We start from the raw sequence: 57,671 nt of genomic DNA, 5'->3' as shown, positions 1-57,671 counted from the left end.
CGTTCCTCGTCTTTTTGCTTGTCAGTTTCTTCCGTACAATTCCCGAGGAATTGGAGGAAGCCGCAAGAATTGATGGAGCAAATGAGATGAGAATTTTCTTTCAAATTATGATACCGATCTCGAAGCCGATTCTGGCTTCCGTCGGTCTCTTTTATGCCCTGAACTACTGGAATGACTGGTTTATGGGATTGATGTTCGTGGATAATGAGAAGCTGTTCCCGCTGCAATTGATTCTGCGCCGGATGGTATCCAATATGGAGGCCGCCAGAAATCTCATTCCCGCCTCGGCGGCCATTGCCGTGACGCCACCAACCTATGGCGTGCGGATGGCGACAACCGTACTGACAATCGGCCCGATTGTCTTGCTGTATCCCTTGCTTCAGAAGTATTTTGTCAAAGGTCTAACGGTAGGAGCTGTGAAAGGGTAATCGAGGATTTCCGGCATTAACCGGATCAGCCCGGTTAATCATAGATACTTTTTTTCTTCATTATATAAAGGGAGGTTAAAGAAATGAGATTGAAAAAATGGTTTGGCGCGGTGACGACCACAGTATTGGCTTTGTCATTGATGCTGGCGGGCTGCGGAGGCAAAACGGAGACTGGCGGCAATAAAGGAAATTCTCCAACGAATACGGAAAGCGCTACATCCGCACCGAAGGAAACGGTGACGCTGAAGGCTTATTTTCCGGGGGATAAGCCGGCGGGCTTTGACGATGTGCTGCAGGCGGTCAACGACAAATTGAAAGCGGACAACGTCGGAGCGGCTTTGAATATCAATTTCTTGCCGTGGTCCGATTACGGGAATGCGGTATCTGTGAAGATGTCTGCCGGGGAAGACTTCGATATGTATTTGGATGCCCCATGGTTGTCCATGAATCAGATGATCGCCAGCAATTCTTTGCTGGAACTGGATGCCATGGTGGCCGAGCGTCCGGAGCTCAAAGCGTCCATTCCTGATGAAATGTGGGATTATAACAAATTCGACGGCAAAATTATGGGCATTCCGCTCGGAACCACCCAAGGCCCGGTATACGGCCTGCTTATCCGCAAAGATTTGCGCGAGAAATACGGGCTTCCCGAGTTGAAAACACTCGAAGATCTGGAGAAATTTTTGTATACGGTCAAGGAAAACGAGAAGGATGTCAGACCCTTCGTCATTAATGGCATCAAAGCCGATAAACTTCCGTTTATCCTGAGTGAATCCGCTAATCTGGCGCTCGATGAAGTGCTGGAAATCGGCGTCAGCATGTTCGCCTATTCAACCAAGGACAAGAAAGTTGTCGGTCAATGGGCAAGCCCGATGATTGCCGATGGTTATGAACGCGTCACTAAATACTATAAGGATGGCATAATTTCCAAAAATATCGCGCAGGAGCAAAATGCCGAAACACTGTTCAAACAGGGCAAATATGCCGCAACCTATTATGCGGCTGACGGTGTGGAGGGATTGAAATATTCGGATATGCTGAAGGACGGCAGCGACAAGCTTGAGGTTTTCGTTCCAAACGGTGATAAGGCTAAGCCGTATACCGCTTTCCAGCAATGGAACTTCCTTTGCATTCCGGCTTCATCCAAGCACAGCGATTTGGCTCTGGACGTAGTCAATTGGTTGTCCATTAAGGAAAACCACGATTTGATGGAATACGGCATTCAAGGCAAGGATTGGGAGCCTGTCGGCGATACGAGCTATAAGGTGCTGTCCAACTATTCGTTCCCGGGCTTTGTGTTGACCTGGCGGCCAACGCTGAACCGCACGCCGGATACGATGATGCCGGATGACAAGAAGTGGTTCGACTTCTCCGCCGACCCGGCTAATTTCACGCTTAGTCCGACGGCAGGCTTCAGCTTTAACGCTGAAAAGGTGAAGACGGAGTATGCCAAAATTACGCCGCTTCACGATTCGCTCTTCCTGCCGCTTAGTCAAGGCTTGCTGCCTGCGGATGAAGGCAAGGCGATGCTGGAGGAAAAAATGGCGAGCCTCGGCGGACAAAAAGTGATCGATGAAATTCAAGCGCAAATCAACGCCGTTACATCCGGTAAATAACAATCATTGAAAGACGGAAAGAGGTATCTCACATGAACGTAAAACGCTGCGCGCAAAATCCTGTTATACGTGTCGGGGACGTTGCACCCTCCCGCCCCAACTTTCGAGTGCTTGGAGCGTTTAATGCAGGCGTTGCGCAAGTACGGGATGAAATTATTCTGTTGCTGCGCGTTTCGGAAGCGCCGGTATCGGACCGGGGGGACGAAGTGCTCGTCCCCCGGCTTAACGAAGCGGGCACCGATGTACTTATAGAGCGCTATGACAAGGCCGATCCGAGCTATGATTTCTCCGACTCGCGCTTCGTAGCAAGGGACGGACGAACAGTCATGCTCACATCCTTATCCCATCTGCGGGTGGCACGAAGTAAGGATGGCGTTCATTTCGACATCGAGCCGGAGCCGGCCTTGTTTCCGGAACACGCTCTGGAAGCGTGGGGTATTGAAGATCCGCGCGTGACCAAAATCGGGGACATGTATTATATCACTTACAGCTCCGCCTCCGCTCGCGGCGTTGGGGTTGGTCTGGCGGAGACCCGGGATTTTCGAACATTCAAGCGTCACGGGCTTATGCTCGCTCCCGAAAATAAGGATGTCATGATATTCCCGGAGAAAATTAACGGCAAATACTTCGCTTTGCACCGTCCGGTGCCGAAGTCGTTCGGTTCCCCCGAGATGTGGATTGCCGAATCGCCCGATCTCGTACATTGGGGGAATCATCGCTTCTTGATGGGGTTAAGCGAACAAGGCTGGGATTCGGCTCGAATGGGCGGCGGCGCGGTTCCTATTCGAACCGATCGGGGCTGGCTTGCACTGTACCACGGCGCGGACAGCAAGCATCGCTATTGTATGGGCGCGGTGCTGCTCGACTTGAAAAATCCGGCCAAGGTGATAGCAAGATCTCGTGTACCCGTATTGGAGCCGGAAACCGCCTATGAGGTGAATGGATTTTTCGGCGGGGTCGTGTTTTCGTGCGGAGCCATTTTACTAGATCAAACGATCCGCATGTATTACGGTGCCGCGGACGAAGTGATGGCTGTCGTGGACATCCCCTTGGAGGATATATATAGTACTTTTTTTTGAAGGATTGAGGGCAGTATTTGCTGCCTTCTTCAATCTACTAATGTGAAAGCGCTATCAAAAAAACTTTTTGAGCTTAATAAAGGAGGAACATGAGAATGGCTAACCCAAGGCAAAGGTTTGTAAAAAGGTGGATTTGTCTTGTTATTGTTTGTTCAATGATGTCTTCCCTATTTTTATACTCGCCCGTATCGGCGAGCACTCCCGAGGAGACGAATGCTTCTCAAGAGATCGCTGATATGAAAATGATGAAAAAGCGTATGGTTGATTTTTACATCTCCAAAGATATCATAAATGACGGAACGAACGGTCGGGTCGAGTGGACCTTCAAATCACAGGCAGGCACTTATTTATCCCATCAAAAATCGGATGGAAGCTGGGGGGATGTCGATTACACGAGTACAACTTCCGCCGCTAATGGGAGAGGTTGGTCGCCCTACCTTGCATTAGACCGGATGCAGTCGATGGCGCAGGCGTTTGCCGACCCGAATGATCCAAATTATCATAGTGAAACGCTGTTAGCCGGTATTCAAAAGGCGCTGGATTATTGGTTCATGGTAAAGCCGACTTCAACCAACTGGTGGGAGACCGGAATCGGCAAACAGCTAAGGCTGGAAAAAATTGCGCTTCTATGCGAAGGCTATTTAACTGCAACTCAAGTCTCCAATATTATCGGCACGTTAGACAGCAGCCCGCACACGGTCGATGGAGCCAATTCGTCCTGGTACAATCAAAATTATATGTACCGGGGCTTATTGCTGGAGGATCCCCAGATCGTTCGGAACGCCGTGAACGCGTTTAACGTACTGTCCAATGTGACGACAACCGTGACGGGAATCCAGTCGGACATGTCTTTTTTCATGCATGGCAAAACGAATTATACGACGGGCTATGGAAGAAGCTTTGCCAGAGATATGTCATTCTGGGCCTACATTACCTCGGGCACCATGTTTTCGTACAGCGAGGCGGCGATTGATTCGTTATCGTCCTACTTGTTGGACGGCACCCGGTATCTCGTGAAAGGCGATGTTGCCGATCTGGGCATGGGGATGAACGGACCTGATTGGCCGGGTTATTCGAGTGCGGCTTTGACCTTCTATGAAGATCCGATGCAATGGATGCAGACGGCCAATCCGAAGCGGGCTGCGGAGTTTACCAGTTTCCTTGACAATATTCGCAGGATCGGCACGAACACGAGCAACGGACTTAATGCCAACAATATGACGCAATGGCAGACGCTTGTCTCCTCCCATATGCGGACCGACTACGGAATTACGGTCAAGATGTCCTCCAGCACGGTTAAAGGCGGCGAATGGAGAACGATTCATCCCAGCGGATATAACCTGTTGTACTGGACGCCGCAAGGAGCCACTGCCATTCAGAGAACCGGCGACGAATACAGACCCGTTTACCCGTTGATGGACTGGGCCCATGTTCCCGGTACGACGGCCCCGTACGCCCTCACGAAAGACGGGAATTTCAACAATCCCAAAACGTTTGTAGGCGGAGTGACAAACGAGCGTTACGGAGCCACCGCATTTGATTTTAACAAGTTGAGTACAAGCGGAAAGAAAGGCTACTTCTTCTTCGATGATGAAATGGTGGCGCTTGGCGCAGGAATCGCTTCGACGAATGCCGCGCCGATCCACACGACATTGAACCAAAGTCAGGCGGTAGGCGAAGTTCTCGTAGACGGCAATCCGTTAGCAGACGGAACGATGCAAACGGGCGGACGCTGGGCCTATAACGATCATATCGGCTATATATTCCCGAATCCGACGGATTTTCAAGTAAAACGGGAGACGAAAACCGGAAAATGGAGCGACGTCATCTCGGGAAGTTCGACGGAGGCGATGACCAAGCCGATTTTTTCGATTTGGCTCGATCATGGCGTAAAACCCACAAACGCTTCCTACCAATACATTGTATTGCCGAACACAACCTCTGAAGGGGTCAGCAGTTACGCGAACGACAACCCGATAAGTATTCTTTCGAATACACCGTCCGTCCAGGCTGTCCGACATAATTCTCTGAGAATTGCGGAATTGCTGTTTTATCAACCCGGGACGGTGACGGTGAGGGACGGTTTGACGGTCACCGTCGATAAACCCGCCATGGTTATCGTTGACGAATCCGCAGCACCTGTCCGTATTTCAGTCGCCAATCCCGAAACACCGGGGATTACCGTGAACGTGGCGCTGGATCGAAACGGAGAAACATCCACGACAAGCTTTAGACTCGGCAAGGATACGTTCACAGGCCGAAGCATGACTTTGAATGAGGGAGAATCCATTGACGACAGCGGATTCGATCTCGCTTACAGTAAAGGCGCGATCGCTTCATCCAGCAAAGACAACCAATTTGCCTCGAATGCCACGGATCTTTACAGAACTTCGTATTGGAGCTCAAGCGATTCGGATCATGAATGGATATATGTTGATTTGCAAAATCAATTTTTGATTAATAAAGTTAGGCTAAATTGGGAGAAAGCATTCGGGAAGAGTTATAAAATTCAAGTGTCGAACGATGCCGTCACCTGGAATGATGTTTACTCAACGACGACGGGCGAAGGAGGAATCGAAGACATCTCTTTCAGTCCGGTCAGTGCCAGGTATGTTCGTATGCAAGGGATTGAGCAGGGTACCGGAAACGGCTACTCGCTTCATGAATTCAACGTGTATGAAGCAGTACCGCCCAATCTTGCGGAAGGCAAGCCGGTAGCGGCAAGCTCGTCCAGAGCCGCGAACGTGGGGCCTGATTATGCAGTTGATGGCTCACTTAGCACCCGTTGGGGATCCAACTATTCCGATCCGCAGTGGATCTATGTCGATCTCGGCACTAGCCAATCCCTCCAGGAGGTCCATCTACATTGGGAAGACGCGTATGGAAAGGCATACCAAATCCAGGTTTCCGACGACGCGACGAATTGGACTACAGTTTACAGCACCACAACCGGAGACGGCGGAGTCGACAGAATCTCCTTCGAACCCGTGAAAGCAAGATACGTTCAGATGTATGGCACGAAAAGAGGGACCACCTACGGCTACTCACTCTGGGAATTTAAAGTGTATTCGGCTCTTGCTACCGCACCGGACGCACCTGCCGATGTGCATGCCGTCGGTCATGACGGGTCCGCCGAGGTAAGCTTTGCCGCACCGATCCATAACGGCGGAAGCGAAATTACAGGCTATAAGGTCACCGCGTGGGCAAACGGAGAAGCTGTTGCGACGGCGGAAGGTTCGAACAGCCCCATCACCGTCACCGGTCTGACGAACGGTACGGCGTATACCTTTACGGTGATCGCAAGGAACGCCAAATGGGAATCGGCCTCGTCCGCGCCGTCGAACGAAGTGATCCCATCGCCGGATGAAGCATCTGTTCCGGCTTCGCCTGCGAATTTGACGGCGGCGCCCGGCGACCGATCCGTAACCTTAAGATGGGACGCTTCGGCGGAAAGCGTCACCTATTCCGTGTACCAATATGAAGGCATGGCGGCGCCGGCCGATCCGGGCAACTGGCAGTTGGCTCAAGCCAGCGTAACGGAAGCCACGTATACGGTAACCGGATTGACGAACGGAACGAGCTATGCGTTCGCGGTGAAAGCCGTAGATGCGAGAGGCGAGAGTGACTTCTCCACTGCCGTGACGGCGACGCCGAATTCGACCTTGTCGCAGGTTCCGGCAGCGCCGGTTCATCTTGCCGCCTTGGCGGACGACCGGAAAGTTTCGCTGAGTTGGGATGCCGTGGCTGGTGCGGATCGCTATGTCGTTTACAAGTATGCAGGGTCAGCGGCTCCGGTGGATCCGGCCGATTGGGTGCAAGTGCAGGCGAACGTCACGGACACCGCATACACCGTAACCGGCCTGACGAACGGCACCCGATACGCGTTCTCAGTGAAAGCCGTGGGAACGGGGGGCGAGAGCAAGTTCTCCAATGCCGTAACGGCAACACCTAAGGCACCGCAACCGGAGACGCCGAAGGATCCGCAATCGGAGAGGCCGGGGAGCGGCACAAGTGGTGGCAATGATACATCCGTTATTAAATCGACCAACGGCACCATCCTTATTCCGAGCGGACGGGCCGGCGAGGTCAGCCTCGATAACGAAGTTATTCTTACGATAGGCGCGGGGGCGGCGGTTCAAGAGCTGCGCATCGAGATCGAGAAGCTGCTCAGTACGGCAAACCACGTATTCGATAAGGAAACGCTTGTCAGCAACGTCTTTGAATTGACCAAAAATACAACCGGTAACTTCAAGAAGCCGATCGTCATCTCGATGAAGTTCGATCCGTCTCTCATAGGTGACAATCAAAGAGTCGCTATCTTCTACTATGACGAAGCAAAGAAACTATGGATTGAAATAGGCGGCATCGTGAACGGCGATCGAATTACGGCCGAGGTGGATCACTTCACCAAGTTTGCGGTCATGGCTGTAGGCGAGAAAAAGGACGAAAGCGGCGAACCGAACGCGCCCGCGCCATCGTTCACAGACATCGCGGAACATTGGGCGAAGAACGCCATCCTGAGCTCGGCGGGCATGAAGCTTGTCAGCGGCTATCCGGATGGAACGTTCAAGCCAAATGCCGCCATTACCCGCGCCGAATTTACGGTCATGCTGGCCAATGCGCTTAAGCTGGAAGGAGCAGGTTCAGCGACTGCGTTTACGGACGAGGCCAAAATCGGCGGATGGGCGAAGCAAGCGATCGCGCATGCGGTTGAAGCAGGCATTGTGAGCGGGTACGCGGACGGCAGCATCCGGCCGAATGCGCGTATTTCCCGCGCGGAAATGGCGTCGATGATCGCTAGAGCGCTTAAACTGTCCGATGAAGCAGGCGCAACGACCGGCTTCGCGGACGATAAGGACATCCCGAAGTGGGCGAAAGGCGCGATTGAGGCGGTTCGTAAGCTGGGCATCGTGAATGGCCGCGGCGACAATAAGTTCGTTCCGAACGGTACTGCGACCCGGGCGGAAGCGGTGACCCTATTGGTGCGGATATTGGAGCTTGGTACAGAACAATAAAACATAGAAATTATGCTTGGAATTGTCTTTGTATGCGGTCTTCCACGGACGACTGCGGGCGGGTATGCGTGTCTGCGCAGAACCCGCTTTTTTGTGTTTTCATGTTGGGCCTGCCGTTTCGGAGCATGGGTTTCTTTAAGCGGAACCGCAGTGCCTTTGTGCCAGAGGAGAACCTCTCCAGCCAGGCTTCTCTCACCTTGACCGACGTTTCCTCATTGCTCGCCAGCCTTTCTGAACCGCCAGAACAGGCTAATAAAATCCCCTTTAATTCTCGGAAGCGTCAGTCCGGCGTACATCAGCTCGTCGCCTCCGTATACCTTCCCGGTTTCGTGATGGCAATACAAGAAATCCGGATTCAATCCTTTGCATTTCAGAATAGGCACCCTTTCACCCGGCTGGCTCAGCACTCGGAAAAAAGCAAGTACGGCTTCGTTTTGGTCATCAGAAACAAAGGACCAGGCCGCTTCGTTGCCCTCGAACGGACTTAAAATCCGATAAAATTCTCCGAATTGGATAAGGTGGCGAATTTCTTTATACAGCGCAATTTGGGACTTGACCATGATCTTTTCCTGCGGCGACATCTTGGTAAGGTCGAGCTCGTAGCCAAAGTTTCCCGACATCGCGACATGTCCCCGGGTGTCAAGAGGAGTAATCCGGTTGACTTGATGATTCGGCACACCCGAAACATGAGCGCCCATGGATACGGCTGGATAGACCATACTGTTACCGTATTGGATTTTTAGCCGGCTGATCGCGTCCGTATTGTCGCTTGCCCACGTTTGCGGCATGTAATAGAGCATGCCGGGATCATAGCGCCCTCCTCCGCTGGAACAGCTCTCGAACAGTACATTCGGAAAGGCGGAAGTGAGCTCATCCAATACCCTGTATAGACCGAGAATATACCGGTGACCCGTCTCGCGCTGGCGCTCCGCCGGAAGCAGGGCAGAGCCGATCTCTGTCAGATGGCGGTTCATGTCCCATTTCACATACGTAATTGGCGCGGAAGACAGAATATCGGATAGCGCTCCAACAATATAGTCGCATACATCCCGCCGCGACAGATCGAGAACAAGCTGATTCCGCCCCACCGTACGGGGACGATCCGCCACATGAAGACACCAGTCGGGATGACGCCGGTAGAGTTCGCTGTCCGGTGAGACCATCTCCGGTTCGAACCACAGACCGAACTGCATACCCATTCCGGTTATACGCCGGGCCAGATTGTCCAGCCCCTCCGGAAGCTTGCGGCGGTCAACGGTCCAGTCGCCCAGGGAACTTAAATCATTGTCCCTCTTGCCGAACCAGCCGTCGTCCAGAACGAAGAGCTCTATACCAAGTTCTTTCCCTTCGCGGGCGATCGCTTCGATCTTGTCGGCGTTAAAGTCAAAGTAGGTGGCCTCCCAGTTGTTGATTAGGATCGGCCGTTCCACGTCACGAAATTTGCCGCGACTGAGCCGCGTGCGGTACAGCCTATTAAAGATGCGGGACATCCCGCCCAAGCCTTGTGCAGAGTATACCATGATGGTCTCGGGCGTTTGAAAGCTTTCGCCGGGAGACAGCTGCCAGGAGAAGCCAAACGGATTGATGCCGATCGACACCCGAGTCGTCCGGTATTGCTGAACTTCGGCCTGAGCAATGAAGTTTCCGCTGTAAACGAGATTGAGCGCATATACCTCGCCATTGTCTTCATCAGTCCCGGGACGAAGAAGGGCCAGAAACGGATTCTGCTGGGGACTGCTGGCACCTCGCCGGCTTTCCGCGCTCTGGATGCCGGGCATAAGGGGCCGCCGCGCGATATTTCGTTCATTGGTATGCGCCCCGTAGAAGGTCAACATGTCATACTCGTCATCTCTGAAATCGATGCTGGCGCTTAGCGCGCGAAGAAGGACCAGATTATCGGAGCCGGTATGGTCGAAACGAACCGACCGCGCGATGGCATCGTATTCATTAAAGACAGTATAAATCAAGGTAGCTCGCAGACCTGTCAGCGCATCTTCAAGCACAAGCTCCAGTGTATCGGCTTCGTTCTCCCGCTCGATGTAAGTGGCAGGAAGACCTGGAAGCATTGGCTTGCCAGAGTATATCCGATGAGTCTGGTAACGGAAATCACAGATTTCAGATCCGTTAGATTGGCCCACCTGATAGGCGGGTATGCCGAAATCGCCGTTCCCATAGCCCGGATACTCCTGCGGAAGGTTATCTAAAGAGAACTTTCTGTCGGCAGGGTCGGGATTCGGAGAAAAGCCCCGATCGATAAAATCAAGAGGTATAGAATCCCGATAGACGGCGATTCGTCGCCCCCAGTATAAATGCCCCAGGTAGCCGTCGCGAACAATCTGAAAGCAGTAACTGGAACCGGGGGTATGAAGGTGAAACACCTGGCGTTTCTCGTCGTAATGAATACCCATAAGTGAAATTATGCTCCTTTTAGTGTTATAATTTAGTAAGCGTGTGAAATAACTGATTATAAAAAATAGCCTTTATCATTAGCGTAAAGGTGTATAGGAACCGAAACAAGAGTAACTTCATGAGCTGGGGAGGGTGAAATATTGCAGTGAATCATGAGGATGTAAACGAGAAAGGGAAGCAGTCCTCCGTATCTTTTCACTTTATAACGCCAATGCCCTATATTTTGTTAAAAGGTGCTGGATATCATCTGATTACTTCGCATGATTATATCTGGGATGGTCGGAACCGTACCGGAGACCATTGCGTACTTCAATATACATTGGGGGGGCGGGGGGAGATTGAAACGGGAGGAAGGAAGTATTCTCTTGAGCAGGGAGATGCTTTTCTGGCTGATGTTCCGGGCGATCATCTCTACCGTCTTCCGCCGGATTCCCCCAGATGGGAAGTGCTCTACTTTGAACTGTCACACTTAGCGCTGCATCTCCTCCAGGAATGGCTGGACGTAAACGGATGCATTTTCCGGATTGAACCGGAGTCCGAATTGGAGCATCTCCTGTGGGCTACTTATCGGGAAGCGGTCGAGAACAGTTATCGCGATATGTATCAATGCTCACGGGCTGCTTATTCACTGGCCATGTCGCTGGCCAGCCATCTTGTCACTCTAGCCAACAGCGCCCCATTGCCTCCACTCGTGGAACGGTGTAAGACGTTTATTGACAATAATCTGCATCGGAGCATTGGCTTGGAGGACATGGCGGAGGTATCCGGCTGTTCGAAATTCCATCTCACCCGTGAGTTTGAACGCAAGCTTGGCCTCTCCCCCGGTCGCTATTTAACTCGTATGAGGTTGGAGAGAGCGGCTGCTCTTCTGCTGGAGCCCGTGAGCCTGACATTGGAGCAGGTGGCGGAGCAGTCCGGGTTCTCGAATGCGAATTATTTCGGCAAAGTGTTCCGAAAGTATACAGGGATGGCTCCAGGGGAATTCCGCAAGGAGGGCGATTTGCATCAAATTCGGCGGTTGGTCCGGAATGGATAATTAAAATAGGCTCTTGAAAATAGCAACAGGCTGACTCGATTCTATCAAGACAAAAAGCTCCCCGTCTTGCCGGAATGGAGCGGGTACTTAAGCTGCGGAGCATGCCAGCGGTATACCTGATAAAGGGCAATTTTTTACCCTGCTATCGCATTAACTTACCATTGAGGATGACATGGATAGTGTTTTATTATGATTACAAGAACAGCCCCTTACAAAATTTAATACAACACAAGTATTTTGAATTGAGCAATTTTTTATCCTATGGTAAGGGTTGTATGTCCATCTAATCCGTTACGGGAGGTCAAAAGGGGGCTTATTGAAGGGGGAGAGAAGTGGGGAAGTGGGGCTATAACCCTCTTGCGAGAAAGTAATAGAAGGGCAGTTTTTTTTGAACAAAAAGAAAGTGGTTCCCGGCACCAGCATTTTTTTTTAATTGAATTGGAACCGGTTCCAGAAAATTTGGAGGAGAGAAATATGGATTACAAGCAAGTTGCTGCTGACATCTTGGATGCCCTGGGAGGCAAGGAAAACATAAAGGCAGCTGCGCATTGTGCGACGCGATTGCGACTCGTTCTTGAAGATGAATCTCTGCTTGATCAAAAAGCGCTTGATCAAATGGATGCTGTTAAGGGGACCTTTTCCACAGGAGGACAATATCAAATTATCCTTGGACCCGGGATTGTAAATAGCGTGTATGGCGAGTTCGCCAAAATTACGGGTCTCGGAGAAATGTCCACCGGCGATGTAAAGACGGCAGGAGCAGCTAAAATGAATCCGCTTCAACGGTTTGTGAAAGCACTTTCCGACATTTTTGTTCCGATCATTCCGGCGATTGTTGCCGGGGGTCTATTAATGGGGATCAACAATGTCCTGACTGCCAGCAATCTGTTTGGTCCCAGGTCTCTGGTCGAGATGTACCCTGGTATTGCCGATTGGGCAAGCATTATTAATTTATTCGCCAACGCTCCTTTTGTGTTCCTCCCCATCCTGATCGGTTTCTCGGCCACTCGCAAGTTTGGTGGAAATCCTTATTTGGGTGCAGCGCTGGCCATGATTATGGTCCATCCCGATCTGCTTAATGGTTACAGCTACGGCCAGGCACTTGTAGAGGGGACAGTACCCACCTGGCAACTGTTCGGTTTCTCAATCGAAAAGGTTGGCTATCAGGGAACGGTTTTGCCAGTACTGGCGGTATCCTACATTTTATCGGTCATCGAGAAAAATTTGCGCAAGGTAATTCCATCTTATCTTGATAATCTGTTGACTCCCTTACTGTCTGTTCTCATTACAGGCCTCTTGACCTTTGTTGTTGTTGGACCGGTCCTTCGCGCTGCGGGCAACGGACTGACAGATGGCCTCTTCTGGCTCTATGATACGACGGGTTTCATTGGAGGAGGTATTTTCGGTTTTTTCTATTCTTCGATCGCTATAACGGGGATGCATCACAGCTTCCTCGCTGTGGATACCCAACTGTTGTCGGACGTTGCTAAAACGGGCGGATCCTTCTTGCTTCCGATTGCTTCGATGGCGAATATCGCTCAGGGCGCGGCTACTCTGGCCGTCTTTCTCATCACACGCAACAGCAAGACGAAGAGTATCGCTTCAGCTTCCGGCATATCCGCAATGCTCGGTATTACCGAGCCTGCAATGTTCGGGATCAACCTGAAGCTTCGCTACCCGTTCATTGCTGCGATGATCGGTTCCGGTCTGGCTTCCGCCTATATTGCTTATGCGCATGTGCTGTCCATTTCGATGGGACCGGCGGCACTACCCGGTATTATCGCGATCCGTCCACAGTCCATCGTTGGTTTCTGCATCGGTATGGGCATCAGCTTTCTGGTTACGTTTCTCATCACCCTGTTTTGGGGCAAACGGAAAAATGCGTCAGCCGAAGGGGAGACTTCGAACGAAGCAGCGGCTTAACTGTAATCTTAAGCAATTTTACCGGTTGTGCCAATGCTGTACCGCTCCATCGATCTTCGTACTTTCACTTGCTGGATCGTGGTTTTGATTTCTATGCTTCTCAGACAACACGTGGAGGACGGTCGATTGTACCAGATTCCCGATAGTTCCCCGTGAGGGGAGCCGGGGATTATCCTTTTTTGCCAAAGGGGCGATGTTCTATACCGTGCCAACATATGGGACATTGAAGTAGAGGGCAGCCAACTGAATGTTATTTAGGAGCTGGAGGATGAGGAAAGAGATGAGATGGTTTAAGAATAAGGAAAAGCTGGAGACTATCGAAGTTGGAATTCCAATTGCAGGCAGTGTCGTTGAGCTTTCGGAAGTACCCGATCCGGCATTCGCCGGCGGCTTCATGGGCAAAGGAATAGCCATTAAGCCCCGGGAAGGTAAAGTCTACGCGCCGTTTGACGGGACACTAGCGCATGCGTTCGGCAGTAGTCATCACGCGTTGCTGCTTGAGCATGCCAGCGGTATTCAACTGCTGATTCACGTTGGCATCAATACGGTATCGTTGAAGGGAAGAGGGTTCACCCTTCACGTTCAGACCGGTGACAAAATCAAGAAAGGACAGATGCTGCTGGAATTTGATATTTCCGAAATCGAGCAGGCGGGCTTTCCGGTGATCACACCGGTGTTGGTCCCGGACGACCAGGAAATGGTGAAGTCCGTGGAGACGATGGAAGGCGCTGGGGTGACAGACGGTGTCCCACTGCTTCGCGTTCACTTAAAATGATGGTGTAGCTTGGATTTCGGGAGAACCGCCAACCGTTGCAGTACATTGCCAGTGGATTTATATTCCGCTTGGTTCCGGGTCGCATACGCGATTCATGTCCGTGTGGGCTAACCACCGTGGAGGTTCGAGTCCTCTCAACCGCATCAACTTTACAATGAACGAGCTCTTGAATTTCTCCCTGTGGAGATTCAGGAGCTTTTTGCATATTCGGGGATAGCAAGATAGGGACAACTATGTACGTGCCTACCGGATGTTGGCAAGATGCTGCAGCACGGTGTTCGTAGTAAGCCCGAATGTTTTCAATACATACTGATAAAAATCATGATCACCATCAGGAGCCGGGAGATCTCGGCCTGTGTCATTTTGCAGGCGCAGAGCAGTTTATAGCATTTATAAGTACAACACCGAAACCATTGTAGGGAACTGCAATACGGCGCTGTTCTTACTATGATTTTTATTATCCAAATATGGTAGCTGACTAATTCTTTGTCACATTTCTTACTCAAGCTACAATGCGGGAGTAGTTAGCCTGATGATGCCTTGATGTAGGAACAGCTTTCGCAGTTTTTAAGGGGAATCCGGCTGATATCTCTGGAGATTCGAGCGACTTCTTTCCAGGATTGGAAAATTTGCAAGTCACCTGGGGTCATTTTGCCTAAAAGACCGTGGGTCAGGTCCTTATGTCGGACTTCACCAGGGCGGGTGGCAATGTATCCCATATAAGGCTTTTTTGTGAATAAACACATATTTCCGTAAGGAATCAGTGGGCAGTGGTGTCTTATAATATATAGTCACTTCAACAGGAAAAGGAGGAGTTATATGACATCAATCAAATATTAAACTTGGTTTTATTAGCTTTTGTATGAGTGTCCAAGTTATTTTTTTCACAATTCACATCTGGTGATTCATACTAACTCATATTCAAAATACAATTGAAGGAAGGGTGCAATCCATGTTGAAAAAATTATTACCTATGGTTATTGCAGTTGTTATGGTACTTGGTATGAGTACAAGTGTAATTGCGAGTAAGTTGAACACTTCTGATCAGTCAAACATATTTGAAACCAAGTTTGTTGAAATGGCATATAATGAAATTAAAGAACAAATATTAACCGATTACCAAAAATTTTATAAGGTGGATAATTTTGATTATGATTTTGAGTTGCGAAGCGACAATGAATATAAATATTTTGATATCAACATATATGTTGATATGGCCTTAACAAGACATCCATCGGATAGTCCGTTTGTTCAAGGCATGGAAAAAGCTTTGAAGGAAAGTTCGGATAAAGCCGAAAAGGAAATGTTACAGGGAGAGATTGATGCGTATGTGAATGAAATTGAATCCTTATATTACAATATTCCCAACCGTTCAACGTTTACTTATACTATCCGTTTTGACAATAGTACTCATTTAATCGCTGATGATTCAACTTCAGCCTATCAAATTTATTACAGGACAGATACTGATGATGGAATTATTTTAACTGAAAATAATAAGCTGGCGGATGTAGAGAATCCGACAACGGAATTCCGGGATGGGTACAATATGCGAGAAAGTGTAGATTTGTCGCATAGTGCTACTAACTCTTTGTTAGCATCATTCACATATGACCGGATTGCCGCCAGAGATTGGGCACGTGACAATTATGATGCAGCTCCAGAATATCCTTCTAAAGATGTTCCGGGTACGGATTGTGCAAATTTTGTATCTAAAGCTATTAATAATGGTGGAATTCTCCAAGACAAACAAGGGAAATGGTATCAAGCTGCCACCTGGGGAGGCTGGCCGGGAGATCACTGGTTTAGAACAGGGTACAACAAGAAAACGGGTGTTGTTATCTACATGACAGATAAAGGATATTTTTATAAAGAATCAAAAGAAAGTACAGTAAATGCTGGCAGTATCATGTATTGGAATAATAAAAGCCACGTTGCTTTAGTGACGTATGGAGATGGTATTACAATTAAATATACAGAGCATGGTGCTCGTCAAACAAAAGATACTGTTTACAGAACAATAGATGATGCCTCTTTTTATAAACCGTCCAGTTCTATATTAAAGTAATTACATGTCAGCTCGCGGGGGAGTTGGAGAATGAAAAAAGGAGCAGTGTTCGTAAATATTTTAGTTTTTATCATGGTCTTGATATCCTGTAGTACAGACAAACCTAATGCTTCACAGCCAGAGCAGCAAATTTATACTGGATATCTCTTTTTGGAGGGAAATACGCTTAAAATTGATGATTTTGAATTCATAACTTTTGAAGATAAAGAAAGAATGCAAGAATTAGGATTAACAGAAGCAGATATGCCTAATGGGTATGAAATTTATAACGAGAATGAGGATGTTAAGAGCTATTTGCTTGCCGATAACACTAAATTTACCTTTTATGACACCTCGAATCTCTTCGTAAAGGAAGAAGATGATAAAAAGTATATTACCACAGACAGGCAAAAGTTTAAGACCTTTTTATATAGGGGCGAAGATGTTCCAATGCGAACTCCCTTTGAAGTAATAATCCGAGGGAACAAAGTTATTTCCATATCTGAAATATTTGTTAACTAGTGTCCTCAAGATACCCTTGATTTTTATGAGATGTAAAACCCATTAAGATTGGTTCTCCGCTAAAATATCATGCTTACATAAAGTCGGATAGCGAGGAAGCTCTTTCTGTGATCTTCGGGGAGCCGCATACTCTGTTTTTATCATAAAACCCGCGAAAATCTTGGTTTTACAAGACTTTTCGCGGGTTTTATATATCAGTAGAGATAGTTGTTATGATTTATGGTCCATAATAGTCCTTTTGATTAAATTTTTTCCTTTTAATGAAATTGCTTGCATTTTCTCTATGAAAGCACTATCATAGAGGCGAGAGGAGGAAATATATGGCAAATAATGTGAAGTAAATCACTTAGTTGAACGCCATGCTGCATGATCAAACGCTATTTTCGTCATGAACATGCTAGGCAATCTATAACAACCGTGGGAGAGGATTGCTTGAAAGTATGATACGAGGAGGAAGTTTGATGAGCAACTCAGTTAGAGTAGCAGAAAATCACAATGAAATTCATAAGTTCAAGGAGCTATTTGTTAATTTGAAGAAAGGGTTGAGATTTTCTAGACTAGGTAAACCTTTCAGAACTTCAAATTGCAATTACTTTCTTGATTCCGGCACTGGAAAAGTACTTATGGTCAATGAAAACACCTATCGTGTATTGGAATGCTTATGGAATACTGATGAATTTGAACGTTTGTTTGAGTTGGAGATGCCTTCTGAGGAATTGTTAAATAGCTTAAAAGAAGTAGAGGAAGCCGTAAAGAGTGAGAATATATTGCAGATGCCACCAGTTGAGAAGATGTATAGCTTTGATGGTGAAGTATTCTATGATAAGGAAGCACCCAATACTCAAATCCAACATATTACTTTTGAGATGACAGAACATTGTAATTTAAGGTGTAAATATTGCATTTATCATGAAGGGGAAGCTGGATTCCGTTCATTTGGAAGTAGAAATATTGATTTAGAAACTTGTAAGAAAGCAGTGGATATGTTATCAAAATCAACGAAAGAAGAAGTCATTATTACTTTTTATGGTGGGGAACCTCTACTACAATTTGATATTATGAGGGATACAATAGAGTATAGCAAAGTAAAGCTTCAAAATAAAAAAGTGTTATATAATATGACAACGAATGCAACGCTAATCACTGAGGAAATAGCTAATTATTGGGCATCGTTGGAACATCACTCTACATTGATTAGCTTAGATGGACCGGAATGGATGCATAATAAAAATAGAGTCTTCTGTAATGGGACAGGATCTTTTGAAACAGTCATCCGGGGTTTAAAGAGGCTAGTGAAAGCTGAGGGCGCAAAAGCTTCGGCCAATATTGGGTATAACATCGTTTTAACTGATGCAAGAGTAGAAACGTTGGAAGAAATACAACATTTTTTTAGGAATTCAGAGTATATACCAGTTGGTTCAAGTATATCAATATCCTATGTTAATACTCCTCCTAAAGAGTTTAGTTACTTAGGAGTTGGTACAGAGGAAGATAGACAATTATGTGAGTTGGCAATGAAGGGATCCGACCCATTAACAAAATGGAGTGTAGACAAATTAAACTCTGGTGCGAGTGATATAGATAATAGATCACTAATATCAAAAGATTATTATGATAGAGGTCTAGCTAGAATACACAATAGAATGCTTAGAAGCGAACCTACTCAAGTATTCGCCATGAACGGATGTTGTATACCTGGTGGACGAAGATTATACATTACGGTAAATGGCGATCTTGCAGTATGCGAAAGAATGGGTCCATCACCGTTTATCGGGACAGTATATGAAGGTATAGACTATGAGAAAATTAATAAACATTATATTGATGACTTTATGAATGAAGCAACGAAATATTGTAATGATTGTTGGGCTGTTAATATATGTGGTTTATGCTACATTCAGTGCTATGATCATGATGGCATTAATATGTCTTATAGGCACAGAACGTGCGTATTAAATAGGATTCATACTGAGAAATTACTGATATTATACCATGAAATATTAGAAAAAGATCCTGAGTCATTGGCTTATCTAAATGAAATTACCTATTCATAAGGAATTTAGTTTGGAGGGGGATCGCATGAATAATTCAGTAGAATCAGTGGAGAATTATAATGAAATTCTTGAGTTTAAAGATCTATTTGTCAATTTGAAGAAGGAATTAAGATTTTCCCGACTTGGGAAGCCCTTTAAAACTTCGGAAAATAATTATTTCTTTGATTCTGGTACTGGAAAAGTGCTTATGGTCAATGAAAACACCTATCGTATTTTAGAATGTTTATGGAATACGGATGAATTTGAACGATTGCTAGAATTAGAGATATCTTCGGAAAATTTGTTGAATGGTTTAAAAGAGATAGAAGAAGCAGTAAAGAGTGAGAACATACTACAGATGCCAGCGGTTAAGAAGATGTTAAGTCATGCTGATGCATCCAGCAATCAAATTAAACTAATTTCATTAGAGGTAACAGAACGTTGTAATTTAAGGTGTAAATATTGCGTTTATCATGAAGGGGAAAGTGGATTCCGCACATTTGGAACTAAAGATATTGATTTAGATACTGCGAAGCAGGCAGTGGATATATTGTCAAGATCAACCAAAGAAGATGTTTATATCACTTTCTGCGGTGGGGAACCTTTGCTTCGATTCGATATCATAAAGGATACAATAGAGTATTCCAAAATAAAGCTTCACAATAAAAAAGTATCTTACAATATGACGACGAATGCAACACTGATTACTGAGGAAATAGCTAATTATTGGGCGTCTTTGGAGCATCATAATACAACAGTTAGCTTAGATGGGCCGGAATGGATACATAATAAAAATAGGGTCTTTTGTGATGGGAACGGATCATTTCAAATGGTCATGCGAGGTTTGAAGAGGTTAGTGGAAGCTGAGGGTGCAAAAGCTGCAGACAATATTAGATATAACATAGTTTTAGCGGATACAAGTGTAGAGACGTTGGAAGAAATACAATATTTCTTTAGGAATTCGGAGCATATACCAACTGAGTCAAGCATATCAACACCCTATAAAACTAATCCTCCCGAAAAGACTAGTTACTTAGGAGTTGGTACAGCGGGAGATAGACAATTAAGTGAGATGATGAGGCAGAGAATAGACCCTCTAATAAGATGGTGTGTAGATAAATTAAACTCTGGAATCAGTGATATAGACAAAGAAAAACTGATATCAAAAGATTCATATGATAAAGCTCTAGCTAGTGTACACAATAGAATGATCTTAAACGAACCTGTTCAACAATTCTCTATGAATGGATGCTGTGCACCGGGAGTGGGGAGATTATATATTACAGTAAGTGGTGAACTTGCAATATGTGAACGTATGGGTCCATCACCTTTTATTGGGACAATACATGAAGGCTTAGATTATGAAAAAATTAATAAACACTATATTACTGACTTTATGGAAGAAGCAATGAATTATTGTAATGACTGTTGGGCTGTTAATATGTGTAATCTATGCTATAAGCAATGTTATGATCGTGATGGTATTAATATGTCATACAGGCACAAACAATGTTTGGAACACAGAGTCAAATTAGAGCAGAGATTGGTATTATACCATGAGATATTAGAAAAGGATCCAGAGTCATTAGTGTATCTAAATGAAATATATTACGGATAAGACAGTTAACTAGTTATTAGAGGAAGTGATCTTCCTTTAATATAAACGAATTTACGTGGATTAATGGTGAGTATAGTAACATGCGAATGTGCGAAGCTGCCACGTAAAATCGACTTGATTTCCACAATTATGTAGAGGAGAATGATAAATGAAGATCATCAATCCTTTTGGTAAATCTGCGAATGATATCCAACCAAGAGCAGGTTGTACCTGCAGTAGTGGTAAGGAGGATTCTAAATCTTCTTGGGGTTGCTTGGGATATTGCGGTTGCCAATGTAGTTGTGCTGGATCATCTAGTAATAGTGACAACAAGAGTTCAAATTACTCTATCGGTGCTGATACACACATGTTTTAAATTAAGAACTAAGAGTCACATGGTATATTAGTTAGTTTTGATTCGACTTTCCCGTAAAGTGGAAGCTGTGATAAATTAGCTTTCATTGTGAAGCCATTCAATCTTCGCACATTCGCATGTTATCATGCTTCAGAGCTCTATGGGAAAGTTGAATCAGTTTTTTTCAAAAAGGAGGACTCAGCTTGCGCAAGTTCAATTTTACATCTTTGCTGCTTATAGGTTCACTTATGGTTGGATTGGCAGGTTGTACGAACTTGCCGGCGCCTGACGCTTCAAAGTTGAAGGTGATGAATCGCGACAATGAAAAAAGATACTTTAATGATACATACGGTGACATGTTCCATGCCCAGAACGGTTCGATTAAAATTGAGCTTGTTAGACCCAAAAGTATGAAACTTGAGAAGACTGCTTCGAATTATGTGCAAACTCTACAACAGTCTATCGAACAAGAACAACTGGATGTTCTTCAGCTAAGTATTGATGAATATAACAAGTTATCAGCAGTAGGCTTTTTGTTAAATCTTGAACCCCTAGTGGCGCGGGATCACTATAATATCGACACGATTTATCCTTCAGTCACCAGCATTCTCAGGGAGCAAGGCGGTGGAAAATTGTATGGTTTTGCACCTACATTTCAGCGACAAGTCATCTTTTACAATATGGACCTGTTCGATCAATATGGAATTGAGCCGCCACACGATGGGATGACTTGGAAAGAACTTATCGATTTAGCGGGGCGATTTCCTACCGATGGAGATGAGCAATCCAGGATATACGGCGGCTTCACGAGTTTCGGGTTAGATAAAAAAAGCCCTCTACGAGATTTAGGTTTGAGGATCGGCTTTTCTATGGGATTAAAGGCAGTTAACCTTGATAAAATGCAATCTACAATGGATACAGTAGGTTGGAAGAAAGCGTACGAACAAGCCCAAGCGGCATTATCAACGAATGCCCTGCACAAGGGAGGATTTAACACAGATGAAGACTTCAATGAACAGCAACCTTTTGCTAAGGGGCGGCAAGCGATGTTGATCGCTGATGAACCTAGCTGGGCATATAGTGTACTTGACTATATAAAAAGTGGGAAATCAGGGGTTAAACCCTTTAGAGTAGGAATGGTGGTTGGTCCAGTGGATCCGTCTAACCGAGAAATAACAAGAGACCTGAATATGAATAATGACTATATATATGCGATTCGTGCCAATTCCTCCAATGTAGATGCTGCATGGGAGTTGTTGAAGTTTATGCAGGGTGATAAGGCAGCAGGTAAATTGGCGAGAAGACCAGATAATGGAATACCATCTCGTATGGGGCAAACAAGTGACTTTTATGGCATTAACTTAGATGGATTTTATCACTTAAACTCCCTGCAACAGGAGGGTTACGTTGATGATCCTAAGAAGATTATTTCAGAAGAGTTCTATGAAAAATATGAGGAGATTACGTATCGTGAGTTGACGCAAGTAGAGAAATCTCAAAAATCCCTTGATGAAGCGCTACAGACGATTCAGCGAGATGCGCAAGTTGCCCTTGATGAAGCAAACCTTGCCAGGAAACTTAATGAAAAAAATGGAGAGAAAGAGCCGGACGAAAGCATGGTAAAGGAAAAGATGGCCGTTGATTGGGATGATTTCAAGACAGTACCTTTTAAATGACGATGCTGCATGTTGAGCAGAGACAGGAGTCGATGATGAATAAGACATGGTTCCAAGTAGTTACGATGCTTGTTATTAGTTGTCTGGTGGTAGTAGGTTGTACAACTGTGTCTAAGGGTACGATGGAACCCAAAAAGAATCAGGAGCCGACTACGCTTAAGGTCGTCTATAAGAATGCGGAATTATTCCGTCGGCAATATGGAGAGATGTTCACCGCGCTTAATAATCATATCCAATTCGAAGTAATCAGTGATGCGGATATTTACAAGAATATGGGGGACAAGACGAAGGAAGAGGTGTATGCACAGTTTGTTCGCGAAGAACAGCCGGATATTTTTATTTTGGATGCTCACGAGTTTCAGAATCATATTAATGATGGGACGCTTACCGATCTTGATTCACTGTGTACTAGAGACAACTATAAACTGGACGGGATCGTTCCCGGTCTCGTGGATCAACTGAGGGGAATAGGCGAAGGGAGATTGTATGGACTTGCCCCAACGTTCAAGAGCAGTGCTATATTTTACAATAAAGATCTGTTCAAGAAATATGGTGTGGAGTTCCCGTCTGATGGCATGAGTTGGTACGACATCATTGATCTGGCCCGTCGTTTTCCTACGGAAGGGAATAAACAGACACGAATTTATGGATTTACCGGTGGGGATGTGTATGAAGCCCCTATGGATCTGGTGACATTAATTGACAAGATGAGCCGGGCTGAAGGGTTGTCGATCGTTAATACCGACACGATGCAGATGACCATTGAGACAGAGGCGTGGAAGAAGTTGATTCAGACCGCTATCGAGGCCGACCAATCGGGAGCTATCTTTAATTCCATGGATGAATTATTCACCACTGGAACCAGTAAGGAGTTTTATGATAGCCAACGGTTTCTCATGGGGCGTTCCGCAATGCACATGGGCTCCGTAACGTCGCTGGCATTTATTGATCATTACAAGCAAGAATTGAAAGATGATATCCCCTTTGAACTCGGGATTGAGGCTGCACCTGTCGATCCCCTTGACCCGACATCAACCTATACCGTAACTCCAGGGGATATATTCGCCATTAATAAAGCATCGGCTAATCAAGATGCGGCCTGGAAATTTATCCAGTATGTGTGCGGTGAAGATTATGCCCAGGTTAGCTCTCAATCGAATGAATTGTTGCTAGGTCAGCAACTGTTATTAAGTCGCTCCGGATTTATGACTGAATATGAAGGATACAGTTTAGAGCCTTTCTACCGATTGAAATCTAAATCATTAAGACGTAGTGACGATTGGTACAAGCTGCCTGATCCATTTTTTAACGATTTTGCCGAGATATTAAGTCGAGAACTTAAACTTGTGGAAAAGGGGCAAAAATCCCTGGATGAAGCAATAGCGACCGTAAAGTCCGATGCGCAAGCGGTGCTTGATCATGCTGTAAAGGAAATAAAATTATGAAGTCTGCCAAGTAATTGTTGGATACTGTGTAAGATGGAGGGAAGTAGCACAATGAAAGATTATAAAAAAGATTTTGTGCTATTTTTTAATACTATAAAAAAGTTGAATATACCTAAAAGCTCAATATTTTTAATATTATCAATCATGATAATTTCGAATGTCTTATCATTAGCTTTCCCTCTATTCTTCGGAAACATAATTAATGGAATTGTAAGCAAATCATTTTATGCAATAAAAATGAATTTACTTTATATGTTCTTATGTTATGTAGTTTCAACTATTTTAGACTACAAAAATCAAAAAATGATTATTAAGCTTAGTTATTCAGTCGAACTCAATATCAAGGAAGAATTGTTTAATTCAATCCTAGAAATGCCCTATTCTAAGGTTTATAAAATTGATAAGGGCAGGTTGGTCAATAACATTGAAAGTGATTCAACTATTTTTTCATCAATTCTTTTTGATAATATGAATTTAGTAGTGCAGACTCTTAGTATGGTGATCTCCTTAATATTTATGGTATATATAAGTCCAATACTAACACTTGTAACCATAGTGACATTTCCTATTACATTCATGATATATATTTACTCTGGGAGAAGGATCAAATTAAAAGAGATTGAATATACAAAAATGCATGATTCGTTTATGTCTTTTTTATATGAGTCTTTATCGGGATTGAAATCAATTAAAATTTTTAAGGTCGAATACAAGTGGAATGAGATGTTTAGAAAGAAGGTTATGGGTATTAATGATAAAAATTTAGAGAAGTTCAATGTTCAATTAGCAACGCAAGTTATCATTGGTACTGTAACGTTTTTGATAAACAATTTGAATATCATTTTAGCAATATTTTTGATATTTAGCGGAAGGCTTAGTTTGGGAATGATGACAGCATTCAATGAATATTCGGACAGATTCAAAGGTGTCCTAATGTTATTGTCGAGTCTTAACTCTAAAATACAACAGGTATCTGTTTCATTACGTCGGGTTGGTGAAATCGTAGAGTCTAATAATAACGGGAAAAATGAGTTTGTCAATGATAAAGAAACATATGACAAGATTGAGAAAATTGAAATTAAAAATCTAAGTTACACTACACAAAGTAGTATAGATGTTTTCAAAGATTTAAATATTAATTTCTATAAAAATAATATTTATCTTATAAAAGGTGCAAGCGGTTCGGGAAAGACATCTTTATTAAATATACTATCAAAATTAATTGACGATTATGCAGGGGAAATAATAATAAATGGTATAGATTTTAAAAATTATAGTGAAGAAAACCTGAGGGATAAAGTAAGTTATGTCACACAAGAACACTACATGTTTTCAATTTCAATACGAGAAAACATATCCTTATACAGAGATGTACCGTTTGAAGATATAGAAAATATATGCAAACGCCTAAATTTACATGAATTAATCATAAGTTTGCCGAATCAATACGATACTGTGATTAATGACGAGGGTTTAAATTTCTCTGGAGGACAAATACAACGGGTATGTTTTGCGAGAGCAATTGTAAGCAATCCCGATGTATATTTATTTGATGAAATTACTTCAGCTATTGATCCAAAAAATATTGAAGACGTATTAAGGATAATTGAAGAGATTTCGGCAAATGCTATTGTTTTATTGGCTACTCATGATAATTTTAAGTTTAATGTTCCAATAATTGAATGTAGTGTAGTGAATAAAGGGCTAGTAACTAGCGAATTACATTTAGTACAGAATGGTTAAAACTAACTCAACTTTCACAGATTGAAATCGGTAAATAACTTAATATAGCTAGGTACATATCAATACAATTATAGGGTTCCTTTCGGTATTGATGTCTTTAGGAGTGTCTTGAGTTTCTAAAACTCATCTCGCTGTAGTTCCACATTTACATCCAGCATCTGTGCCATCTGCTCGAGAGTATACCCTTCACGAGCGAGGTCAATCACTTCGTCCAAATCAAGCAGTTGATGATCTGCAAGGACATTGGCTTCGTATTCACCGATGCTTCGGTTCATGTCCGATGGTTCGTAGCTGCCTAGGCGGTTACGAGCTTTTTTTATGCGGTGCGGGTTTAAACTACAGCAAACTATTTAAATTTGTAAATATACAAAATGCGGCAATAGGTGTAAAATGACATTACTTGAGACGATCGGACGGGCGTATGGCCTATTTTCAATATATCTTGTGAATAAAAGCGCAAAGTGGTGGAAGACGTCTTAAGTAAAGTAGGCACATTGCCATACCAATTCTATATAGAACACATAGGGGAGAGAGACAACTATGAAGTTTGGAGCAACAAGAAAATTGATGATGCTGTTGGCGCTTGTGATTGTCGTCAGCATAGTGGGCGTGGCGTGCGGCAGCAAGACGAAGAATGCCAACACAGGCGGCGCGGGCAACACGGCGGCGGAGCTGCCGGAGCTGTCGCTGGGCCTTTTGCCTTCGATTGACGCCATTCCGTTCATTATTGCCCATGAGCAGGGCTTTGATCAGAAGCGCGGGGTGAATCTGAACATTCAGACGTTCAAAAGCGCCAAAGACCGAGATGTAGCTTTTCAAGCAGGTAAGGTTGACGGGCTGAGCGCCGATCTGGTTGCCATTTCGATCTACAATGAAGCGGGGCTAGATGTAAAAATCACCAGCACGACCTTCGGGGAATTTGATCTGCTGACCGGCAATAACGAGATTCAGGACGTGAAGGATCTGAAGGGCAAAACCGTGATCCTGTCCAAAAACACCTCCACGCAGTACACCGTTGCCATGATGCTGAAGCAGGCCGGTCTGACGGAAAAGGATGTCCATGTAACGGAAGTGCCGCAAATTCCAACCCGGCTGGAGCTGCTGAAAAATAACAAAGCGGACGCCGCGATTTTGCCGGAGCCGTTCGTCACAATGGGGAAAGCATCAGGCTTACGCGTGCTTAGCTCCACGAATCAGGCCCAGGTGAACCCGTTTGTGCTGGCTTTTCCGCAAAGTGCGATAGAAGCCAAGCCGGAAGCGATCCGCGCTATGTACGCGGCCTATGACGATGCGGTAGCGTACATGCAATCCCATGACCAGAAGGATTACATCGACCTGGTGATCAAGGAGGTCGGCTACCCGGAAACCTTGAAGGACCAAATTGAGGTGCCGGCTTACATCCCGGCCAACCAGGTCGATGTCAAAGAGGTCGAGGCGGCTTTTGCCTGGGCCCGCGAACAGGGACTGCTGACCAAAAACATCACTCCCGAAGAAGTGATTTCCGATGTCCAGTTCAAGAAATAACGGACTGCGCGTAAAGGAGCTTGAGGTTGAATACAAGAGCGGGGAGCTGGCGCTTGGGAGAGTGGATTTCACCCTGCCGGAGCATGGGATTTACACCATTCTTGGGCCATCCGGGAGCGGAAAATCCACGCTGCTGCGCGCCGTGTCCGGCCTCCTGCCGGAATACCGGGGCGAACTGCTGTTCAATGGGCAGCCCCTGCGCGGACAGGACGTTCTGATTGGTCTGGTGCCGCAAAATTACGGCCTCCTGCCCTGGAAGACGGTGAAGGCTAACATCAGGGTGGCGATGAAGATTGCCAATCCTAAGGAGCAGGACAGGCGGGCCCGGGAGGCGCACATTGACCGCTGGCTGACTGCGATGGGCATCCCGGAGCTGGCGGAGCGTTATCCGCTGTCCCTGAGCGGGGGGCAGCAGCAGCGGGTTGCGATTGCGCGGGCGTTTGCGATTGCGCCGTCTATTTTATTGCTGGACGAGCCGTTCTCTGCGCTGGATGCCATTACGCGGGAAGCGCTGCAGCTGTTGTTTCTGGAGCATTGGCGGGCGAACCCGGCCACAGCGCTGTTCGTGACGCATGATGTGGATGAGGCCATTCTGCTGGGGCAGAAGATCATTGTGCTCCCGTCAAACAAGAGCGAGGCGCCGGCGATGATTGACAATGAGGCGGTATTTGGGCTGGAGTATGCGGAGAAACGGGCCAGTGACGCCTTTTTTGCCCAGATCAAGAAAATCAGAAAGGTAATGCAGGAGAAATGGTGAATAAACGGCGGCGCAACTATATTTTGAGATTATTGCTGGTGTTCTTGGGGATGAATGCGGTCTGGTACGCGGCGTATATGCTGGTGCATCATCCGATACTGCCCAGCCCGCTCGGGGTCTATCAGGCGATGGGACAACTCGGCGGAAGGGACATTGTGCTGAATGTCGGCTATAGCCTGATGCGGATTTTTGCCGGAGTCCTGCTGGCGCTGGTTGTCGGCCTGATGATCGGGCTTCTGATGGGGCGTTCGGCGCTCTGGAACAAGCTGTTGGACCCGGTGGTGTATTTGACTTATCCGGTGCCCAAGATTGCCTTGCTCCCAGTGGCGATGCTGTTCTTCGGCCTCGGCGAGACCTCCAAGATCCTCATGATCATGCTGATTCTGCTTTTCCAAATTATCATTTCCGTACGGGACGGGGTAAAAGCCATTCCGGCAAGCACTTATGATGTGTTGACAAGCATTGGGGCAGGGGCCGGTCAGAAATTTTGGCATGTGACCCTGCCCGGCGCGTTGTCCGTGATCCTCAGCACCATCCGCATCTCGCTGGGCACGGCCATTTCGGTCCTGTTCTTTACGGAGATCTACGGCACCGAGCATGGCATGGGCTTTTTCATTATGGATGCCTGGCTGAGGCTGGATTATCCGCAAATGTACGCCGGGATCCTGCTGTTCAGTCTGGTCGGCTTCGTCCTGTTCCTGTTGGTGAACCTGCTGGACTACCGATTTATGAAGTGGCGGAAGTAAGTGTTTTGGACATGATATTTGTAAAGGGGGATGGAGCATGAAAAAAGCAGACGCTAATTTAATGAAAGAAATCAATTTAAATATAGTTCGCCAGATGATGAAACGTGTCGAAACGGCCACCAAACCACAACTTGCCTCGCTGACCAAGCTGAGTGTCGTTACGATAAACTCCCTTGTGAAGGAACTGCGTGAACTTGGCGAGATATTTGAGGATGAGACCGCTCCATCCAGCGGCGGGAGACCTGCGCTAACCTATCGTTACAATTATGATTTTAGCCTAGCGCTCGTTATGTACATGAAGGAGAACCTAGGGCAAGAGCTTGTTTCTGCAACGGTCGTGAATTTGGAAAATCAAATCTTACACCAAGAAGAACATTTAATGTCTGTGTTTGATCGGGAGCGCTTTTATAAAATCATTGGACACTTCCTCACATTATATCCTGCCATTAAAGTCATTGGAGTAGGTATTCCCGGGCAGGCTGTCAATGGTGAAGTTACGGTGAGCGGCCATCGGGAGCTGACGGGTTTTCGATTAGTTGAGGAAATTGAATCGCAGTTTGGGCTGCCTATTATGGTAGAGAATGATATTAATGCCGCCTTAAGCGGGTATTGCGCGAAGCAGGAGTTGGAGGACGAGCAGTGTATACTCGGGATGTATTTTCCTGTGGGGTATCCACCGGGTATGGGGATTTATCTGGATGGCAAAATCGTTAAGGGGAAAAACGGGATGGCCGGTGAAATCAAGTTTCTCCCCTTCGACCTGGATTGGCGTCGTAAAATGGACAAAGAGAAGTTTCTGGGGGCTGTGTGTCAAATTATTCAAACGGTCAATGCGGTTCTTGCCCCCGATAAAGTCGTTATCTATCAAGACAGGGTGGAAGCGGATGGTTGGGCCTCGATGTGGGAAGCTTATCAGATTCGGCAGCCCATGCCGTCATATCCGGAAGTGATTTTTCAGGGGACCTTTCAACAAGATTTTGAGGCAGGCATGCGTTGGTTAACTCTCAAAGAATTGGAACCGGCCTTAATCCTTTAGTTAACTCCCGCCTGAAATTCAATTTGAAAGGCCTCTCAGTTGTGTGTCTTGACGCAGAAAAGCTATTGATATAAAGTTAATAAATATTCTTTATAAAGTCATTTTAAGGCTTAAACTTATTGGAAAAGGAAGAGTGGCACATGAATCAAAAGGAAAGAATGCTTGCCGGATTGCCTTACAAAGCCTGGCTGGATGGTTTAAGCGAAGAACGAGTGGAAAACAAGCTTAAAATTAGGGAGTACAATCTGCTTCGTCCGGATGAACCGGAGAAAAGGGATGCGTTGATCCGCAGTATTCTTGGACATGCAGGTGAAAATGTGCACATTGAACCGCCTTTTCATTGTGACTATGGAAAGAACATCACGGTGGGCAAAAATTTCTTTACCAATTTCAATTGCACCATTCTTGATGTCGGCAAGGTGGTCATTGGCGATAATGTGATGTTTGCTCCCAATGTAGCGATTTATACGGCGGGTCACCCGATCCATCCGGATTCCAGAAACTCCGGGTATGAGTACGGAATTGCCATCACGATCGGGAATAATGTATGGATCGGCGGAAATGTGGTTGTCAACCCTGGCGTGACCATCGGAAACAATGTTGTGATTGGCTCGGGCAGTGTGGTGACTAAAGATATTCCGGATAATGTAATCGCCGTGGGGAACCCGTGTAAGGTTGTCCGCGAGATAACTGAAGATGATCGGAAATATTATTATAGAGACAGAGAATTTGATGTATTGGATTATCTCTAATACAGATTTAGGAGATCTTACAAGCCGATAACGATTGTTCTGGGTGATTCGTGAAATCACCGAAACAGGATAGTGTGGTAGATAAGAGTTTGAACGAGTGACTAAAATAAGGGGTGCCCGCCGGGCACCATAACCCTTATATTCTAAGCCTTAATATACCCCGAGAAATTCTCCTGCAAGTACCGTGAATTGATATCCTTCCTCCCTCAGCATATATATCTTTGAAACTGTATTCTATATAGAAACGTGGCAAATCCTGTGTTTATAACAGGTTTAGGGATTAATTGGACATCGGCCCCCGGTGAGTGAGAGAATAGCAAGTATCTGCGACCATGCTTGCAGTTTTGCCCGCTACGATTACTCTAATAGCGGGTTGTATCATCAATCGTGAGCAAACGGACGATACACTGAAGAACATATTAACGATCCCCGTTACATTCCGCCGGCTGCTGATCGGTAAATTGATAACTGTGGGGATACTTTCCATTTTTCTTGGAGCGGTGAGTTTTGTTCTGACACTTGTTGTATTTTTAATAAGCGGGTTTACGGGGTTGAGCGCAGCGTTTATGGTACAATCCTTGTTTCAGATGATCGGGATAAATCTATGTGTATATTTGGCAGTCTTGCCCATCGTTGTTGTTACAAGCCGCAGTGCAAACGGGTTTATGGCTGGTGTCGGTTTTGCCTTTTTCTATGGTTTTGTAGGTGTGTTCGCTGCGGGACACGGCCTTACAAATATTTATCCGATTGCAGCAGGACTTGGCATTATCAATTATCAGGAAGAGGGGGGCTCCATCTACATTCTTCCGTTATGCTATCTGACCATGTTGATTGTATTCCTGGCTTCAGTGGCTTTAATCGCCGTGATAGGAAATCGGATCAAGGAGCCAAAAGCCAGAAAGAAAAAAGTTCAGCCAAACTCGAAGGGAAGAAGAAGGTAACTCCTTTTCCGAAAACAAGGAGATTAAGCGGTACAAGTCGAATTGTAGGAGGAGATAGGTTGGCAGGCGAAAAACCGCAGATCCATGCGACAAAAAGGTTCACCGAGATCTCTATGCAGCTTGCCGATAGAGGACGGAGGATACATTGAGGAAAATCATGATTGTAGAAGACGACGAGACGATTTCGTTCGGTCTGACTGTTGCGCTCCGTAAAAATGGCTACTTGCCACTGGCTTGCGCGTCTTTGGCGGAGGGGAGGACGATGTTAGCCGAGATCGAAGATCTCGCGCTTGTTCTGCTGGACTGGAATCTGCCGGACGGGACCGGGGTTGAGTTCTGCCGTGAGGTGAGCACGGTCCGGGATGTGCCGGTGATCTTTCTGACCGTACGGGACGATGAGCAGGACATTGTGTATGGACTCGATTTGGGGGCCGACGATTATATCGTCAAGCCGTTTCAGTTGTCCGTCTTGTTATCAAGAATCAATGCGGTGCTGAGGCGGACAAAAGATGCCGGTCAAACCGTCATGCGCTGCGGAGAAATTATGCTGGATAAGCAGAAGGCGGGGGTCTGGGTTGCGGGGCGGGAGTTGTTGCTGACCGCGGGAGAGTACCGGTTGCTGACCATCCTGCTGGAAAACAAAAATCAGACCCTGACGCGTCCGCAGCTGTTGGACAGGCTATGGGACACTGAAGGGAATTTTGTCAACGACAATACGCTTACCGTGACCATGAAGCGGCTGCGCGAGAAGCTGAATTATCCCGCCTGCCTCAAAACGATTCGCGGCATCGGTTACCGAATAGAGGAACTCTCGTGATGACCAAGCGTTCCTTCCTTCAGGGTCTGACGATATTGGCCGCCTGCCTTCTGCTCGGGACGGTTTTAGGACTGCTGGCCGATCGGGTCCTCGCCCGTCAGGAATACCGGACGATCGCGCAAATGCTGGGCGCTGCACAGCAAATAAACCCGCAAGCCGAGGATGGGATGATGCAGGCGCTGAAAGCGGCGTCCCCCACGGACTTTGCCGCGGGAGATCGAATCCTTCGCCAATACGGCTACGCCCCCGCCGTTTTCCATGAGCGGCACGCTTTAACCCTGACTGGGATCGGTATAGGAATCTTGCTGATTCCGGGAGTAGGGCTATTCGTTTGGCTGCTGTTCCATTCAAAAAAGAAACAGGGGCGTATTCGCGGATTAACCACGTATCTGGAACATGTCAATCTCGGCCGGGAAATGCTGCTGGTGCGGCAGGAGGATGAATTCTCCCGGCTGGAGGACGAATTGTACAAGACGGTTACGGAGCTCCGGCAAACCCGGGAGAAGGCCTTGCGGGAACGGCAGGCCCTGGCCGAAAATTTGGCGGACATCTCGCACCAACTTAAAACGCCGATGACCTCCATGTCGTTAATGACACAGCTTTTGGCGGACTCGTGCAAGGGGGAGGAAGCGGACTACGTGGATAATCTGAGCCGGCAGCTTCGGCGTCTGGAAATGCTCGTTTCCTCGTTGCTGAAGCTGTCGCGGTTGGATGCGGGCACCTTGGAATTCAAGCGGGAGCCGGTGGATGTATATGCTATGCTGCTCCGTGCCGTTGAGCCGCTGGAAGAGGCGCTTCGTCTAAAGCATTTGCGGCTCGACATTTCAAGCGAATCCGGAGTGAGCTTTAAGGGAGATTCTACATGGACGGCGGAAGCCTTCCTGAATCTGATCAAGAACTGCAGCGAGCATACACCGGCTGGAGGGACGCTTACCCTCCGGTATTCGCAAAATCCGCTCTATACGGAAATCGTCGTCGAGGACAGCGGCGGAGGCTTTCCCACGGAGGAGTTGCCGCACTTGTTTGACCGCTTCTATAAAGGAAAAAATGCGGCGAAAGACAGTGCGGGCATCGGCCTGGCCATTTCACGTTCCATCATCGCCAACCAGAACGGAAGCATCCGGGCCGAAAACGCTCCTGACGGCGGTGCCCGATTTACGGTGAAATTCTATGCCTGACTCCATGTGCCGGGGGAAGGCTTTTTTTATTTCTCCCTGTCACTGAAATGTCATTTAAGGCTGATACCATGAAGACTGTAAAGGAGGCCATGTCCATGAAGTTATTAACGTGTGACAATGTAACTAAAACTTATGGTTCCGGCGAGGCGAAAGTTACAGCGCTAGATCATATTAGTCTTTCGGTGAACAAGGGTGAATTCGTTGCCATCGTAGGCGCGTCCGGGTCGGGGAAATCCACGCTTCTTCATCTGCTGGGAGGCGTAGACCGTCCAAGCAGCGGGAAGATATGGATCGAAGATACCGACATTTCGACGCTGAACGAGGAGAAGCTGGCGGTATTCCGCCGCCGCAAGGTGGGGCTGATTTATCAGTTTTATAATCTTATCCCTACGCTGGATGTGCGCAAAAATATTTTGCTCCCCCTGCTCCTGGACGGCAGGAAACCGGATGAAGAACGTTTTTCCGAAATCGTCACCGCGCTTGGTTTGGCGGATCGGCTAAACCACCTGCCCAGCCAGTTGTCCGGTGGTCAGCAGCAGCGTGTCGCCATCGGCCGCGCTTTGATTTATCGGCCGGCCCTGTTGCTGGCGGACGAACCGACGGGGAACCTGGACCGGAAAAACTCCGAGGACACTGTCGAATTACTAAAATTATCCCACAGCCGCTTCCGGCAGACGATCCTGTTGATCACCCATGATGAGAAAATCGCGCTTGAAGCCGACCGCATCATCACCATCGAGGACGGAAAAATCGTCTCCGATGAGGTGGTGAAACGATGAATATCCTTGCCGAGTACACCCTGGACTATGTGCGCCGCAACAAAAAAAGCAGTGTTGCCATCCTGATCGCGATCCTCATCGCTACAACACTGCTGTCTGCGCTCTGCGGCTTTCTGCATACGATGTATACGGACGAAATCCGTCTGACGATTCATAAAGAAGGCAACTGGCATGCCGAACTGTTTGATGACACCCCTGGCGATAAGTTGAAATATGTGACAGGACACCCCAATGTGGAACAGGTCATGATCAAAGGTCCATGGGAAGTGGCGCAAATCGAGGATCCGCGCCGCCCCTATCTGGTTATGCGCGGGCTTACCTCAAGCTACTGGAGCGATATGCCTGAGCGTCAACATATCCTTGAGGGCCGGATTCCGCATCATCCCGGGGAATTAGCCCTGTCCAAACAGTATTTTGAGCATCATCCCGACCTAAAGGTAGGGGATACGATTCGCTTGCCGGTGGGCAGCCGGGTACTGAACGGCGAAACACTGGAATCCCGATCCATCTACAAAAAAGGAGAACGCTTTGTCCCCACGGCGGAGCGGAGCTATACCGTGGTCGGGAAACTGGATATCACCACCAATTCCACCACCCCTGCCTATCTTGCTTACGGTTATCTGGATGAGGCGTCGATGACTCCGGAAGACAAGCTAACCATCTACATGCGCTTTAACAATCCCGGAACGGCGTATGAGGATATTGTCGAGATCGCCCGCTCCGTAGGCTACAAGCCGGATGAATACGGCGATTACATGGTGAGAACGAACAGCAGTTTGTTAGCCAAATATTTTGTGTTCCCTTCCGGGCAAGGAGGACAATTTCAAATTTGGCAGTTTTCATGGCCGCTGATGTTTGCGGCTATGGCCCTCCTGGTCACCGGCCTGTTCGTCGTGATTATCAGCAACGCTTTTGCCATCTCGGCAAATGCACGGCTCCGTCAGTTAGGGATACTGCAGAGCATCGGCGCTTCACCGAAACAAATCCGGCGTTCGGTCATTCTGGAGTCGCTGATTTTATCGGTTATCTCGATCCCTTTAGGATTGTTCTTCGGTTGGCTTCTGGACTTTGGCTTGTTCGCTTATATCAGCTCACAAGAGAAGCTGCGGGAAGTTCAAGACATCCGGTTTACCTTTGGCCTGCCCGCCGTGCTCCCGTCCGTACTGTTGGCCCTACTGACCGTATGGCTATCGGCGTCTATCCCGGCGCGAAAAATCAGCAAAATGTCGCCGATCGACGCGATTCGCCAGGGCGGTGAAATACGGGTCAAGAAATTGCGAAAGCCTTGGCTAAGCGGTAAGCTCTTCGGGATTGAAGGAGAACTCGCGAAAAACGCCCTGCGTGCCAGAAAAAAGTCGTACCGTACCGCGGTCATCTCCCTCACTTTGTCCTTTTGCTTGCTGAGCGGATTTTTGCATATGTTTTCAATCCTTGAGGTAGCCAATACCCTTTTCAGAGAAGATAGCCTTCATGAATCTGAGGAAAATATTGCGCTGCGAATTTTGGACGGAAATGTGATGGACCCGCAAATGGAAGAGCAGATACGGTCCGTCCCGGGAGTGAAAAGCGCGCTGTTTGTAAGTCATGTTCCTGCGGCAATGTGGGTAAAGGAGGATCGGCAAAGTGAAGCGCTTGCCGGGATCGGCGGTTTTTCCCGGATTGCCGACAGCGGCCAATACTCGTTGTATGAAGAAAACGGAAGCTACCGTCTGCAGACGAATTTGGTTGCGCTGGATGATCAAAGCTTTGCCGAGTACAGTCGGCGGATCGGCGCGGACGCCCGCTTATTTTACGATAAAGACGTGCCCCGTACTATCGTCGTTAACCAGGTTCGGGACGATTTACGCAGCAACCGGCGCGAGACTGTGCATATTCCTTTTTTAAAACTTCGTGCAGGTGAACGGTTGAATTTGGAGGAGAAGGTCTATTCGGAAGACAAGGGCAGTTATACTTTCACTACCGAAGTTGCTTACTTGACGGATGAAATGCCCCCCCTCGGAGATAGATACGATAACAATTTCGAGCTTGTGCAGATCATGCCGAGCAGCGTTTATCTTGGCATCGTTGGGCAAATGGCGGAGGAGCGCGCTATCCGTGCGCGATATGTTTCGATTCCGGTCGTGGCGGAGTCCGCGGATAGGATTGAACGCGTCACGGCCGAGCTGAAAAACGTCGTAGACAGATGGTATGGTTCGGGTGACTATGAAATTTGGAATATCATTGAGATAAAGGAATCGGGCGACAAGGGACGGCAGATGATGAAGTTCATTATCGTTTGCGTATCGGGTTTCCTTGCGTTGATTGGAATATCCAACGTATTTTCCACCGTTTCCGGAAATTTGCGGCAGCGGCAAAAGGAGTTTGCCGTGCTGCGATCCGTGGGAATATCGCCCCGAGGAATCGGGCGAATGCTGCTGCTGGAAGCCCTGTTGTTCGGCTTGATCCCGATTTTGCTCAGCATTCCGGTTACTATGCTTATCATTTGGTCATTCCTCAAGATCAATATGGTCTATTTAGGGGAATTCTTGCCCCACATGCCGGTACTTGAACTTGTGCTATTCGCAGCGTTGATTATCATTTCTGTGGTACTCGCTTACATCTTGGGCGGCCGGAGATTGAAACAGGGTACGATCGTTGACGTTCTCAAGGATGAAACGGTATAAGATTAGAAAGTACGTTTGGAAGAATTAATATTAACTCCTGAAAATGAAAGAGAATCGCAAAAAAAGGGGAACGCTTGTACGCGTTCTCGTTATAGGATAAAATGGAAATACAATTGAATCTTGGGTGGGCATGGTCTCCCTTCGAAGGGAGGTGAGCCATGGAGGTTAAAGATGCGATTCTCATCATGATTGCTTTTGGTACATTTATTATTGCACTTTTAACATACATCGGGAATAACAACAAGAGAAAGTAAAAAACCCACCCTAAGGTTGCACGCCGAAGGTGGGTTTTTGCCTTTTGAATACTCAGAGGGGAATCCCCATCCAAGCCAATTGTCGAGGCCAAGTGTTCGCAGCACTTGGTCTTGTTACATAAATAATACCATAGAGAGAACTGATCGACAAGTTTAAGGACAGAGTAGAAACATTACTGTTACACCGATTACGATGGTAGTTAAAATTTACGAGGAATACAAATCAAAAGGCGTAATCATTGCATACGATACTGCGGGTGATCGGCAGGACCCCTTTAAAATACAGACGCCAGAACAGGGCTTGAACCTTCCTCCGAAGGTCCAAGCCCCAAGACCCGGCCGACTACCGCTTCTGGTTCACGCTTCCTTTCACATGGCCGACTTGGACTTCCCCACTGCCGGATTGTTTGACGGTGACATCGCCGTCAACCTGGTCGATGTCGAGTTTGCCGTCACCCACGTCGACGATCGCGGAGCCGCCGATCTGTTCCGCGGTTATTGCTCCATTCACGTTGTCGATATATAGATTAGCCGCCGCGTTGCTAATATTTATGTTACCGTCGCGATTGTGGATAGTGACATCTTTTCCGATGTTTTTGACATCGATGTTTCCGTTAACATTATCAATCTTGACGGCGGATGCAAGATCGGCGATTTGGATCGAACCGTCTTGATGAGATTGGATTTCAACCGATAGATCGGCCGGAATAGTTACCTTTAGACCGACCGTCCCCTTCCCGCTGGCTAAAAACTGTCCCTTGAAAAATGCCATCAAGTGCGCTTCCCCATCGCGTTCTTCCAATTGTAATTGGAGCTTGTTTGGGTCTATATTTCCGGAATGGCTAATCTCGGCAGCGACCTGAATGGTCTCGCTCCGGGGATCTCCGGTGATTTCGATATCGCCGTTTCGATGGTCGATAATCAGCGATTCCAGCGAGGCCGCATCCAACTTCAGTTCTTTGCTGTCGGTCGTCGTCTCGCTTGTTGATTGGCAGGCGGACAGCAGAAACAAGGCGGCGATAAGCAGCGAGTAAATTATCTTTTTCATAATAACCTCCGGATGAATTGTTTTAAACCACATCACGCTTGACAAAAGCAGGGTAAGAGATCAAGTGCATAACAAGAAGATGGAGCAGAATTAGCCCGACCGAAAACCCAAAAGTGATACCTGCAACGGAAGGATCGTCAAGAACATATTGGGTGAGATTCGTATGCGAAAATACAAAGTATCGGGTCCATCCCCAGCCGTTCATCGCCGTAGCAATGACAAAGCCGGCTACAGCAACTAGCAAGGATACTACAATGGAGAAGGTTGAGCTTTTGAAAGCCGCGGATATCATAAACGCTAAAGTAACGGTTACCAGTAAAAACGGGATATGCAGCAAGTAAGACTCGAATAAGGCCTGGATAATGGTCGTTTGCTCGACAGCGCCATTTTGAACATAGAGGTACGAACCGCCCAATCCCTGAAAACCGAGCACAACGCCTCCAAGGACAACGGAGATCACCGCTCCGATGAGCAACAATACCAGTCCAAAAAGGATGGAGGCGATATACTTGGAGAGATAGATTTGGGTCCTGCTTGCGGATCGCGTCAGCAATAACTTGATGGTACCGCTGATAAATTCGGCGGCCACGATTTCCCCGGCAATAATGACGGAAATGAACGAGATGGCGACGATCAGATTTCCCGCCTGGTCTACGGCAAAACTCCAGGTGTTCGTTGAAGGGGGCAGGTCCGTATCCAGATGATACTGGTTAAGCAGGGTCCTTTTTTCCGCCTGTGTGATTTCAATGGGGAGAGCGTCCGGCTTGGTCAGATCAAGTTTGAGAAAAGCAATTTCCTGTTCCAATTGTGTCCGCCAATCTTCCTCAATAAGGACGTTGTCGGAGGATTTCAGGTTTACGAATTGAATAATGATGAACAAAATGATAATGCCGATTAAAATCCAGTTCCGTTTTCTTTTGAATATTTTCATATTCTCATTTCGAATCAGGTTGATCATTTTTGTCGTTCTCCTTCCGTCATCGCCATAAACGTATCCTCCAAAGATGGCTTGAGTGTATTGACGCCATACACTTGGATCCCTGCCCCGATCAATTTTTGCGTAAATTCCGGTATCCTGGATTTTGCCATGCGCAGGACGATGTGGTTACTGTCCCTTAAAATTTCCTGACCCACGGTCAAGGCCTGAAGAATTTGGACCGCTGCCTCGGGCCGGTCAACTTCAAATTGAACTTTAAAATCGTCCGCCTGCTCTACCTCCGACAAGTCGCGGATGCCGATCAATTTGCCCTGCTGAAGAACGGCCACCCGGTCGCACATCAGCTCCATTTCCGACATCAGGTGGCTGGATATCATAATGCCTACTTCTTCTTGACGAGCCAGATGAATCAGATGCTCTCTGAGCTCGCGAATCCCCGCCGGATCCAGACCGTTTGTAGGTTCATCCAGCAGGAGCAGGGAGGGGCGGTGGATAAGGGAGACGCCCAGTCCCAAGCGCTGGCGCATCCCCAGCGAATAGGTGCCTACCTTCTCATGAATGCTATGCTCCAGACCGATCAGAGCGATGATGTCCTTGATTCGTTGTTCTGTAACCCCTTTGCTCATTCTCGCAAAATGAATCAGGTTGTCATATCCCGATAAATATTTGTAAAGATCCGGGTTCTCGACAATGACACCGATGCTCTTCATCGCCTTTTCACGATCGGTTTGCGTATCGACTCCATTAATGAGGATGTTTCCCGACGACTTGCTCATCAGGCCGACAATCATGCGGATTGTGGTTGTTTTGCCAGCGCCGTTCGGCCCCAATAAGCCGAGGATTTCCCCTTTGTTCAAGGTAAGGCTGACGCCATCTACAATGGTTTTCTTGCCGATTTTTTTGGTGAGATGATCAATTTGTAATACGGGCACCCTAGCACACTCCCTTTGTTTTATCGCATGGAATAGGCTATAATTCATTCATTGTGGATCGCGCTATTCATGAGTACATCCTACTGAACGGGCTGTCATATTGACCAGTTACAAACTGTCACAACCTTCCGTGACAATACCAGTAGAGCTAAACTGACAGGTTTTATTCGACCATGACAGGGGACTTATTATATGTTTGAACGTTTTCAAATCAACGGGAAATGGTCCTGGCCAGATTGGACCTTGTTGTGTATTCACGGCGTGTGGGTTACCGCCGTCTTGATATTTATGTATCAGGATCAGCCCGCTTTTCCGTTGGGAATCATATTGCCCGTACTCTTGTTGTGCCATTTGCTGCCGTTCTTCTTGGTGCATTACAAGTATCGGTATTATCTTGCAGCCGCGCTAATCATAGCTGGTGGAGCATCGGTCCTGCTGGCGTATAGCTTCGGTTTGCTTCGCTTGTTTCTCCCCGTTCTTCTCATGCTGGGGTTTTACAGCCGCGGGAGAGCCCATGCTCTAGCCTTGCCGTTAGCCGTGGGCATATTTGTCCTGAGTGCGGTGGCCCCCGGTAGTATGCTTCCGTTACAGCGGCCTTTCTGGGGACAAAGTGTAGCGGACGCGCTGGTCCTTTACGGCGTCGGTTTTGCCTTGCAAAAAGGTGCTGCCGCTATAGACAACATCAGCAACAAACTCGCCATTGTAAAAGAACAGTATACGATTCTTGAGCAATACTCTTCCCAAATCGAAAAGATGACGCTGCTGGAGGAACGTTACCGTTTGGCTCGGGAGCTGCACGATACGATCGGGCATAGTTACACCTCGTTGATTCTGGGCATGGAGTCGTTGCGGCCTCAAATTCAATCTCCGGAGGGCGAAGAGAAGCTTGAGGCACTGCTGGGCTTGGCCAGAAACGGGCTGGATGATATACGTCGTCAAGTGCACCGGATGGACCCCCTGGAGGAATCGGTGCCGATGGATCAGGCTCTGATGCGAATGATTGAAGAATTCAAAACGAGTACAGGAATTCGTGTGTTTTTTCGGACGATGGGACATCCGTATCCCGTGATGAAGCAGGCCAAGCTGGTCCTGTATCGTTGCCTTCAGGAATCCCTGACCAATGCCAGCCGCCACGGCCGGGCCAGCCGGATTGAAGTAACGCTCCAATATGACATGGCCTGTCTCATGCTGCAGATTCAGGATAACGGTGCGGGAAATTCGCAGCTTCAATATGGATTCGGCCTGACCGCGATGAAGGATCGCCTGACCGCTCTGCAAGGGAATCTGTATATTCACTCCAGTGAAGAACAGGGTACACTTGTTACCTGCACGGTTCCTAACCGGACGAATGAGGGGACCGAGCAAATCAAAGTCCTGATTGTGGATGACCACTTGCTGGTTCGTGAAAGCCTGAGATTGCTGCTTGGCGAAGAAAAGGACATGCGTGTGCGCGTTGCCGGTGACGGGAAGCAGGCAATGGAAACCTGCGAGCGGGAGTTGCCGGACCTCATTCTCATGGATATACATATGCCTGAAATGGATGGCCTCCAAACAACCAAGAAAGTGAAGGAAGCCTGGCCGGGTGTCCGGGTAATCATGATGACTACGCTGGACGAGGTTGATGTTGCGGCAGAGTCGCTTCGCCTGGGGGCGGAGGGTTACCTGCTCAAGTCGATTCATCCGAAGGAACTCGCGGCAACGATCAGGCTGGTTTATAGCGGGGGGACAATGATTTCGCCACATGTCGCACAACAGCTTTTTCAACAGCAGACGGAGAAAAGTGCGGCAAATCCCTACGGATTAACCGAGCGGGAACTGGATATTCTCCAGTGCTTGACGGATGGGAAACGAAACAAGGCTATTGCCGAGAAGCTGCATTTATCGGAGGGGACGATCCGCAATTATATTTCAGCGATCTATTTAAAGCTGCAAGTGAGCGACCGCGACACGGCCATTGCGAAAGCCAAAAAGGAACAGTTAGGCACAAAAAGCTCTTAAGAGGCGGATATTCGCTTCTTGAGAGCTTTTTTTATTGCCCATCCCTTCCAATGCTCGAACGTTGAAGTCACGTCAGCCAAAGGACGCCGTCAGGCCGGAGTGCCGGGTAACATTTCCGCTCAGCCTTGTTTCATGCTATCTTAAGGGGATGGTGTTATTCAAATTCTGGCGAATCATGGAGAATAAACATGAACTATGACTGCTTAATTGTGGATGACGAGCGTGTGCTTGCGGAGACAACATGCGAGTATTTCAATATGTTTGAGGTTAAATCGGCCTGCGTGACCAGCGCGGAGGCGTGCGAACGGTTCCTGCGGGAGCATGACACCTCGCTGATCCTTCTGGATATCAATCTTGACGGGAGTTCGGGGTTTGATCTGTGCAAAAAATTGCGGCAGACGCTGGATATCCCGATCCTGTTTATCAGCGCCCGCTCCAGTGATGACGATGTACTGATCGCCCTGAACATCGGCGGCGACGATTACATCCAAAAGCCCTATACGCTAAGCGTTCTGCTGGCCAAGGTCAAAACCGTGCTCCGACGTTACGGAAAACAGCGTCCCTCAGCGAACCTGCTCGAATTTGGACAGGTGCGGATCGACTTGGCGCTTTACCGGGTGCGGGTGAACGGTGAGGAGGTCAAATTCAAAGCGCTGGAGTACCGCTTGCTCTGCTATTTGGCGCAGCATAAAAACCGGGTAGTGCCCAAGGAAGAGCTGTTCGCCAAGGTATGGGGCGACACGTTTACCGGGGACGGAACCCTGAATGTGCATATCCGGCATTTACGCGAAAAAATCGAGGATGATCCGAACCGTCCCCAGTACATCAAAACGGTGTGGGGCACGGGATATGTGCTGGAGGACGGCGAGCGATGAGAATAAAGGGGATGCTTCTGACGCTGCTTGCGGTATGGCTCCTCGGCTTCATGCTATCGCTCCGGGCGATTGATAATGAAGTCGACCCCAGGCTTGATATCGTGATGGCGAACCGGTTGCTGAAGACGGTGGAAAGCCACTGGGGCGAGATAGGGGCAGGCGATTACAGCGGCATCCCACTGCAATTTGTCGTGCTCGACCAGCGCGGGAAGGTGCGCTACCGGTCGACTGGCGGACTGCCCGAAACCGTAAATGATGCCGTCAGGAACAGGGATGCGGTGCTTGATGTGACGGTTGCGGGGCAGCCGGCGGGAAAACTGATTATCCGGGATAATTATGGGCAAACCGTCCGGCGCAGCAAAAGGCAATGGGTGACTATAGTGCTGACGACTTTTGCGGTATTGGCAGTACTGTGCGTGCTTTATGTCCTGTTTCTGAACCGCACCATTTTCCGGCCGTTCCGAAAGTTGCAGAAATTCGCTTTGAATGTGGCCCGCGGCAACCTGGATTTTCCCCTTCAAATGGATAAAAATAATCCGTTCGGCGCGTTCACCGAAAGTTTCGATATTATGCGGGAGGAACTGGCGGCGGCGCGGCAGAGCGAATATGAAGCCAACCGCAGCAAGAAAGAGCTTGTGGCCGGTTTGAGCCACGACATCAAAACGCCGGTCTCGTCCATCAAGGCGATCAGTGAACTGATGTTGGTGCGCACAAACGATGAGAAGACGAAAAACCAGCTGGACATGATCCACTCCAAGGCTGAGCAGATCAACCTGCTGGTTACGGATATGTTCCATGCGACTCTGGAGGAATTGCAGGAGTTGAAGGTGAATGTCACCGAGGAACATAGTCTGATCCTGCAAGAAATGATCAGGAACGTAAATTACGATGACCGGATCGTATGCGGCCCCATCCCGGGATGCCTTATTTTGGCGGATTCCATGCGTTTGCAGCAAGTCTTCGACAATGTTCTGAGCAACGCTTACAAATATGCGGGCACCACGGTCAAAATCGGAGCTTGCATTCTTCGCACCCACCTGCAAATCGAGATTATGGATTACGGGAAAGGCGTTAACCCGGAGGAGCTGCCGCTTCTGTTCAACAAATTTTACCGCGGCAGCAATATTGAAGGCCAGAACGGGGCGGGGCTTGGGTTATTCATTTCCCGATATTTGATGCGGAGCATGCAAGGGGATATCGAGTGTCATAACCGTGCCGACGGTTTTACTGTGACCTTAAGAATTAAGCTAGCCTGACCGATTTAAGGAATGGTTAAGGATTGGACAAAGATTAACTAAGAATTGATCTTGTAGGATAGAAATATGGCGGACACCCGATTGCGCAATTCGTAGAACAAGGGAATGATCGTTTCGTGCCAAATACGCTATTGAGAACGGAGAAACTATGCAAAACCTTCTCCACCGGCGGCAATCAACAGCATGTGCTCAAAAATCTGGACCTCGATCTGCTGGAAGGAGACTTTACGATTATTATGGGGAGCTCCGGCTCCGGTAAATCGACATTGCTTTATGCGCTTTCCGGCATGGACAAGCCAACCCTGGGCGAAATTTATTTTGATGGGGAAAATATTACGCGGTACAGCGAGAGCCGGCTTGCCGTTTTTCGCCGGACCCATTGCGGATTTGTGTTTCAGCAAACCTACCTGCTGGACAATATGAGCGTGATGGATAACGTGCTGGCGAACGGGTTGCTGGTGAACCGAAACCGGCGGTCCGTCACGGCTAAAGCGGAGCAACTGTTCACCCAAGTGGGATTGCCCGCATCCTCATGGGGCAAATTCCCCTCCCAGTTGTCCGGCGGCGAGGCCCAGCGAGTCGGCATTGTCCGCGCCTTTATAAACAGCCCGAGCCTCGTGTTCGCTGATGAGCCTACAGGCGCCCTCAATTCCGCGTCCGGCGACAGCGTGATGGATGTGATGTCGGAGATGAACCGTGACGGACAGAGCATCGTGCTGGTCACGCATGATCTGAACACGGCTTTGCGGGGCAATCGCATCCTTTATCTGCGCGACGGCAGCATTTACGGTGACTTGGCGTTGGGGGCATTTCAGAACGAGCAGGGTGGGGACCGCCGGGAGAGGCTGAAGGCATTTTTGGCCGAAATGGGATGGTGAGTTGAACGCGTTGAATCTGTCCGCCGCCCATCTCAAAAAATCCAAAAGTGCAGCCGTCTTCCTGTTCATCCTGCTCATGATGGCCGGGATCCTGTTGAACCTCGGCCTGACCACCGTGTCCGACATGGACACTTTTTACGCGGACAAGGTGCGTGAGCTGCACGATCCGCATGTCGGCATTGCGATGGACAGCGCAAGCTGCAAGCCGGCTTACCGGGATTTTCTGGCATCCTATCCGGGCGTAAGGGAGCTGGAGACGGAGCAGGTGATTCTGCTGTCCGCCTCGACGATTCCTTTCTATAAGAATGATTCGGGTTTTGGCATTCATACCATGGTGCTTGATGCGGATGCTGCCCGAAACATCGCTCCGGTAAAGCTGATTGAGGCGGCCCCTGCCGATACGGGAGGAGGGATCTATATTCCTTATACTCTGAAAGTGCGGGGCGGTTACGAACTGGGGGACAGCTTTCCGATTACTTATCGGGATAAACAGTATAGCTATCGTGTCGCCGGATTTTTTGAGTCGACTTTAATGGGCACTCCGAAGCTGGATATGATGAAATTTTATTTGCCGCAAGCGAGCTTCCGACAGTTGTCCAACGACTTGGGGCCCGCAGTCCAGGGAACGCTGATGTCCGCCATCTTAACGGACAGCAAGCGATCGGGCACGTTGTTAATGGATTATTACAAAGCGTTCCCCCGGTCAAACGAGACTGTAATCCCCGGTTTTTGGGCCGCGAATACGCAAATGGCCGAGGACGGCGGGGCATTCGTCGTTTATTTTGTCTCGATGATGCTGGTCGCATTTGCGGCAGTCCTTATGCTGGTGTCACTTTTGGTCATCAAATTCCGCATTGCGGACCGTATCGAAGAGGGGATGATCCACATGGGCGTCCTCAAAGCGATGGGCTACACTAATCTGCAGATTGTATTATCCTTTTTTGTACCGTATGTATTGCATGCCTTCGCGGCCAGCATCGCAGGTGTCGCCGTCTCCTGCGCGGTTATGTCCGCATACGGGAAAGCGGTCTCCGCTTTGGCGGGGCTGGTATGGAACGGAAGCGCGCATGCGGGCTCCGCTCTGGCCTGTGTCGGGTCGGTGACTTTACCGGTATTTGCAGTGGCGTTCCTGTCCGCAGTCCGCATCTGCGGGATCCATCCTGTCGATGCGTTGCGGGGCGGGATCAAGTCCCATAATTTCAAACGCAATTATGTTCCGCTGGACCGTACCAAAGGCAGCCTGCATGGGCTGCTTGCCTGCAAAACGATGCTCGCGAGCGGCCGGCAAAATCTGCTGCTCGGGTGCATTATAGCCGCAGTCACTTTTGCTTCGGTTTTCTCGGTGGTGCTGTATTACAACATGGCCTGGGATAAAGCGGCCCTGTTCCAAATGCTCGGTTCGGAAACGCCTGATGTCGGTATTCAGGTCCAGTCCGGCCAAGACAGTTTGCAATTGCTGACGGCGATCCGGCGGATGGATGGGGTGGGCAAGGCTAATTTAACGGCGTCGATTCCGACGGTAGTCCATGGTCAAATCGTAAGTACGGAAATTTCCGATGAGTTCGAAACACGGGACAACCAAACGGTTTACGAAGGTCGTTATCCGCTATATGACAATGAGATCGCCATTAGCGGCAGGCTGGCCGGGCTGCTGGGCAAAACGATCGGGGATTCCGTAAGGGTGGAAGCCGGAAACGGAGCTTATCTTTTTCTGATTACGGGGCTGAACCAATCGTTCAGTGCGGAAGGAAAGGGAGCGTCATTAACCCTGTCGGGCCTCAACCATCTGATCCCTGGACATACGGGGATGTCCATTAATGTTTACCTGCAAGGAATGGGCAAATCGGTTTTCACGCAGGAGGTTAAAGCGGGGTATGGAGATCTGATCCGTTCCGTAACCGATGTGAATGCATCAAAGGAAAGCGGAACGCAAGTATATGGCTCGGCATTATGGGCCGTGATGACCGTGATTCTGTCCATATCGATGCTGGTGGTTGTCCTGGTTCTCTATCTTGTCATCAGGACGTCCATTCTGAAGCGGCGAAGAGAAATGGGCATTCTGAAAGTGGCAGGTTACACCTCATTCCAACTGATGACCCAAGTTACACTAAGCATCATTCCGGTAACCGCAGCCGGCGTCATGGCGGGGGGCGCGCTCGGCGCCCTGTATACCAATGCCATATTGGAATTCCTGCTCGCGGACGCGGGGATCTCCAAAGTCCGCTTTATTGTCCCGATGCCGCCTGTTGTAGCGTTATGCACAGCCATTATAGCCTTTTCCTATGTTGTGTCGCTTTTTGTGGCGCGCAGAATCAAAGAGGTCAGCCCGTATGTATTAATTACGGAGTAACCGGACGGCAGCTTATGGGTTGAAAAAACAAAGATGGGCTGCGAGGATGAGTTACGTCGTGCCTCGAATCCATAAGCTGCGGAAGTCCGCGGGCCAACCCAATATATATTATAGTTATAAAACATCTGTTATATCTTTGAATAATAAATATGTAGCCTCTGTAAGAAGGAAGGAGCACAACCATATGAATATGAGAATACGAAAGCCTGCTTTTGTATTTCTGATAAGTGTACTGCTTTTCACTGTCTTATCGGTCCGGGCCTATGCGGCGAATACCGCCGCAACAGGGGAAACCCCTTCGGGGATACCCTATAGCCGGCTGGGGGAAGAGATCGACAGCTTTGTAAACTCCCATATCGGAAAGTCCACTCCCGGCGCCGCGGTTGTGGTCACCAAGGGCGACAAGATTATTTTCTCCAAAGGGTACGGCTATGCCGATATGAAGCGCAAGGCGGCCGTTGATCCCTCCGCTACCGTGTTTGCCTACGGCTCCATCAACAAAGCGTTCGTCTGGACGTCTGTGATGCAGATGGTGGAAGCGGGCAAGATGCGGCTGGATCAAGATATCCGGGCGTATTTTCCCAAAAAGGTCGCGGAGCAGCTGCGTTACGACAAGCCGATCACAATGCTGGACATTATGAGCCATACGGCCGGTTATGAGCAGCATCCGCTCAGTACATTTACGCTGTCGGCGGAGAACTTGACCTCGCTGGAAGAGACGCTGCTGTCAAATCAGCCCGAACAAATCTATGAACCCGGACAGGTGATCGCCTATTCCAACTTTGCCACGGCACTGGCCGGTCTGGCGGTGGAGAAGGTGAGCGGGGAATCTTTTTCCGACTACGAAATGAACCACATTCTGAAGCCTCTGGGAATGAACCGCACCTCCGGGCATCCTACCCTGGCGGATCACCGGGATTTGCGGGAGGCGGAGGCTATGGGTTACGCGGTGAAACAGGAGGGGGGCTTCGAAACGAGAGCTCACTATTATGTTCCCATGTATCCGGCGGGAGCTATGGAAGGAACGGCGGAAGATCTGGCCCGGTTCGCCATGGCGCTGTATGCCGAGAACAGTCCGCTGTTCGCCCGGCCGGAGACCGTGCGGACGATGCTATCCCGGAGTTATACGCCGAACGGGGAGATTCTGTCCAATGCGCACGGATTCTGGGAATACCGGGCAGAGCCCCATGCCGTTGGACACAGCGGGAATGTGAAGGGATTTTCCGGCAATTTCGCGATCGTTCCCGCGGAGCGGCTTGGCATCGTTGTCTTGACGAACACGGAAATCGAGCAGAAGCTCACCTCCGGCATCATTAATCTGCTGGTTCAGGACAAGACGAAGGAAGCCGAGGGACCGGTCCCGGCGGCCGATTTGTCACCGTCCGGCGAGTTGGCCGGATACTACGTTCAATCGGGCGGTACCTACTCCACATATCACGAGGTTACCAACTATCTGGGGTTGATCAAGGTGGAAGCAAAAGGGGAGCATGATCTTACGCTGAGTGTGATGGGCATGTCGGGCGAGCTTAAACAAACAAGTCCCAATGTATACAAGTTCGCCAAGTCCGACAATCCGAGATTTGAAAGATTGGCCCCGGTGCTGTATGCGGAAATTTCGGACGGAGAAGTGGTGCGCTTAAGCAAAGGGATTGCTACGGATATATTGCCGCTCAAGGGAAGCCGTTCGCTTCCCGCGCTGATTAGCTATTTGGCGTTGGCCATCCTTGCTGTCGTATTCTTTTTGCTGGCTCCATTGGTTCTGCTGATTCGCTGGCTTCTGCGTAAAAGAAAAGGCGCTTCGTCCGCATCGGCAAGATTGGCAGGTAGTCGTTTGCTAGCGGCCGCTGTCCTGTGCGGGACACTTCTCGTAGTCAACATTCTCTATTTGCTGGTGAATGCCATGATCAACGAAAACGTGACGGTAGGCCAGATGAATTTTGGCGTTGCCCTAAATTGGGTGCTGAGCTTGCTTGCCGCGGGATTGTATGTGTTCTCCCTGGTTAAAAGCAGAAGTGTACCGCAATCCAAATGGCGGAAATGGGGGCGGATCGCCACGGGCGTGCTGTTCACCGGCTTTGCCCTGCTGCTGGCCGATTGGCACTTCTTCCACTTCATCCCGTAAGGCGTTGCAGACTATGCGTAGTGGCTTCTCAAGAAAGTGAAATTTATTAGGAAGAAGGTCGCCAGACGATGCGGTTTATTTTTAAAAACAAGTCCAAACAATTGCGCGCGGGATGGGAAATCTTGCTGGTGATCGCGGCCATGTTTGTGTTGAAGAGGATCTGTTTGCTCGGTATGTCACTGTGGACGGATTCCGGAGACGGATGGGCGCGCCTATTTAATGGGCTTGGCTTGTATATCCTGCTTGTTGTCGGGTTTGTCGTCAAAGTTGTTCGTAAAATGCCGCTCGCTTCGATCGGGCTTGTCCGCCCGGACGGCAAAAGGTTATCCGGCGGTTTCTTAAGCGGAGCATTGCTGCTGAATACCGTCGTCGTGATTCTGCTGGCATTGGACATCGCAAGTTTGCAAGGAGGTTGGCTGCATCCGCAATGGGGACGGATCGATCCCGTTGATTTGTTCATCGTCTCCATCCTGGCGGGGATTTCCGAAGAGGTTCTCTGCAGGGGGTACATTCAACAGCTCCTCTCCAGCCGTTTGTCTCCCTTCTGGGCTATGATAATCATAGCAGCCGGATTCTCGCTCGGGCATATGATGAACGGCGGTTTCACCTGGATCAGTGCGCTTAACATCGTGCTCGTGTCGCTGATTTTCTCGGGGATGACGATCTTGACGGGGAATCTTTACTTCGCCATCGCTCTCCACGCGGCGTGGAATTTGTTTCAGGGTTATATATTTGGCGTTCCGGTCAGCGGGCATCCGGTTGACGGCATCTATACCCTGGAATTGCAGGGAGCAAGCTGGCTCAGCGGGGGCGGCTTTGGCCTGGAGGGAAGCGCCGTTACAACGCTGGTGCTTGGGCTGGCTTGTGCGGCGATGTTAATTGCAAGCCGCAAGAAGACTAGCGGTCGCAAAGAGGCAGTCGATGATCCACGGTACCATAGTCCATTGTGATGATTGTTTTCCTTTAACGGGGTTTACCAAGATGGGGCGACGAGTCCGTCGGAGTAACCGGCCTCCTCCATACAAATGAACGGGATAAACTCCCGGTATTTGGATATTGCCGCCCGCGGTCTGTAATTATATGGGTTGAACTATTGAATTGTATATTAGACAGCCGTGTAAAGGGTTCTTTTCACACTCTGGGTCTACAACTCATGGTTTGGTTCGAATTAAAGGGAATTCTTCCTGTTAATTTGGTGCGTATATGGCTGCAGAGGCGAATTAGCTGGAAAATCTCCCGTTAATTCGCCTGAAATTGTGTATATCGGCCATTGGGCCACGAAATAGATGGAGCTTTTCCAGCTAATTCCGGCTCCAGGGCCAAGAGCGGTCCATTAACGGGAGGTTTTCCCGTTAATTTATGCGTAGACTCCAACGGTGGCGCTTTATATCTACAATTGTAAATGTTGGCAACCTATCTCCGAAACCATTTCACATCCTTGCCAACGCCAATTCTTTAGTTCAACCTATATAGCAGGAAAACCTCCAGCTAATCCTCGGCACTGCGGCTTCTTTCGCCCTTTTGGGCGGAATTAGCAGGAGCATTTCCGGTTAAAGGGTAACGTTTGCGCGAAACAAGCAAAATTAACGGGAGAACTCCCGTTAATTGGATTTTAAGCCATCTGTCTCCCAAATCTCGTAGTCAGCCGCACCGATCCTCCCCATAGCTGGAGTCTACGGATAGGAGGCGATGAGTTCGCTGGAGCAACTTATTTGATAGAATGGTTCGGCGGCAGGTAGGAACGCAGACAATCAAGCTTCACGCCGCCAACGATTTCCTCCGGAACATATACTTACCCAGTAAGAAATAAAAGACAAAGCTGATGCCTACCATCGCATATAAGCTCCATTCCTGAACTCTCGGCGAGAAAGGGGTGCCTTGCGGCATCATGGTATAGAAGGGCAAAACAAACGGAAACCACATGCCGAGCGTTGACGGGAGGCCGGAGAACACGATGTTCAGCAGGACGCAGACGACATTGATGCTGAAAGCGATGCCGAAGTTTTTAAACCGGGTGGAGAACCATAACTGGATGGCGGCAAACGGCAGAATGCCGATCCAGCCCAACACGGCGCTAGACACCACGAATAGCCAATCGATGCTGCCTTCAACACCGGCAACCATGCCGCTGCCGATCTCCGCCGCGATGAATAACACCTGTATAATCGCCAGCATGCAGAGCAACACGGCGTATTTGGCCGAATAGATGCTGGAACGGGAGTAAGGTGTGGCAAGCAACTGCTTCCATCCCCCCGACCTATGCTCGTACATGCAGATCAGACCCGCGATGGTCCCGGATAACAGCGGAAAGAAAAACGCCGTATGCAGGTTTATGATATACATCAGGTAATTCGGCCAACTCGGTTCGTAAACCGCGGAAAGCATGCCCCAATTGCTGCTAGCTAATGATACATCCGCAATCATGGCGATGAGAATAAGGACGGCGATCAGCCCCCATTGAATTTTTATGAATTCTGCGGTAAGTAGTCTTTTCATTTCTATTTTCCTCCTACCAGTCTTTCCTGTTAAAGTGCCAACATCCTGCCGCCAGCAAAACCAGTCCTACAGCTACACCGGTAAAGATCCATTGCATATGCCCGGGGATTAGAGGGGTGGATAGCGCCGGGTAAGTCCACGGCATATAATGGAGGACAGGAAAAGTCGAACGTGCCAGAAACAAGCTCGCCATGGAACCGGCGGCTCCCGCCCCTATCGCAATCGATTGGTTGGCAAACAGAATGGATAGCCACGTTTGAATGGAGATAAAGGCAAATACGGCCAAGTAACAATAGAGTGGCTGCTTGATGATGATTTCGAACGGTGCCGGTTCATGGAATAGCAGCTTCCAAAGCACGATCGTTCCCGCGATAATCAGCAATACTTCAATGAGCAGTAGCAGGCAAGTGACGATCCATTTGCTTAAGTAAATTTTTGGCTTCGGTACAGGAATCGTGCACATCCGGTTCCAGACTTTCGTCTCATGCTCCGTAGACGCCATGACGCTGGTAATCAATGTAACGCTAAGCATAAGGGTAAAAGAAAGAAAAAAGTACATCACGGACATCGTGGCGTATGCACCGCCGGGCGCTTCCCGGAAATTCATGTACCAGAATGCGCTTATCACCCCCAGCAGCAAAACCGCCGCGATAACCGGCAGCACGAGACAAAACGTTCTCAATTTCATCCATTCCGTGCGAATCAGCTTGATCATAAACTTCTCCCCATACCGGTCATGCCGAGGAAGATTTGTTCCAGCGATCGATCCCCGCCTTGTTTCCTTAGGGAGGATAGTGTTCCTTGATAAATAAGTTTTCCTTCATTGATGATTCCCACATGATCCGCGACCTGTTCAATTTCATACAATAGATGGCTCGACACCAATACGGTCATGCCGTACATTTTTGGCATGGCGCTGATCAAACTGCGGATCTCCTGTATGCCCGAAGGGTCCAAGCCGTTGGTCGGCTCGTCGAGAATCAGTAATTTGGGGCGGTGGAGGATCGCCATCGCAATGGCGAGTCTCTGTTTCATGCCCAGCGAGTATTTGCGGACCGCTTTGTTGGCCTGATCCGTTAAACGGACCAATTCCAGCGCCTCCGTAATGCGTGACTCCGAGACTCCCAGCAAAGTGGCTGCGATTTTCATGTTTTTGTATCCCGATAAATGCCCGTAATAAGATGGAGATTCAACCAGCGATCCGATCTGCTTTAGAATTTCAATCCGCGCTTTTGGAAAAGGCTTGCCAAAAATCGTCATGGTTCCGCCGTCGGGCTTGACCAATCCGAGCAGCATTTTGATCGTTGTCGATTTGCCGGCTCCATTAGGTCCCAAAAACCCGTAAACCGAGCCTTCGGGAATTTGCAAATCAACCTGGTCTACGGATAGATGATCGCCAAATTGTTTGCATAGAGCGTCTGTTTCGAGGACATACTGTGCCATTCTCTTTGTTCACCTCTGTTCATATTCTTTCCACAGAGTAAGCGAACAAAGTAAACGTCAGGTAAACGAATTTACCTGACGGCATCGAGCGGAAGTGTGATCGTGACGGTCGTTCCCTGTTTCGGGACGCTGTGGGCCTCCAGCTTTCCCCGGTGTTCCCCGATCAAGTCTTGGACGACGAACAAGCCGATTCCCTCGTCCTTATCCTGAATATCGCCCGGATGGCGGTGATGGAGACGTTGAATGACTTCGGGGGACATGCCTACACCGTTGTCGGTTACAATGATTTGAACGTCTTCATGCGCTCTCACCTGGACGGCGATACTCGTTTCGGGCGGGTTGTGCAATACGGCATTCATCAAAATATTTTGGACCGCTCTTTTCAAAAGTTTGGAGTCAAAATAGTACGGCAAAACGGAGACTTGGGATTCGAAGCTGAACTGAAAGGAAGCGGATTTGGGATTGTTGGCCGCATCGAGCGTTAGCTCTCTCAAGAAACGGACAAGATCGCTTCTTGTCTTCAGCACTCGGGGCTTTCCGCGCTTGAACTGAAAAGTTCGGATCAACCCCTCGATATCTTGCACTTTTTGCAGCAGCAATCGGAAAATTCGCTCCTCATCCTCCTTGGCCAATTCGACTTGCGGGCTGGCCATTACATCCAGATATCCTTTTATGTAAGAGAGTGGAGTTTTTATGTCGTGGGATACACCGGAAATCCATTGTTCTTTTACTTCGTTGGCCTGCTCAAGTTCCTGGCGGTTATACTCAAGCGTGGCGGTCAATTCCTGAAGGCGAAGAATCATATCTTTGAAAGGGGTATAGCGAAACCTGATCTTTTGCTGTTTTTTCCAAAGAAAGGCATACCGCTCGCCATAAAGACGGGAATCGTACTGCCCTTCGGACAAGCCTTTCATCCAGCCTACTACAGCCAGTGACGGCTTGCCGATCAACCAGCCCGCCGTATACATATATAGGCCTAATACCCCGACCATAACTAATATATGGTAAACTTTGATATCAAGCAGATGAAGCGCAGGGATATATTGCATTAAGAGAATGATGACAACGGTAGCGGCCACAAAGCCGACAGAGATTATAAATACGGAAGCCAACAAAAATACAAGGGACAGCAGCATGGAGCGCCGAACAATCGTCATAGAACATTCCTCGCTTCTTTCACCAATTTATACCCCAACCCTTTCATATTGACGAGAAACTGCGGTTGTCTGGGGTCGGGTTCGATCTTCTTTCGAATTCTTGAGATATGAATGACCACCGTTTTTTCATCGCCCTCCTGATAGGGCCTCCACACTTTTTCATATAATTCGCTCACCGTAAAAATAAAATTGGGATGCTCGCAAAAGAAAGCAAGCAACAAAAATTCCATCGGCGCACATGAGACTTCCCGCCCTTGAACGAATAATTGCCCGCTTTGCTTGTTCAGTTTAAAATGCCCGAAATCGTAAACCGCTTTGGACAGCGTTTGCAGCTTGACCATTCTGCGCAAATGAACCTGAACTCTCGCCGCCACTTCGGTCGGGTTAAACGGCTTTGTAATGTAATCGTCCGCCCCCAGTTCAAACCCGGTAATTTTATGCATATCCTGATTCTTGGCGGTCAGAAACAGCACAGGCGCTTCGCTAATCATTCTGATTTGCCGGCAAACCTCAAATCCGTCACCGTCCGGGAGCATCACATCCAGGACGATCAGGGATATATCATGGCGAGCGATGATTTCCAGCGCTCCTTGCGCCGTCGTTGCGGTTAACAGGTTAGTGATCCCGAATTTCCGTAATGTAAAGGCCAACAGATCCAACAAGCCTTGCTCGTCATCCACAAGCAGGACGGTACCGTTCTCCACTTGACTCACTCCATCTGAAAGTTTCTTTTTCTAACTATTATCATACCATTCGATGATTTTTTTTAATTGTCTTTTTTCGCTTTCATCTATATAGTTAATTTATCGGATAAACAAAGTTTCGGCGCTCGGGTTGGAGGCCGGGGGGAGAGAATACGGTGATTTACGGATTTTTGCTGCTGCTGGCGGCAAGCTTGTTTCAGGGCAGTTTCGGATTAGGCATGAAAAAATACCAGCCCTTTTCCTGGGAAGCCTTCTGGGTTTTGTTTTCGGTGATCGGTATTTTGCTGATTCCGATCGGATGGACCTGGCTGGAGGTTCCGTCCTTCATGGATTATGTTCGGCAAACCCCGGTGCAGGTGTTGGTGCTCGCTTCGTTTTGCGGCCTGCTGTGGGGAGTCAGCTCCATTCTGTTCGGCAAAGCGGTCGATACGATTGGGGTTTCCTTGACCTACGGCGTGAACATGGGAATTTCGGCTTCCCTGGGGTCGCTGATTCCGCTGCTGATCTTTGGGAACATTCCGCCCGCCCGTTCCTTTGTCCTTTTATTGATCGGGATGGCTGTGATGCTGGGCGGCGTCGTTGTCATTACGAAGGCGGGACTGGATAGGGACAATAGTAGGAAAACGCAGGGATCGGAGCGGCAACCCGAACAGGGAGGGCAGCAAGGAAGAGGGCTGTCCAAAGGACTGCTCATGGCCTCCTTCGCCGGGTTAGGCTCGGCGGCGATGAATATCGGTTTCTCCTATGCCAGTCAGACGCTGAAAATTGCCGCGGAGCAAGGTGTTCCCGAGATTAACGCCAGTTTGATTCCCTGGGTTGTCGCGCTATCCGGCGGTTTTGTGGCGAATTTCGTATACGCTCTCTACTTGCTGATCAGAAACCGGACCTATCGCGATTTCACGAAAACAGGCTCGGGCAAAGCTTATTTCAAAGCGATTGTCACCTCTTTCGTCTGGTTCTTCGCCCTTGGATTTTACGCCAAGGCTACCGTTATGCTCGGGCCGATCGGCTCCAGCGTCGGTTGGCTGGCCTTCAACGGCCTGGCCTTGATCGTCAGCAATGCCTGGGGGTTGAAGGACGGCGAGTGGAAGGGCTTTGCCGGGCCTAAAAAATGGCTGCTGGCGGGAAACGTCATTCTGATCGTGTCATGGATTGTCGTGGGGATCTCCAACAGTTTGGCTTGAACGTTATGCCGGAGGGGTCCACTAGCAAAACATCGCCGGAGGAAGTGGAAAAAGGCAAGAAAATCGAAGCGGAGAAGCAAAAAGAAAACGCGGAAAAAACCCAGCGGTTAATCCATTGCTTTCTTCCTCTTCCGGAGCCATGACTACTCAGGATTGGGTGGGGCGGAACTTTCTTTTGAAGCCTTCGTGATCTCGTCGGATAATGATAAAAAGGGGTTGTCCTCAGGTCATTTTATGACCTTTGGGGACAGCCCCTTTTCTTTTTTATAAGTAAGTGTAGTCATTTTTCGTGATCTAACGGCTGTGGCAGCCGTTAGATCACGGTGCTCATCCTGCGGGCTTACTGAAATTGCATCCCGGTGCGCCCCATTTCCCCTAACCGCCGCCGCAGACGAAAATTACGCTAACGGTTGCCACAGCCGTTATTTGCCCTGAAAACGCCGATTTCCCATTCTAACGGTCGCCACAGCGCTTATTTGGCATAAACAGGCTGTTAGGGCAAGGAATCCAGGGAAATAACGGCGCTCACGACCGCTAGAATTTCGAAAGGGGTACTTTTCGTTAAATAGCGGCTGTTACATCCGTTAGACTTCCCTCAGGCGTTAGTACCAGCCAGCCGGAAAGCCTGACCTGCCAAGCTGCATTCGACAAAATAGCGCCGCATCAGGCCCTAATTTACCTGCAAACATGGTTTGTACGCCTTGCCCTTATGGGGCTGATGGAAGCCATCGGCTTAGCCGACAGTTATGACTCACCCATTTCCAGATTAGCAACCGTTTCCAGGTAATGTATATGTCATGTTATATAACATGTAAATTGACAAAATTGCAAACTAGTGCTGAAAACGAGGAAACATCGTGGGAAGTTAATTGACGTAAAATTTGCTTGTAAATATTATGAATGTAAATAAAAGTAATTCGATACACGGGAATAAACCAAAACCTGACATCAGTGAAAAATGAGAGGACAAGAGAAGGGAGGGGACGAAGCGTGGAATCCGGAAGATGCAGCGGCTCCGATGTAAAGGAAGAAGTTAGCCGCCACCCCTGTTACAGCGAAGAAGCACATCGTTATTTCGCCCGGATGCATCTTCCCGTGGCTCCGGCTTGCAACATTCAGTGCAGGTACTGCAACCGGAAGTTCGA

44 protein-coding genes (2 of these 44 only partly in view) are annotated in these 57,671 nt (G+C 48.3%); 34 read left to right on the top strand and 10 right to left on the bottom strand.

Annotated elements, in window-relative coordinates; genetic code table 11:
• The 4 genes from V4U84_RS02885 to V4U84_RS02870 all read left to right on the top strand — a co-directional run.
• A protein-coding gene (locus tag V4U84_RS02885) for a carbohydrate ABC transporter permease (RefSeq protein WP_334073257.1) crosses the window boundary here: on the top strand, positions 1-428 show its final stretch. Its footprint begins 457 nt before the window's first position; 428 of the gene's 885 nt are visible here — the last part of the coding sequence; its start codon lies beyond the left edge, outside the window; the stop codon is at positions 426-428.
• A gap of 83 nt (positions 429-511) precedes the next feature.
• Positions 512-2,044: an extracellular solute-binding protein gene (locus tag V4U84_RS02880; protein ID WP_334073256.1), complete on the top strand. Its 1,533-nt coding sequence runs from the start codon at positions 512-514 to the stop codon at positions 2,042-2,044.
• A 32-nt stretch (positions 2,045-2,076) separates the two neighbouring features.
• Positions 2,077-3,123, top strand: a complete 1,047-nt coding sequence (locus V4U84_RS02875; protein ID WP_334073255.1) for a glycoside hydrolase family 130 protein — start codon at positions 2,077-2,079, stop codon at positions 3,121-3,123.
• A gap of 236 nt (positions 3,124-3,359) precedes the next feature.
• Complete coding sequence (locus V4U84_RS02870) at positions 3,360-8,138, top strand: polysaccharide lyase family 8 super-sandwich domain-containing protein (protein ID WP_334076755.1); 4,779 nt, start codon at positions 3,360-3,362, stop codon at positions 8,136-8,138.
• 212 nt (positions 8,139-8,350) lie between these two features.
• Here the strand turns inward: V4U84_RS02870 and V4U84_RS02865 are convergent, their stop codons facing one another.
• The gene (locus tag V4U84_RS02865; protein WP_334076754.1) at positions 8,351-10,546 is read right to left on the bottom strand and encodes an alpha-galactosidase; all 2,196 of its coding nucleotides are present in this window, start codon (positions 10,544-10,546) and stop codon (positions 8,351-8,353) included.
• Positions 10,547-10,692: 146 nt separating this feature from the next.
• On the opposite strand from V4U84_RS02865, the gene V4U84_RS02860 reads away from it, so the two are divergent.
• From V4U84_RS02860 to V4U84_RS02815, 10 genes are all read left to right on the top strand, one after another.
• Complete coding sequence (locus tag V4U84_RS02860) at positions 10,693-11,583, top strand: AraC family transcriptional regulator (RefSeq protein ID WP_334076753.1); 891 nt, start codon at positions 10,693-10,695, stop codon at positions 11,581-11,583.
• 474 nt (positions 11,584-12,057) lie between these two features.
• Positions 12,058-13,506, top strand: coding sequence for a sucrose-specific PTS transporter subunit IIBC (locus V4U84_RS02855; protein WP_334076752.1), 1,449 nt, complete (start codon positions 12,058-12,060; stop codon positions 13,504-13,506).
• Positions 13,507-13,786: 280 nt separating this feature from the next.
• The gene (locus V4U84_RS02850) at positions 13,787-14,281 is read left to right on the top strand and encodes a PTS sugar transporter subunit IIA (RefSeq protein WP_334076751.1); all 495 of its coding nucleotides are present in this window, start codon (positions 13,787-13,789) and stop codon (positions 14,279-14,281) included.
• Positions 14,282-15,233: 952 nt separating this feature from the next.
• Positions 15,234-16,349, top strand: a complete 1,116-nt coding sequence (locus V4U84_RS02845) for an amidase domain-containing protein (protein WP_334076750.1) — start codon at positions 15,234-15,236, stop codon at positions 16,347-16,349.
• Positions 16,350-16,379: 30 nt separating this feature from the next.
• Positions 16,380-16,850, top strand: coding sequence for a hypothetical protein (locus V4U84_RS02840; RefSeq protein ID WP_334076749.1), 471 nt, complete (start codon positions 16,380-16,382; stop codon positions 16,848-16,850).
• Positions 16,851-17,311: 461 nt separating this feature from the next.
• Positions 17,312-18,904: a radical SAM protein gene (locus V4U84_RS02835; protein WP_334076748.1), complete on the top strand. Its 1,593-nt coding sequence runs from the start codon at positions 17,312-17,314 to the stop codon at positions 18,902-18,904.
• A gap of 25 nt (positions 18,905-18,929) precedes the next feature.
• Positions 18,930-20,501 (top strand): radical SAM protein, encoded by a 1,572-nt coding sequence (locus tag V4U84_RS02830; protein ID WP_334076747.1) that lies wholly within the window; start codon positions 18,930-18,932, stop codon positions 20,499-20,501.
• 537 nt (positions 20,502-21,038) lie between these two features.
• Entirely contained in the window at positions 21,039-22,511 is a 1,473-nt protein-coding gene (locus tag V4U84_RS02825; RefSeq protein WP_334076746.1) for an ABC transporter substrate-binding protein, read from the top strand.
• A gap of 35 nt (positions 22,512-22,546) precedes the next feature.
• Positions 22,547-23,956, top strand: coding sequence for an extracellular solute-binding protein (locus V4U84_RS02820; RefSeq protein WP_334076745.1), 1,410 nt, complete (start codon positions 22,547-22,549; stop codon positions 23,954-23,956).
• Between the two features lie 51 nt (positions 23,957-24,007).
• The gene (locus tag V4U84_RS02815) at positions 24,008-25,699 is read left to right on the top strand and encodes an ABC transporter ATP-binding protein (RefSeq protein WP_334076744.1); all 1,692 of its coding nucleotides are present in this window, start codon (positions 24,008-24,010) and stop codon (positions 25,697-25,699) included.
• Positions 25,700-25,815: 116 nt separating this feature from the next.
• Here the strand turns inward: V4U84_RS02815 and V4U84_RS02810 are convergent, their stop codons facing one another.
• Positions 25,816-25,974 carry a hypothetical protein gene (locus tag V4U84_RS02810; protein ID WP_334076743.1) on the bottom strand — a complete coding sequence of 53 codons (159 nt, stop codon included), beginning with the start codon at positions 25,972-25,974 and terminating at the stop codon, positions 25,816-25,818.
• A 265-nt stretch (positions 25,975-26,239) separates the two neighbouring features.
• Between V4U84_RS02810 and V4U84_RS02805 the strand changes: the two genes are divergently transcribed.
• From V4U84_RS02805 to V4U84_RS02755, 11 genes are all read left to right on the top strand, one after another.
• The gene (locus V4U84_RS02805) at positions 26,240-27,223 is read left to right on the top strand and encodes an ABC transporter substrate-binding protein (RefSeq protein ID WP_334076742.1); all 984 of its coding nucleotides are present in this window, start codon (positions 26,240-26,242) and stop codon (positions 27,221-27,223) included.
• Positions 27,204-27,980: an ABC transporter ATP-binding protein gene (locus V4U84_RS02800; protein WP_334076741.1), complete on the top strand. Its 777-nt coding sequence runs from the start codon at positions 27,204-27,206 to the stop codon at positions 27,978-27,980. The genes V4U84_RS02805 and V4U84_RS02800 overlap by 20 nt, the downstream gene beginning before the upstream one ends.
• Positions 27,974-28,726 carry an ABC transporter permease gene (locus tag V4U84_RS02795; protein WP_334076740.1) on the top strand — a complete coding sequence of 251 codons (753 nt, stop codon included), beginning with the start codon at positions 27,974-27,976 and terminating at the stop codon, positions 28,724-28,726. The genes V4U84_RS02800 and V4U84_RS02795 overlap by 7 nt, the downstream gene beginning before the upstream one ends.
• Positions 28,727-28,763: 37 nt before the next feature.
• Positions 28,764-29,762, top strand: coding sequence for an ROK family protein (locus V4U84_RS02790; protein WP_334076739.1), 999 nt, complete (start codon positions 28,764-28,766; stop codon positions 29,760-29,762).
• 140 nt (positions 29,763-29,902) lie between these two features.
• Positions 29,903-30,514, top strand: coding sequence for a sugar O-acetyltransferase (locus V4U84_RS02785; protein WP_334073245.1), 612 nt, complete (start codon positions 29,903-29,905; stop codon positions 30,512-30,514).
• 332 nt (positions 30,515-30,846) lie between these two features.
• Entirely contained in the window at positions 30,847-31,455 is a 609-nt protein-coding gene (locus tag V4U84_RS02780) for an ABC transporter permease (protein WP_334073244.1), read from the top strand.
• A gap of 157 nt (positions 31,456-31,612) precedes the next feature.
• Complete coding sequence (locus V4U84_RS02775) at positions 31,613-32,272, top strand: response regulator transcription factor (RefSeq protein ID WP_334073243.1); 660 nt, start codon at positions 31,613-31,615, stop codon at positions 32,270-32,272.
• Complete coding sequence (locus V4U84_RS02770) at positions 32,272-33,450, top strand: sensor histidine kinase (protein WP_334073381.1); 1,179 nt, start codon at positions 32,272-32,274, stop codon at positions 33,448-33,450. The genes V4U84_RS02775 and V4U84_RS02770 overlap by 1 nt, the downstream gene beginning before the upstream one ends.
• A 95-nt stretch (positions 33,451-33,545) precedes the next feature.
• Positions 33,546-34,229, top strand: a complete 684-nt coding sequence (locus V4U84_RS02765; protein ID WP_334073242.1) for an ABC transporter ATP-binding protein — start codon at positions 33,546-33,548, stop codon at positions 34,227-34,229.
• Entirely contained in the window at positions 34,226-36,892 is a 2,667-nt protein-coding gene (locus tag V4U84_RS02760; RefSeq protein ID WP_334076738.1) for an ABC transporter permease, read from the top strand. Before V4U84_RS02765 ends, V4U84_RS02760 begins: the two co-directional genes overlap by 4 nt.
• A gap of 158 nt (positions 36,893-37,050) precedes the next feature.
• On the top strand, positions 37,051-37,146 hold the full coding sequence (locus V4U84_RS02755) for a putative holin-like toxin (RefSeq protein WP_148450269.1): 96 nt from the start codon (positions 37,051-37,053) through the stop codon (positions 37,144-37,146).
• Between the two features lie 343 nt (positions 37,147-37,489).
• Here V4U84_RS02755 and V4U84_RS02750 read toward each other — a convergent pair whose 3' ends face one another.
• The 3 genes from V4U84_RS02750 to V4U84_RS02740 are packed head-to-tail and all read right to left on the bottom strand — an operon-like array spanning position 37,490 to position 40,063.
• Positions 37,490-38,194: a DUF4097 family beta strand repeat-containing protein gene (locus tag V4U84_RS02750; RefSeq protein ID WP_334076737.1), complete on the bottom strand. Its 705-nt coding sequence runs from the start codon at positions 38,192-38,194 to the stop codon at positions 37,490-37,492.
• Positions 38,195-38,216: 22 nt separating this feature from the next.
• Positions 38,217-39,152 carry an ABC transporter permease gene (locus V4U84_RS02745; protein WP_334076736.1) on the bottom strand — a complete coding sequence of 312 codons (936 nt, stop codon included), beginning with the start codon at positions 39,150-39,152 and terminating at the stop codon, positions 38,217-38,219.
• The gene (locus tag V4U84_RS02740; protein ID WP_334076735.1) at positions 39,149-40,063 is read right to left on the bottom strand and encodes an ABC transporter ATP-binding protein; all 915 of its coding nucleotides are present in this window, start codon (positions 40,061-40,063) and stop codon (positions 39,149-39,151) included. The genes V4U84_RS02745 and V4U84_RS02740 overlap by 4 nt, the downstream gene beginning before the upstream one ends.
• A 192-nt stretch (positions 40,064-40,255) precedes the next feature.
• Here V4U84_RS02740 and V4U84_RS02735 point away from each other — a divergent pair, with 192 nt between their 5' ends.
• From V4U84_RS02735 to V4U84_RS02705, 7 genes are all read left to right on the top strand, one after another.
• On the top strand, positions 40,256-42,061 hold the full coding sequence (locus V4U84_RS02735) for a hybrid sensor histidine kinase/response regulator transcription factor (RefSeq protein ID WP_334073237.1): 1,806 nt from the start codon (positions 40,256-40,258) through the stop codon (positions 42,059-42,061).
• A 188-nt stretch (positions 42,062-42,249) separates the two neighbouring features.
• Entirely contained in the window at positions 42,250-42,936 is a 687-nt protein-coding gene (locus V4U84_RS02730; protein WP_334073236.1) for a response regulator transcription factor, read from the top strand.
• Positions 42,933-44,192 carry a HAMP domain-containing sensor histidine kinase gene (locus V4U84_RS02725; RefSeq protein ID WP_334073235.1) on the top strand — a complete coding sequence of 420 codons (1,260 nt, stop codon included), beginning with the start codon at positions 42,933-42,935 and terminating at the stop codon, positions 44,190-44,192. The genes V4U84_RS02730 and V4U84_RS02725 overlap by 4 nt, the downstream gene beginning before the upstream one ends.
• A 116-nt stretch (positions 44,193-44,308) precedes the next feature.
• Positions 44,309-45,070, top strand: a complete 762-nt coding sequence (locus tag V4U84_RS02720) for an ABC transporter ATP-binding protein (RefSeq protein ID WP_334073234.1) — start codon at positions 44,309-44,311, stop codon at positions 45,068-45,070.
• Between the two features lies 1 nt (position 45,071).
• Positions 45,072-47,420 carry an ABC transporter permease gene (locus V4U84_RS02715; protein WP_334073233.1) on the top strand — a complete coding sequence of 783 codons (2,349 nt, stop codon included), beginning with the start codon at positions 45,072-45,074 and terminating at the stop codon, positions 47,418-47,420.
• Between the two features lie 184 nt (positions 47,421-47,604).
• A complete protein-coding gene (locus V4U84_RS02710; protein WP_334073232.1) occupies positions 47,605-49,542 on the top strand; it encodes a serine hydrolase domain-containing protein in 1,938 nt (645 codons plus the stop codon).
• 68 nt (positions 49,543-49,610) lie between these two features.
• Positions 49,611-50,492: a CPBP family intramembrane glutamic endopeptidase gene (locus V4U84_RS02705; RefSeq protein WP_334073231.1), complete on the top strand. Its 882-nt coding sequence runs from the start codon at positions 49,611-49,613 to the stop codon at positions 50,490-50,492.
• 808 nt (positions 50,493-51,300) lie between these two features.
• Here V4U84_RS02705 and V4U84_RS02700 read toward each other — a convergent pair.
• From V4U84_RS02700 to V4U84_RS02680, 5 genes are all read right to left on the bottom strand, one after another.
• Positions 51,301-52,038, bottom strand: coding sequence for an ABC transporter permease (locus V4U84_RS02700; RefSeq protein ID WP_334073230.1), 738 nt, complete (start codon positions 52,036-52,038; stop codon positions 51,301-51,303).
• Positions 52,039-52,051: 13 nt separating this feature from the next.
• Positions 52,052-52,753, bottom strand: coding sequence for an ABC transporter permease (locus tag V4U84_RS02695; RefSeq protein WP_334073229.1), 702 nt, complete (start codon positions 52,751-52,753; stop codon positions 52,052-52,054).
• Positions 52,750-53,481, bottom strand: coding sequence for an ABC transporter ATP-binding protein (locus tag V4U84_RS02690; protein ID WP_334073228.1), 732 nt, complete (start codon positions 53,479-53,481; stop codon positions 52,750-52,752). Before V4U84_RS02690 ends, V4U84_RS02695 begins: the two co-directional genes overlap by 4 nt.
• A 71-nt stretch (positions 53,482-53,552) precedes the next feature.
• On the bottom strand, positions 53,553-54,638 hold the full coding sequence (locus V4U84_RS02685; RefSeq protein WP_334073227.1) for a sensor histidine kinase: 1,086 nt from the start codon (positions 54,636-54,638) through the stop codon (positions 53,553-53,555).
• A complete protein-coding gene (locus tag V4U84_RS02680) occupies positions 54,635-55,342 on the bottom strand; it encodes a response regulator transcription factor (RefSeq protein WP_334073380.1) in 708 nt (235 codons plus the stop codon). The genes V4U84_RS02685 and V4U84_RS02680 overlap by 4 nt, the downstream gene beginning before the upstream one ends.
• Before the next feature lie 155 nt (positions 55,343-55,497).
• Here V4U84_RS02680 and V4U84_RS02675 point away from each other — a divergent pair, with 155 nt between their 5' ends.
• A complete protein-coding gene (locus V4U84_RS02675; RefSeq protein WP_334073226.1) occupies positions 55,498-56,526 on the top strand; it encodes an L-rhamnose/proton symporter RhaT in 1,029 nt (342 codons plus the stop codon).
• A 990-nt stretch (positions 56,527-57,516) separates the two neighbouring features.
• Positions 57,517-57,671: the beginning of a nitrogenase cofactor biosynthesis protein NifB gene (gene nifB, locus V4U84_RS02670; RefSeq protein ID WP_334076734.1), read on the top strand. 1,249 nt of this gene lie beyond the right edge of the window; only the first 155 of its 1,404 coding nucleotides appear in the window; it begins with the start codon at positions 57,517-57,519; its stop codon lies off the right edge, out of view.

Origin of the sequence: Paenibacillus sanfengchensis, assembly GCF_036864765.1 — a bacterium.
GTDB lineage: Bacteria > Bacillota > Bacilli > Paenibacillales > Paenibacillaceae > Fontibacillus > Fontibacillus sanfengchensis.
The sequence above is the reverse complement of the archived record's forward strand: the minus strand, read 5'-3'. Positions and strand labels throughout refer to the sequence as shown.

What these genes read in the sequence shown, in the direction of transcription:
- V4U84_RS02850 (WP_334076751.1), top strand. Translation starts at nt 13,787, where the DNA reads ATGAGATGGTTTAAGAATAAGGAAAAGCTGGAGACTATCGAAGTTGGA.
- V4U84_RS02835 (WP_334076748.1), top strand. Translation starts at nt 17,312, where the DNA reads ATGAGCAACTCAGTTAGAGTAGCAGAAAATCACAATGAAATTCATAAG.
- V4U84_RS02745 (WP_334076736.1), bottom strand. Translation starts at nt 39,152, where the DNA reads ATGATCAACCTGATTCGAAATGAGAATATGAAAATATTCAAAAGAAAA.
- V4U84_RS02790 (WP_334076739.1), top strand. Translation starts at nt 28,764, where the DNA reads ATGAAAAAAGCAGACGCTAATTTAATGAAAGAAATCAATTTAAATATA.
- V4U84_RS02780 (WP_334073244.1), top strand. Translation starts at nt 30,847, where the DNA reads ATGCTTGCAGTTTTGCCCGCTACGATTACTCTAATAGCGGGTTGTATC.
- V4U84_RS02760 (WP_334076738.1), top strand. Translation starts at nt 34,226, where the DNA reads ATGAATATCCTTGCCGAGTACACCCTGGACTATGTGCGCCGCAACAAA.
- V4U84_RS02735 (WP_334073237.1), top strand. Translation starts at nt 40,256, where the DNA reads ATGTTTGAACGTTTTCAAATCAACGGGAAATGGTCCTGGCCAGATTGG.
- V4U84_RS02845 (WP_334076750.1), top strand. Translation starts at nt 15,234, where the DNA reads ATGTTGAAAAAATTATTACCTATGGTTATTGCAGTTGTTATGGTACTT.
- V4U84_RS02840 (WP_334076749.1), top strand. Translation starts at nt 16,380, where the DNA reads ATGAAAAAAGGAGCAGTGTTCGTAAATATTTTAGTTTTTATCATGGTC.
- V4U84_RS02705 (WP_334073231.1), top strand. Translation starts at nt 49,611, where the DNA reads ATGCGGTTTATTTTTAAAAACAAGTCCAAACAATTGCGCGCGGGATGG.
- V4U84_RS02725 (WP_334073235.1), top strand. Translation starts at nt 42,933, where the DNA reads ATGAGAATAAAGGGGATGCTTCTGACGCTGCTTGCGGTATGGCTCCTC.
- V4U84_RS02815 (WP_334076744.1), top strand. Translation starts at nt 24,008, where the DNA reads ATGAAAGATTATAAAAAAGATTTTGTGCTATTTTTTAATACTATAAAA.
- V4U84_RS02755 (WP_148450269.1), top strand. Translation starts at nt 37,051, where the DNA reads ATGGAGGTTAAAGATGCGATTCTCATCATGATTGCTTTTGGTACATTT.
- V4U84_RS02690 (WP_334073228.1), bottom strand. Translation starts at nt 53,481, where the DNA reads ATGGCACAGTATGTCCTCGAAACAGACGCTCTATGCAAACAATTTGGC.
- V4U84_RS02875 (WP_334073255.1), top strand. Translation starts at nt 2,077, where the DNA reads ATGAACGTAAAACGCTGCGCGCAAAATCCTGTTATACGTGTCGGGGAC.
- V4U84_RS02750 (WP_334076737.1), bottom strand. Translation starts at nt 38,194, where the DNA reads ATGAAAAAGATAATTTACTCGCTGCTTATCGCCGCCTTGTTTCTGCTG.
- V4U84_RS02830 (WP_334076747.1), top strand. Translation starts at nt 18,930, where the DNA reads ATGAATAATTCAGTAGAATCAGTGGAGAATTATAATGAAATTCTTGAG.
- V4U84_RS02770 (WP_334073381.1), top strand. Translation starts at nt 32,272, where the DNA reads ATGACCAAGCGTTCCTTCCTTCAGGGTCTGACGATATTGGCCGCCTGC.
- V4U84_RS02795 (WP_334076740.1), top strand. Translation starts at nt 27,974, where the DNA reads ATGGTGAATAAACGGCGGCGCAACTATATTTTGAGATTATTGCTGGTG.
- V4U84_RS02820 (WP_334076745.1), top strand. Translation starts at nt 22,547, where the DNA reads ATGAATAAGACATGGTTCCAAGTAGTTACGATGCTTGTTATTAGTTGT.
- V4U84_RS02870 (WP_334076755.1), top strand. Translation starts at nt 3,360, where the DNA reads ATGAAAATGATGAAAAAGCGTATGGTTGATTTTTACATCTCCAAAGAT.
- V4U84_RS02785 (WP_334073245.1), top strand. Translation starts at nt 29,903, where the DNA reads ATGAATCAAAAGGAAAGAATGCTTGCCGGATTGCCTTACAAAGCCTGG.
- V4U84_RS02695 (WP_334073229.1), bottom strand. Translation starts at nt 52,753, where the DNA reads ATGATCAAGCTGATTCGCACGGAATGGATGAAATTGAGAACGTTTTGT.
- V4U84_RS02685 (WP_334073227.1), bottom strand. Translation starts at nt 54,638, where the DNA reads ATGACGATTGTTCGGCGCTCCATGCTGCTGTCCCTTGTATTTTTGTTG.
- V4U84_RS02730 (WP_334073236.1), top strand. Translation starts at nt 42,250, where the DNA reads ATGAACTATGACTGCTTAATTGTGGATGACGAGCGTGTGCTTGCGGAG.
- V4U84_RS02800 (WP_334076741.1), top strand. Translation starts at nt 27,204, where the DNA reads ATGTCCAGTTCAAGAAATAACGGACTGCGCGTAAAGGAGCTTGAGGTT.
- V4U84_RS02805 (WP_334076742.1), top strand. Translation starts at nt 26,240, where the DNA reads ATGAAGTTTGGAGCAACAAGAAAATTGATGATGCTGTTGGCGCTTGTG.
- V4U84_RS02855 (WP_334076752.1), top strand. Translation starts at nt 12,058, where the DNA reads ATGGATTACAAGCAAGTTGCTGCTGACATCTTGGATGCCCTGGGAGGC.
- V4U84_RS02810 (WP_334076743.1), bottom strand. Translation starts at nt 25,974, where the DNA reads ATGAACCGAAGCATCGGTGAATACGAAGCCAATGTCCTTGCAGATCAT.
- V4U84_RS02710 (WP_334073232.1), top strand. Translation starts at nt 47,605, where the DNA reads ATGAATATGAGAATACGAAAGCCTGCTTTTGTATTTCTGATAAGTGTA.
- V4U84_RS02775 (WP_334073243.1), top strand. Translation starts at nt 31,613, where the DNA reads ATGATTGTAGAAGACGACGAGACGATTTCGTTCGGTCTGACTGTTGCG.
- V4U84_RS02880 (WP_334073256.1), top strand. Translation starts at nt 512, where the DNA reads ATGAGATTGAAAAAATGGTTTGGCGCGGTGACGACCACAGTATTGGCT.
- V4U84_RS02765 (WP_334073242.1), top strand. Translation starts at nt 33,546, where the DNA reads ATGAAGTTATTAACGTGTGACAATGTAACTAAAACTTATGGTTCCGGC.
- V4U84_RS02865 (WP_334076754.1), bottom strand. Translation starts at nt 10,546, where the DNA reads ATGGGTATTCATTACGACGAGAAACGCCAGGTGTTTCACCTTCATACC.
- V4U84_RS02700 (WP_334073230.1), bottom strand. Translation starts at nt 52,038, where the DNA reads ATGAAAAGACTACTTACCGCAGAATTCATAAAAATTCAATGGGGGCTG.